The following is a 57,671-nucleotide window of genomic DNA, read 5'->3' as shown; positions in this document are numbered from 1 at the left end:
GTCTCCTCGGCGGCCGCGCTTGGCCCGTCGGCCGGCGGCACGCTTGCCGGTGTCGGCGCGCTGGCTCGAGTCGGCTCGCTTGCTCGCCTCCGCGCGCTTGCCGGTCTCGGCCCGTTTGCCGGCCTGTTTGCCGGCCTGTTTGCCGGTCTGCTTGCCGGTCTGCTTGCCGGTCTGCTTGCCTGGCTCGGCGCGCTTGCCCGTCTCGGTCCGCTTGCCGGCGCGCTTGCCGGCCGCGCGACGGCCGCGGTACCCGGGCCCGGCGGCATCGGCCGGCTCGTCGGCCGGTTGCGAGGCGCGACGGCCCTTGTAGGCGTCGGCGAGAGACGCCCGCGGCGCACCGGTGTCCGCACCCGCCCGGGCGAACGGGTCCCAGTCACCGACGTCGTGGCGCCTGCGCTCATCGTCGTCCACCGGCTCGGTCGGCGGTCGCGGCTCGGTCAGCGGCCCAGGCTCGGCCAGCGGCCCAGGCTCGGTCAGCGGCTCAGGCTCGGCCAGCGGCCCAGGCTCGGTCAGCGGCTCAGGCTCGGCCAGCCAGGACGGCCCGGCCGGCTCCCGTGGCGGGTAGGGGTCCGGCGACGGCGTCGCGGGCGGCACCGTGGCCGGTTCCGGCCGGGACGCGGCGCGCCGGCCGGCTCGGGCGCCCACCGGCTCGGCGGCCAGCAGCGGTATCGGCAGCCGAGGCGAGGAGTCGTCGGGATCGAGGTCGGCGGCGTCGTCGACCGCGCCCCGCTCACGGCGCATGCCGGGCAGCGCCAGCACGACGGCCACCAGGACCGCGCCCAGCTGGAACCACAGCCACACCGATCGGCCGTTGCCCTCGTACGTGACGGTGAGCTCGCCGGCCTCGGGGCCCAGCTCGAACGCCTGCGCCCAACCGGCGTAAATGGCCGGCTCCAGCTCCTGATCGCCCAGCATGGCCCGCCAGCCGGGGTCGGCCAGCTCGGACAGCACGACCAGGCGGCCGTCGGCGCCCTCGGGCACCGGGCCCGCGGCGTCGACCTCGCCGCTGGGGACCGTGGTGATCTCGGCGTTCTCGGCCGCCTGCGGCGCGATCTCGCCCTCGGCCGGCGGCTCGGCGATCCACACCCGCGCGACCGGCTGGTCGACCTGCCACATGGCCGCACCCTCCGGGGCACTGCTGCGGACGAGGCCGGGCACGGTGTCGAGTGTGTCGGCCAGGTCTGGGTCGAAGGGCCGCGGAAGGTAGATGTACCGGACGGCGAACTCGGCCAGCCGGGCGGCGTCCGCGCCACCGCGGCCGGACACGACGTCGGCGACCACCTCGTCGAGCGGGCCGTACTCCTCCGGCGGCGGGCTGGTCTCGGCGTCGCCGAGCCGCGGCCCGGACTCGCGCAGCAGCGCGTAGGTGACGCGGCCGTCGTCGGCACGGCTCATCACCAGGGTGCGGACGCGCTCGGGGCGGGCGGCCTCGTCGGTCACGTAGGCGGGCAGGATCTCCGGCTCTCGCCGCTCCACCGGGTCCCCGGCGCCGCGGGCGAGCCACCAGCCGGCACCGGCCAGCGGGGCCAGTGCCGCCGCACCGACGACGATGACGGCCACCGGCTGCCGCCAGCCGAAGCTGGCACGGGACAACCGCTCCTTCGCGCCCTCGCCGCCGATGGCCGCGGCGGCCAGCAGACCACCGGCCACGAGCACCGTCGGGTACCCCGGCCACCCGGAGACCGGTGTCTCCAGCGTCGGTGCGCTGACCGCCAGCCGCGACACGACGATGCCGGCCACCAGGGCGATCCCGGCGACGACCCAGGCCACACCGACGGCGGGCCGCCGGGGCGGGCGGAACAGCGCCACCCAGCCGGCCAGCAGGACACCGATGCCCAGCCAGAGCGGGCCGCTGCCCGGCCCGCCGGGATTCTGCATCAGCACCGACCACGGCGCCAGCTCCGGGTCGGACAGGTCCGGCCCGGGCACGCCCGCCTCGGTAACGAGCAGCATCGGCCGGCTCAGCACGCTGCCGGTCCAGGGGATGAGCACGATCGGCGCGACAGCCAGCATCGCGCCCATCCGCAGCAGCGACCGCCGGTCCCGGAAGAGGGTGGCGAGGCCGACGACGGCCAGCACCAGCGCGACGATCCAGGCCAGCGGCACGAACGCGGCGATGACGGCGAGCAGCAGGCCGGCGCTCCACGCGGCTCGGCCAGGACCCGGCCGGCCCGGGCTGCCGAGCGTGCGCATGACGGCCAGCACCAGCAGCGGGGTCAGCACGGTGGCGGCGGCGGTGCCCAGCCGGCCGGCCGCGATGGCGCCCGTCGTCGCCGGGAGCAGGGCGTAGGTGGCGGCCACCCACACCCGCAGCAGCTTGCCACCCACCAGCCGGCGGATCAGCAGGTACATCGTCAGCCCGGACAGCGGGACCGAGCCGATGAGCAGCAGGTCGACGGCGAGCGACGCGTTGCGCACGATCGAGCCGAACAGGGCGACGACGGCCAGGTACGGCGGGCTCGCGGCCGCGCTGCCCAGGCCGCCGCCGTGCCACGACTCGGTGTAGACCTGCCAGAGGTCTCCGGCCGCCGACGGCGCCGGCAGCAGCGCGCCGCCGAACAGCCGCCCGGTGCCGATGAGCCCGCGGGCTGTCACCAGCGTCACCACGACCAGGGCGGTGACCAGCAGCACCGCGGGGTGCAGCAGGAAACGCAGGATGAAGGTGTCGTCGCCGGCCGGCGCATCGTCGTCGTCGCCGTCGCCGGACGTGACCGCGCGGCGGCCTCCGGACACGTCGTGACCAGCGCCGGAGCCGGAGCCGGTGAGCACGCTGAGGACGTTTTCGCCGGCGTGCCGCAACTGCTGCCCGGGCGGTGGGAACAGTGAGCGCAACTGCGCCGCGGAGCGCTTCCGGGTGCGCCTGCGCCGGGATCGGGCCCGGATCAGCACGTCGGGCCGGCCGATGACCGACAGGAGAGCGAGCAGCTCTTCGCCGGCCAGCGCCGGTTGCTTGCCGACCAGGAACGTCACGGACCGGCCCAGCCCCATGACCAGCACCCGCAGCAGCACGAGGAACAGCGACCTGGCCGGGGTGTTGGCCAGCAGGACGTAGAGGGCGTTGCGGCGGTCGGCCAGGTGGGGCCGGTCGCGGGTGGCGCCGAGCCGGCGCCGTCCGTGCGCGGCCGCCTCGGCGTGGTAGACGACCGCCTCCGGGCAGACGACGACGGAGTGGCCGGCCTCGTTGGCCCGCCAGCCCAGGTCGAGGTCGTCGCGGAACATCGTCAGCTTGGGGTCGAAGCCGCCGAGCTGGTCCCAGACGTCGCGGCGGATCAGCATGCCGGCGCTGCCGACGGCCAGCACGTTGCGGGTGACGTCGTGCTGGCCCTGGTCGTACTCGCGCTTGTCCAGGCCGGTGTGGCGGCGCCCGCCTCCGGTGATGGTCAGGCCGATCTCGAGCAGCTGGCGCCCCTCGCGCCAGTCGAGCACCTTCGGCCCGATGATGCCGGCGTCGGGCCGGCGGACCGCGGCCTCCAGCAGCCGCGACAGCGCGTCCGGTGCCGGTGCGCTGTCGTCGTGAAGCAGCCAGATCCACTTCGTGGTCTCGTCGCGGCGCAGCATGCCCACGCCGTGGCTGGCCCGGGCCATCTCGTCACCGGCGGCCAGCCCGGCCGCGGCCGCGGCACCGAACCCCGTCGAGCGCGGCATGGACACCACGGACGGCGCGCCGAGCGCGGCGGTGAGGATCTGCTCGGTGTCGTCCCTGCTGCCGGTGTCGACGGCGACGATGCGCTCGGGCATCCGCCGTAGCGCGGCCAGGGACTCCAGCGTCCGGGGCAGCCAGCGGCTGCCGTCGTGTGCGACGAGCACCGCCGTGACGTCGTGGGTGAGCAGCTCCGTCGGGTCGACGGGGAGCGGCTCGGCGACGTCGCCGGCGAAGGCGTCGAGAGCGGCGTCGGCGCCGATGCCCGGGTCAGAGTAGACGCTGGGCGTCGTGCTGCCGTTGTCGATTGCGGTCAAAGGGTCCGGTGCCATGCCTCGTCGTCGTTCCAGCGGACATTCGTACGACGCACGGACTTCGCGTCAGGCCCGATGGAGGAGTACCCCCGCCGGGCGACTCGTGCGCCGATCGCCAACCTTACGCGCTGATGCCGAGAACGGCAGCGTTCACTCGCCCCGTGACCGTCGGGACAACAGTTCAGACAGCCCGCTTCTTGAGCTTGCGGCGCTCGCGTTCGGACAGCCCGCCCCAGATGCCGAAGCGCTCGTCGTGGAGCAACGCGTACTCCAAGCACTCGGCTTGAACCTCACAACCCAGGCACACCCGCTTGGCTTCCCGGGTGGACCCGCCTTTCTCAGGGAAGAACGCCTCCGGATCAGTCTGGGCGCACAGCGCCCGCTCTTGCCAACTCATCTCTTCGGCGTCGCCCCAGAGCAGGTCCAGTTCCTCCCACTCGGTCATGGCTCGCCTCCTCCGACCTCACCCGGCCTCTCGGCCGGGCCCCCGATGCGGTCCCGCGGTGGTCGATGCGCGGAACCACTGAACGACACGTACGAAATTACATGCATGCAATACGTGCTCGTCAAGCGGATCCGTGCTAAAGATCTTTGTTCGTTTGCCTTCGGACCGCTCCGGGCACCCGTGACACACACCGGAACAACGCGCCGGCGCGGACGTCCCGCACCGTTCGACGCGGGAGCATAGGCCGCGGTCCGGCCGGTACGCCAGCCGGCTTTTCGACCCATCCGCTCCTCCGCGGGACCGTCCTGTGGCGGGCTCGGTGCGTCTCGGCGCGTCTCGCAGTCCGGCCCGCGGACCGGGCCGCACGGGCTCACCGGGTACCGTCGAGCTGTGCTGAGGATCACCGCGCTCGCCGGCGGGATCGGGGGCTCGCGGTTCCTGCGCGGACTGCTGCGCGCCATCCCCGACGCCGAGGTCACGGTCGTCGGGAACACCGCCGACGACATCACGTTGCACGGCCTGCACGTGAGCCCGGACCTCGACACCGTCATGTACACGCTCGGCGACGGCGTCGAGGAGTCCCAGGGCTGGGGCCGGCGCGGCGACACCTCCGCCGTCGCCGACGAGCTGGCCGCCTACGGTGCCGAGCCGCGGTGGTTCACCCTCGGCGACCGCGACATCGCCACCCATCTCCTCCGCACCCGGATGCTCACGGCCGGCTACCCGCTGTCGGCCGTGACCGAGGCGCTGTGCGACCGCTGGCGACCCGGCGTCCGGCTGCTGCCGATGACCGACGACCGCGTGGAGACGCACGTCGTCGTGGCCGGCGACGGTGACGGCCAGGAGCGGGCGATCCACTTCCAGGAATGGTGGGTCCGGCTGCATGCGAAGGTCCCGGCCAGACGCATCGTGCTCGTCGGGATCGAGCAGGCCAAGCCAGCGCCGGGTGTGCTGGACGCCGTCGCGGCCGCCGACGTCATCGTCCTGCCGCCGTCCAACCCGGTGGTGAGCATCGGGCCGATCCTCTCCGTTCCCGGCGTCCGCGACGCGGTGACCGTCGCGGGCGCTCCTGTCGTCGGGCTGTCCCCGATCATCGGCGGCGCCCCGGTGCGCGGCATGGCCGACGCGGCGCTCACCGCAATCGGTGTGCCGACCTCCGCCGCCGGCGTCGCGGAGCTGTTCGCCGACCTCCTCGACGGCTGGCTGGTCGACTCCACCGACGCCGATGCGGTGCCCGCGGTCGAGGCGGCCGGCATCCGCTGCCGGGCCGCCCCCCTGCTCATGACCGACGTCGACGCCGCGGCCGCGATGGCCCGGGCTGCGCTCGACCTGGCCGAGGAGGTGCGCGCCCGGTGAGCGACCGGTTCGAAGTGTTCGGCCTGGCCGGCATCCCCGAGATCCGGCCCGGCGACGACCTCGTCGACGTGCTGGCGACGGCGTTAAGCGCGACATCGGGCCGTGCGCTGGCCGACGGCGACATCGTCGTCGTCACCAGCAAGATCGTCAGCAAAGCTGAGGGACGCATCCTGACCGGCGTCGACCGCGACGACGCCATCGACGCGGAGACCGTCCGCGTCATCTCCGAATGGACCACCCCGCGGGGGCGCACCCGCATCGTCGAGACCCGCCACGGGTTCGTCATGGCCGCGGCCGGTGTCGACGCGTCCAACGTCTCACCGGGCAGCGTAGTGCTGCTGCCGGTCGACCCCGACGCCTCGGCCGCCCGGCTCCGCGACGGCCTGCGCGACCGGTTCGGCGTGCGCGTCGGCGTCGTCGTCACCGACACCGCCGGCCGCGTGTGGCGCAACGGCGTGACCGACTTCGCCGTCGGCTCCGCCGGCATCCGCGCCGTCGACGACCTGCGCGGAACCGTCGACCCCTACGGCAACGACCTCGGCGTCACGGTGGTCGCGGTCGCCGACGAGCTCGCCGCGGCGTCGGAACTGGTGCGCACCAAGCTGTCCGGCATCCCGGTCGCGGTGGTGCGCGGGCTGGCGCACCTGCTGCTCGACGACACCGACGACGACCCCGGTGTCGCCGCGCTGGTCCGGCCGAGCGCCGAGGACCGGTTCCGGCTCGGCACGCCCGAGGCGATCCGCCAGGCCGTGCTGGCCAGGCGTACGGCCGCCGAGTTCGCGCCGAAATCCGTCGACCCGACCGTCCTGCGGCAGGCCGTGGCGACGGCGCTGGCGGCCCCCTGGCCGGGTGACGGGCCGCCGTGGCGGTTCGCGCTGCTGGAGTCCGCCGCGGCCCGGCGGCGGCTGGTGGAGGCCCTGGACGGGTCGCCGCTGCTGCGTTCGGCGCCGTACATCGTGGTCCCGTGCCTCGTCGACGGGTCCGACTCGCTGCTCGGCCTGGGCGCGGCCGTGCAGAACCTGCTGATCGCCCTCGGTGCGGAGGGCCTGGCGGCGGTGTGGCTGTTTCCCGACCCCGCACTGGCAGCGGCGACGGCCCAGCTGGACCTTCCGGCCGGCTGGACCCCGATCGGCGCGGTCGCCGTCGGCCACGCCGCCGAGCCCGCCGCCGCCTCACCGGCCCCCGACGTCGACACCGTCCTCGCCATCCTCTGACTGCCCACCTCGTCCCAGTCCCTCCCCCTCACGCCCTCGCCCCCTCAGGCGACGGGGCACGGACGGTGACCACGTCAGATGGCGCGGTAGTCGCGCACCGGGGCACGCGGTCCGCGGCGCGGCGGCCCCAGGCCGGCGCGCATCAGCAGGATGCAGGCGCGGTGGCGGTGACCGCGGTACGGCTCGAGGAGCTCGAGCATGAGCTCGTCGCTGCCGCGCCGCTCCCCCGTCAGGGCGTACGCGACCACGTGCGGCAGGCCGTAGTCGCCGACGGAGACGGCGTCGGGGTCGCCGAAGACGCGTTGGCGGACCTCCGCCGACGTCCAGACGCCGATGCCGGGGATGGCACGCAGCCGGCGGTCGGCGTCGGCGCTGGACATCAGCACGGTCTCCTCGAGGCGGGCGGCGTGCCGTGCGGCGGTCACGATGGTGCGCGACCGCTGCGGCCCCACACCGGCGCGGTGCCAGTCCCAGGACGGGATGCGGGCCCAGCGCTCGGGCGGCGGGACGACGCGCATCCGCGCCGGTGCCGGGCCGGGCGCGGGCTCGCCGTAGCGGCGCAGCAGCCGCATCCAGCCGCGGTAGGCCTCGGTGCCGGTGACCTTCTGCTCGAGGATGGCCGGCACCAGCGCCTCCATGAGCAGCCCGGTGCGCCCGACCAGCGTGCCGGGGTGGCGGCGGTACGCCTCGCGCAGCACCGGGTGCTCGGGCCGGAAGCCGGTGGGGTCGTCGTGCTCGCCGAGCCAGTCGGGGACGGCGTGGAGCGCGGCCTCGGCGCCGGAACCCCACGCCGTGGCCGTCACCTCGCCGGCACTGACCCGCAGGCACACCGTCGCCGCCTCGCCGGCGGGCCGGCAGGTGCGCCACACCCGGCCGTCGGTGTCGAGCTGGAAGGCCGGGTCGTACGGCCCACGCTGATGGGCGGCCAGCGTGGCGAGCACGTCGACCGGGTGCCGCGGCCGCCACGTCCTGCTCATCACTCCGCCAGTCAAGCACGCCGGCCCGACAACCTCACCGGCCACGCCCTAGGCTGCTGAGCCATGACCGACACCCCGGCAGAGCTGCTGCGCACCGAGGTCCGCCGGGACGGCTCGCGGCCACTGCTGACGTTCTATGACGACGCCACCGGCGAGCGCGTGGAGCTCTCGACCACCACCTTCGACAACTGGGTGTCCAAGACCGCCGGTCTGCTCACCGACGGGCTGGATGTGGAGCCCGGCAACCGTGTGAGCCTGCTGCTGCCGGCCCACTGGCAGGCGCTGGCCTGGGCGTGCGCATGCTGGACGGTGGGGGCGTGCGTGGTGCTCGACGACGTCGACGACGTCCGGGTGACGGTCGCGGGGCCCGACGCCCTGGGTGGGCTGGACACCGCCGGCCGCCCGGGCGAGGTGGTGGCGCTGGCGCTGCGACCGCTGGGTGGACGCTTCACTACGCCGCTGCCCGGCGGTGTGCTCGACTATGCCGTCGAGGTGCCGGGCTACCCGGACCGTTTCGTGCCGATCGTGCCGCCGGCGCCCACCGAGCTCGGCCTGGATCACCCCGGGACGACGCAGACCCTCGCCGGGCTGGTCGAGCGCGCCCGCCAGCGCGCGGAGCAGCTCGGCACCGGTGCCGGCGGCCGCCTGCTCGCGGCCACCGACAACCTGGGCGTCGCGCTGCTGGACGCCCTGCTGGTGCCGCTGGCGGTGGGCGGCTCGGCCGTCTTGGTCCGCAACGAGGACCCGAACGGCCGGACCGCCCGCGTCGCCGCCGAGCGCGTGACCGTGACCCCCGCACCGCCCGGGTCACTCGGCTGATCCGGCGCTCGGGCTGGGCACGCCACGATCACCCGCCACACCAGGCGTTCCGGGTCTACGGCGAGATCCCAACCCGCGCGTTTCGTGCTCGTACTCGAATTTCTTGCTCATGCCGCGGCGAACGGCCGAGTATCGGCAACAAATCCGGGTACGAGCAACCCACGCGAGTATCCGCCACCGAGTTGCCCGGGCGGCCGCGGCCTCGGCAGGTGGCTCACCCCCCGGGTGTGGCACCATCTGGAACCATGCCCGCACACGACGCGCGAGAGGTCGACGTCCTCGACGTCTCGGATCTGCGCTTTCCCGGCGGCACGTCGCACAGCGTCGCCGAGGAGATCACCGCGCAGGCCCGTGCCGGCTACACGACCGGGCTGATCAGCCTCAACGGGCCTCTCGTGGCGAAGGTCGCTCCGGTGAACCGGCTCATCCGGCGGGCGGTCGAGGCCGGCCGGGCCAGACTGTTCGTCGGCTCGGCGCCGGTGCGCGCCAAGGTCGTCGTCGTCCGGCACCCGGCGGTCCTGCAGCACGCCGCGGCCCAACTGCCCCCCGTCGACGCCGACCACGTCGTCATCGTCGCCAACGCCGCGCCCTATGACATCGACGGCCACGAGCACTACCGCCCCGAGGCCGTGCACGAGATCGCCCGCCACCGTTTCGGCCACGAGCCCGTCTGGGCGCCCATCGGGCCGCTGGTCCGTGACGCCATCGCCGGGCGGGTCCCCGACCACGCGGTGACCGAGACCGACTGGGTCAACATCATCGACGTCGACGTGTGGGCCACGGACCGTACCGGCCCACGAGGCCAACGCCCCGTCGTCGGCCGCCACAGCCGGTCGTCGCCGCAGAAGTGGCCGGCCGACGCCGCCACCCTGCGCGCGGTCTACCCCGTCGACGGATCGTGGACAGTGCGCGTGCTCGGCGGTGCCGGGCCGGCCGAGCACCTGCTCGGCGCGCTGCCCGACAGCTGGGACGTTCTGGAGTTCGGTGCGCTGCCGCCGCGCGAATTCCTCGCCTCGCTCGACTTCTTCGTCTACTTCCACAACCCGCGCTGGGTCGAGGCGTTCGGTCGCACCATCCTGGAGGCGCTGGCCACCGGCGTGCCGGCTGTCCTGCCGCCGCACTTCGAGCGGGTCTTCGGTGACGCCGCCATCTACGCCGAGCCGCACGAGGTGCGCGGTGTCGTCGACGCCTTGTACGCCGACCGTGCCGGCTACGACGCCCAAGTCGAGCGGGCCCGGAGCGCGGCGCGGGCGCGGTTCGGCCACGAGGCGCACGTCGAGCGGCTGCGCCGGCTCGTCGGGCCGCCGGCCGGCACTCCGGCGACGACGATGGCGCCAGCGAAGACACCGAGCTCCACGACGGCGACCCGCCGCGCCCTTTTCGTCAGCAGCAACGGCGCCGGCATGGGGCACCTGACCAGGCTGCTCGCCTACGCGCAGCGGTCGGCCCCGGCTCTGAAGGCACACTTCTTCTCGCTGTCGCAGGCCGCGCCGGTGGTCGCGAACTTCGGCCACCCCTTCGAGTACCTGCCCTCCGCCAGCGCCACCGGGCTGGAGCCGGCCCGCTGGCACAAGTACTTCGCCACCCGGTTGTCGGCCACCATCGAGCGCATCCGTCCGTCGGTCGTCGTCTTCGACGGCACCTGGCCCTACGAGGGCATCTCGCTGGTCCGCTCGGCGTACCCGGAGGTGCGGTGGGTGTGGTCGCGACGGGGCATGTGGCGGGCCGGCATGAACCGCGAGCAGCTGGCCAAGGCCTCGTGGTTCGACCTGGTCATCGAGCCGGGCGAGCTCGCCGCCCCGGCCGACCAAGGGGTCACGACGACGGCGACGGCGCACCGCGTCGGCCCGGTGACGGTCCTGGACCGCGACGACCTCGACTCGAAGGCGCAGGCCCGCACCGCCCTCGGCCTCGACCCCGCGGTGCAGCTGGCGCTGGTGTCACTCGGCGCCGGCAACATCAACGACACCAGCGGCGACCTCGGCGCCGTCGTCGCCGCCCTGCGTGACCTGGGCGTCGAGGTGTGCGTCACGAGGCCGGAGATCGCCACCCAGCATGGCCGCCTGGACGACGTGCACGTGGTGCGCGAGTTCCCGCTGTCGCGCCGGTACCACGCGTTCGACCTGGCCGTCAGCGCCACCGGCTACAACTCCTTCCACGAGCTGCTGCGCTTCGGCGTGCCGACGCTGTTCGTGCCGAACCGCTCGACCGCGCTGGACGACCAGGAGGGCCGGGCGCACTACGCGGCCCAGCAGGGCTGGTCGCACGCTCTCGACGTCGTCACCATCGACCAGGCCACGCCGCTGCTTGCCGACCTGCTCGACCGCGGCGAACAGATGGTGAAGCGGGTGGCCGACGCCGACCCGGGCAACGGCGCCGCCGAAGCGGCCCGGGCGCTCACGACCCTCGCCCAGGAGGGGTGACATGGCCGACCGACGCAAACCCCGCCGGGTGATGCGCCACGTGCGCCGGATTCCGGGCTACCGCTACGCGCGACGCACCGTGGTTCCGCGCATCCGCGACAGCGTGACCGCCCGCGCGGTCGTGCACCGGCTGTTCGCCGTGGACTCCAAGCAGCACACGCCGCTGGACGTGACGCCGGGAAGCCTGCTGGCCGGGGTCGGCGCCGAGCGGCTCCCCGTCGTCGTCGTGATGATGGTCGGGCTACCGACCGACCGGGTGCGCGAGGTGGTCGACCAGCTCGCCGAGCTGCAGGTGCTCACGGCCGGCTTCCGGCCGGTGGTGGTCATGGACACGCCCGCGCTGGCGGCCGCCCGTGGGTACGGCTACCCGGCGGAGCTGCTGATCGCCGAGGACTCGTGGACCGACCCGGCGCAGCCGTGGGACGAGTACGTGCGCGTTACCCTCGGCGCGATCTTCACGACCTACCGCAGCACGGCGTCGTTGATCGTGGGACCGGACGGGCTCGGCCGGACGGAGCGACAGCTCCTGGCCGGGCTGAGCCCGCACCGCTGAGCCGGCAGCACGCTGGAACCTCCGGCGCCGCGCAGTGCCCTGGCGCCGCGCCGGAGGACCGCTCAGCGCATCTGCAGGTCGTAGCGCATCGCCCGGGCGGTGCCCTCGGGCACCTCCGGGTCGAGCTCGCCCTTCTTCTCCTCGACGTCGCCCACCAGCTGGTTGAGGGCGGTCTTCACCGGCCCGGCGTTGGGCGAGAGGTAGTCGTCGTGGATCTGCCGAGCCTTGGAGCCGCTCCACGCCGGTCCTTCGCCGATGGACTCCGTCGGCGCGTCCATGTTCGGCGTGTCCGCCACCGCATTCTCGGTACGAGTCACAAGCCCCTCCATCGCGGAGATGTAGGGGTTGGGCACCATGTTGACGTCGTCACCCATCACTACCTGCTTTCGAGTCCAGTCACCACCACGGTGAGGCTAACATGTCGCTTCGAATGCCGGAGCGATGCCGACGGTTAGGGTGACTCAGTGCGAACCAGGAAGATAGTCATTGGAACGGTCCTCGCGCTGACGGTGGCGTCGGCCTGCTCATCCGACGACGACGGTGCCGAGGTGCGCCTCCTGGCCGGCGGCGGCGACCAGCCCGACGGGTCCGGCGCCGACGCCTCATTGCCCTTCTCGATCGTGCGGCTCACCTCCGACGGCAACGGCACGCTGTGGGGCGTCAACGGCTTCGACGTCGTCGTCGAGATCAGCTCCGACGGTGCCGTCCGGTCCACGGAGCTCCAGCTCGACGATGGCTCGGTGCAGGAGATCGCCGCCGCGCCGGACGGCCGCGTGTTCGTGCTTCCGGACGAGCAGGGGCAGGAGGCCGGCGAGGCCGTCGTCTACGAGCTGTCCGACGGCGAGCTGGTGCCGGCCGCGGGCATCCCAGCGCCCTCGATCGATACACCCGGTCCGGTCACGCCGGACGGCGAACCGGCCGCGGCGGCCGAGCTCGGCTACGTCAGCGACATCGCCGTCGACTCCGAGGGCCGGCTGCTGTTCGTCGAGCGGGTCGACCCGGTCGGCCCGGACGCCGGTTACGTCGTGCGCCGCGTCGAGGACGGCGGTGAGCTGGCCACCGTCGCCGGCCGGCCGAACCCTGACGCCGACGGTTCCGTGGCCGACGGCGAGGATGACGCGGTGTTCTTCCCCGAGGACGGCACGGCGGCGTCGGACCTCACGCTGTTCACCGAGACGGCCATCGCGGCCGGCCCCGACGACCAGGTGATCGTGCAGACCCCGCAGAGCGTGTACACCGTCCAGGACGGCACGGCGACGGTGGTGCTGGGCGGCGGGGGCGAGCTGCCCCCGGCGACGGAGGACGGGCCGTTCAGCGACGCCACCGACGCGCGGAGCGTCGACTACCGCCCCGGCGTCCCGCTCCTCACGTTGGCGGCCAACGCCGACGGCGGCATCCTGGCCAGCACCGACCCCATCACCGGCTGGGACGAAGGCGCCTATGCCTGGCAGGTCGAGGACGGCAGCGACCAGGCGCAGGCCATCGCCGACGCCGCCGCGGGCAACGAGCAGACCTCGCATCCGACGCTCTACGTCGCGCCCGACGGCCAGACCTCCGTCGCCGCGGTGTTCGGGGGGCCGGCGACGTGGCTCGACGACGACACCATCGCCGTCGGCGCCACCGGGGAGGACGACCAGATCATCGTCCTCATCGACCTGCCGGACTGAGATCGCCACCGAGGTAATGCCGGGGCCGGCGTGATCGACGCCGGCCCCGACCGGCGGGGGATCAGCGCGGTGTGGTGAAGCTCCCGTGGTTGTTCTCACCCAGGTAGACCTGCATGGCGGGGTCCTGCAACCACTGGTTGAACGCGTGCAACGCGTCGGGGTCGTCCCACGGGAAGTCCGGGTTCTCGTTGCCCAGCTCGTCGTACGGCTCGATGATGCGGTCGCCGTTGGTGAAGTCGCCGCCGTAGAGCTCCTCGTAGAAGTGCGGATCGGCCTCCCACGTGACCATGCCGTCGTCGTAGGTGGGGAACCCCTCGTCCTGGACCGCGTTGTACTCCGACACCGCCGTGTGCACCCAGGTGTGGTGCGCCCCGGCGAAGCTGTAGTCGAACTCGGGCGGGTTCTCGCCACCGCCGACGATCGCCGACGTGATCGTGTTCTTGAGCGCGTCGATGAACGGGGTCGTGGCCATGTCGATGATGGCCTGGCGGTCCGGCGGGATCAGGTTGAAACCGGCATCGACGAGGGACCCGACGAACTCCTCGCGGGCCGCCTCGTCCGCCTCGATCTCGCCCAGGACCGTCTCCCAGGAGGACGAGAACATCCCGACGAGGTTCTGCGCCATCATGTCGTCCCAGTAGTGCTCGTTGCCGTTCTCCGCGCCGGCGTTTGACTCGATGTGGTCGTGGTACCAGGTGCTCATCAGCTGATGCAGCCGCGCGGCACCGTCAGGGTCACGCATGCCCTCGGTGACGAAGTTGTGCCAGGCGTCGCGGTCGATCTCGATGCCGGCCCGGTTCGGGTTGTCGCTGACCCCGGCAGGCTGCGACATGCTGTAGACGAGGTCGTCCCAATACTCCTCGGTGATGTTCACGAACGTGGTGCGCATCTGGTCGCTGAACGGGAACGGTTCCTCGAGTGTGCCGACCTTCTCGATGATGAAGGCGGCGTTCTGCTCGGCCAGGTTGACCTGACTGTCGTCGTACAGTCCGAGTCGCGCGTAGATGCTTCGCGCATCGATGGTGGCGGACTGGACGAACGCCGCGTAGGCGGCGCGGTACTCATCCTGGCTGCTCTCCGAGCCGACGACCCGCATCTGCTCCCACACCTGGTCGCGGTGCTCGGCCATGAACTCCGCGCTGGCCCGCGGATTGCGCGCGAGGCCGGCGTAGATGTCGGCCCAGTTGTCGACGACACCGACGGTGTCGTGGTCGCCGTACAGGGCCGCCTCGGCGAAGGCCGTCAGCGAGCCGTGGTCCCAGCTGCCGTGCTGCATGAGCGCGCTCATGCGGTCGACCAGCCGGATCCCTTCATCCGTTCCGTTCTCGAGCAGCGCTTCGTTCATCTCGCTGATGAACTCCGCGTCGTAGTCGATGCGGAAGCTCGCGGTGGCGAAGACGTTCGCGACGGCAAGCTGCGGCCCGTCGTCCGCTTCGTCGCCGTACTCGTTCGCTTGGTCGTCCACCTCGATCAGGAGCATGCCGCGGGAGGCCGGCGTCAAGCCGTTGACGAACGCCTCGGCGAAGTCGGGATCGTGACCGTACTGCTCGAGCTGCTCATAGAACTCCGGCGGGATCTCGTCGTCGGCGTTGTTGAACTGCTCGGCCAGCTCGCGACCGGCCTCCTGGGCGTCGGAGATCGAGTCGAAGTCGTCGTTGAGGATGTCCGTGCCCTGGATGCTGAGCACCCCGTCGCCTGACAGCCCGTTGGTCTGGTGCTCGGCCAGCAGCTGTACGGCCAGGCTGTGCCGCCGGCGCATGTCCGGCATGATGCCCTCGAGGTCGGACTTGGCCTCCATGAGCTTGTTGAAGTTCGACTTGTCCACACCGAAATAGTCGAAATCATTCTCCAGGCCCGAGATGTGATCCTTGAGCCCCGTCAGGGTGGCGTCGAGATCATCGACCGCACTACCCAGCGCGTCCACGTCGATGGACGTGTACTCCGCCCCCGCATCCGGGTTGAGGTTGTTCATTCCACTCCTTGGTTATCAGCTATGACATATCCGATAACCAAGAACCGTAGCTCACCCCTTTTCGAGGCGTGAGCCATGGTCCCCGACATGATCGACATCGACCCCGGTGGGCCGGGATCAGCGCGGAGTGGTGAACAAGCCGGGCTTGTTCTCACCCAGGTAGACCTGCATGGCAGGGTCCTGCAGCCACTGGTTGAACGCGTGCAGGGCGTCGGGGTCGTCCCACGGGAAGTCGGGGTTCTCGTTCCCGTATTCGTCGTAGGGTTCGATGATGCGGTCGCCGTCGGTGAAGTCGCCGCCGTAGAGCTCCTCGTAGAAGTGCGGGTCGGCCTCCCACGTGACGTCGCCGTCGTTGTAGGTCGGGAACCCGTCCTCACCCTGCAGAGCGTTGAACTCCGAGACGGCCGTGTGCACCCACGTGTGGTGCGACCCGGAGAAGCTGTAGTCGAGATCGGGCGGTCCTTCACCCGCCGTCGCGCCGACGATCGCCGACGTGATCGTGTCCTTGAGCGCGCCGATGAACTCGTCCTTGGCCATGTCGATGATGGTCTGCGGGTTCGGCGGGATGAGCTGGAAGCCGGCGTCGACGAGAGACTGGACGAATGCCGCCCTGGCCGCCTCGTCTGCCTCGATCTCGGCGAGGACGGTCTCCCACGACTGAGAGAACATTCCGGCCATGTTCAGCGCCATCATGTCGTCCCAGTAGTGCTCCAAGCCGTTCTCGGAGCCGGCGGCGCCCTCGATGTGGTCGTGATACCAGCTGCTCACCATCTGGTGCAGCCGAGCGGCACCCTCGGGGTTGCGCATGCCCTCGGTGACGAACGCCTGCCAGGCATCCGCGCTGACCTCGATGCCGTCCCGGTTCGGGTTGTCGCTCACCCCAGCCGGCTGCGACATGCTGTAGACGAGGTCGTCCCAGTACTCCTCGGTGATGTTCACGAACGTGGTCCGGTAGGTGTCGTAGAACGGGAACGGCTCCTCCAGCGTGCCGAACTGCCCGATGAGGAACGCGGCGTTCTGCTCGGCCAGGTTCGGCAGATCCTCGTCGTAGAGCCCGAGCCGCGCGTAGATCGGCCCGGCGTCGACGGTGGCGGACTCGATGAACGCGGCGAACGCGGCCTGGTAGTCCTCGTCATCCGTCGTGGGGCCCCGGACCTGCAGCTGCTCCCACACCTCGTCCTCGTGCTCGGCCATGTACTCCGCGCTGGCCCGCGGATTGCGCGCCAGGCCGGCGTAGATGTCGGCCCAGTCGTGGACGGTGCCGACGCTGTCGTGGTCGCCGTGCAGCGCCGCGTCGGCGAACGCCGCCAGCGACCCGTGGTCCCAGCTGCCGTGCTGCGTCAGCGCGCTGATCCGGTCGACCAGTCGGATACTCTCCTCCGTGGCGCCCATGTCGAGCAGGGCCTGGTTCATCTCGCCGATGAACTCCGCGTCGTAGTCGATCCGGAAGCTGGCGGTCGCGAAAACGTTGGCAACCGCCAGCTGCGGCCCGTCGTCGGCCGCGTCGCCGTACTCGTTGGCCAGCTCGTCGACCTCGACCAGCATGAGTCCAGCGGCCTCCGGGTCGAGGCCGTTCACGAACGCCTCGGCGAAGTCGGGGTCGTGACCGTATTGCTCCAGTTGCTCGTAGACCTCCGGCGGGATGTCGCCCTCGGCGTTGTTGACCTGCTCTGCCAGTTCGCGCCCGGCGTCCTGGGCGTCGGAGATGGACGCGAAGTCGTCGTTGAGGATGTCCGTGCTCTGGACGCGGAGGACGCCGTCGCCGGCCCAGCCGGTGCTCTGCTGCTGGGCCAGCAGCTGTACGGCCAGACTGTGCCGGCGGCGCATGTCCGGCATGATGCTCTCGAGGTCGGACTTGGCCGCGATCAGGTTGTTGAAGTTGGCCTTGTCCACACCGAAGTAGTCGAAATCGCTCTCCAGGCCGGAGATGTGATCGGTCAGCCCGGTCAGCGTCGCGTCGAGGTCCTCGACCGCACTGCCGAGCGCGTCCACGTCGATGGACGTGTACTCACCGCCACCGCCTTGGTCGTCCGGGTACATGTCGCTCCTTCGTCATCACCTGTCCCGGACCCACTCGCTCCACCCGAGCGGGCCCGCGGTCGCCGGTGTGCCCGACACCGATCCCTACGGGCGGGATCAGCGCGGAGTGGTGAACAAGCCGGGCTTGTTCTCACCCAGGTAGACCTGCATGGCAGGGTCCTGCAGCCACTGGTTGAACGCGTGCAACGCGTCGGGGTCGTCCCACGGGAAGTTCGGGTTCTTCTCCCCCGTATCGGTGTAGGGCTCGATGATGCGGTCGCCGTCGGTGAAGTCGCCACCGTAGAGCTCCTCGTAGAAGTGCGGATCGGCCTCCCACGTGACGTCGCCGTCGTTGTAGGTCGGGAACCCGTCCTCACCCTGCAGAGCGTTGAACTCCGAGACGGCCGTGTGCACCCACGTGTGGTGCGACCCGGAGAAGCTGTAGTCGAGGTCCGGCGGGCCCTCGCCCGCCGTCGCGCCGACGATGGCCGACGTGATCGTGTCCTTCAGCGCGCCGATGAACGCTTCCTTGCCCATGTCGATGATGGTCTGCGGGTTCGGCGGGATGAGCTGGAAGCCGGCATCGACCAGCGAGGTGATGAACTCCTCGCGGGCCGCCTCGTCTGCCTCGATCTCGGCGAGGACGGTCTCCCACGACTGGGAGAACATGCCGGCCATGTTCGGCGCCATCATGTCGTCCCAGTAGTGCTCGTTGCCGTTCTCCGCACCCGCGTTGGACTCGATGTGGTCGTGGTACCAGGTGCTCATCATCTCGTGCAGCCGAGCGGCGCCCTCGGGGTTGCGCATGCCCTCGGTGACGAACGCCTGCCAGGCATCCGCGCTGACCTCGATGCCGTCGCGGTTCGGGTTGTCGCTGACGCCGGCCGGCTGGGTCAGGCTGTAGGCGAGGTCGTCCCAGTACTCCTCGGTGATGTTCACGAAGGTGGTGCGCAGGTGGTCGTTGAACGGGAACGGCTCCTCGAGCGAGCCCACCTTCTCGATGAGGAAGGCGGCGTTCTGCTCGGCCAGGTTCGGCAGGTCCTCGTCGTAGAGCCGCAGCCGCGCGTAGATCGGCCCGGCGTCGACGGTGGCGGACTCGATGAAGTTCGCGAACGCCTCCTGCGACTCGTACTGCCCGAACTGCGCGCCTTCCCAGACGGCGTCTTGGTTCTCGGCCATGAACTCCGCGCTGGCCCGCGGGTTGCGGGCCAGGCCGTTCCACAGGTCCGACCACATATTCGCGTTCACCATGCCGGTGACGTTCGTGTCGCCGGACGTGGCGGCCTCGGCCGCCGCCGCCAGCGACTCGTGGTCCCAGCTGCCGTGGTTCGTGAGCGGCAGGAACGTCTCCATGGTCCGGATGCTCGGGCCGGGAAGATCCATGTCCTGCAGGGCCTGGGTGATCTCGGTGAAGAACTCTGTGTCGTAGTCGATGCGGAAGCTGGCCGTGGCGAAGACCTCGGCGACGGCGAGCTGCGGCCCTTCGTTGGGGTCCTCACCACCGCCGCCCTCGGCCTGGATGTCCGCATCCATCATCAGCAAACCACGGGACTCCGGCGACAGCCCGTTGATGAACGCCTCGGCGAAGTCGGGGTCGTGACCGTACTGCTCGAGCTGCTCGTAGACCTCCGGAGGGATCTCGCCCTCGCCGTTGTTGACCTGCTCGGCCAGCTCGCTGCCGGCGTTCCGGGCATCCGTGATCGAGTCGAAGTCGTCGTTGAGGATGTCCGTCCCCTGGACGCTGAGAACGCCGTCGCCGGCCCAGCCGTTGCTCTGCTGCTCGGCCAGCAGCTGCACCGCGAGGCTGTGCCGGCGACGCATGTCCGGCATGATGCTCTCGAGGTCGGACTTGGCCTCCATGAGCTTGTTGAAGTTGGACTTGTCGACACCGAAGTAGTCGAAGTCGCTCTCCAGGCCGGTGATGTGGTCCTTCAGACCCGTCAGCGTGGCGTCCAGGTCCTCGACCGCGCTACCCAGCGCGTCCACGTCGATGGACGTGTACTCACCGCCACCGCCTTCGTCTGGATACATGTCGCTCCTTCGTCGTCACCTATGGCGGAGCCCGCTCCGCGGCCCCTCTCGCTCCACACGAGTGGGCCGCGGTTGTCGGTGTGCCCTAAGTGGCCGACGAGCCCCCAGCAGGGAGGACTCTAGCGGAGCATTCACATGCCGCGTCACTATGGTCGCCGTTCCGCGACCAGTGCGCAAACTCTCGGTCATGTCAGTCCATCGCCGCCGTCAGAGCGTCGTCCAAACGCGGTGTCAAGGACTCGACGTAACTCGCCGTCAGGTGCGACCCGCGCCGGTAGACAAGCGTCTCGCCGATGACCGGCGGGCATTCGTCACCAGGGCAGATGTAATCGCGCAGATCGACCGATCCGACGCCGTCGGACTCGGCGAGCGCGGCCAGCTGCGGCGGTGAGCCGCCGGCCTGGTCGCCTGTCTCCCGGGAGAAGACGCACTCGGTCAGGCTGTCCTCGTTGGCCGCGACGCACTCCATGACGTCGCCCTCCGGGTTCGGATTGTCGATCATGACGATGACGTCGCGGCCGGCGTCCTCCAGGTCCGCCCAGATGCGCTGGAGGTCGGCGGCCATCATGTCCCGCCGCTCGTCGCGCGGGGCGTCGCCGAACGCGTACCCGGACACCTGCGAGGTCAGCACGTAGTCGACGGACTCGTCGCCCATCAGCTCCGCGATCCGCGCGTCGTTGTACTCGCTGCACCACGCGTTGGGCTGGCCGTCCAACCCGATCTCGAGGGTGCTCATCGGGCATGCGCTCTTCAGGTAGGTGACGATGCGCCAGTCGCGTGCCTCGGCGATCAGCTCGATCGCGTTCAGCCACTGGTGCATCTTCGAGTCGCCCACGACGGCGATCGTGACCTCGGCGTCCTCGGGACCGTACGTGCACGTCTCCAGGTCGGTGCCCTTGACGTCGCTGATGCACGGCTGGCCGTCCAGCTGCGCGACGTCGTCGGGTGCGGCGAGCACGTCCGGCACCATGACGTCGACGGAGTCGACCGGCTCGCCGTCGGGATCGCTGGCTGGGTCATCGTCCAAGACCGCGGCGCCGCGGGCGTCGACGTCCCCGGCATATGTCGGCCGGGGCACGCAGAAGGCGACGACGAGCGCCGCGGCCACGCCGACGACGGTGCACGCCACGCCGAGCGCGGCGGCCCGCCGCGGGAACCGCGCGAACATTCCAGCGTGGTGGATAGGCGCCTCGACCATCCGGTACGTCAGCCAGGCCGGGACGGCAGCGAACCCGACCACCATGACGGAGGTGATCAGCGGCAGCGTGCCGTCGTCACCGCCCCACATCACCGCGGCGGCCACCAGCAGCGGCCAGTGCCACAGGTACAGGGAGTACGACAGCGTCCCGATGTCGCGCATCGGGGCGGTGTCGAGGACCAGCCCCGCCAGGGTGCGCCGCCGGGCCGCCCCAGCCGCGATCACGGCCGCGGCGCCGAGCGTCGGGAGCAGCGCGGCCGTCCCCGGGAACGGGGTGGACTCGTCGAAGCGGGCCGCGGCGAGGACGATCGCCGCCAGGCCCAGCGCGCCGAGCAGGTGCGCCAACGCCGCCGGCATCCGCTCCAACCGATGCACCACGATCGCCAGCGCCGCACCGACCGCCAGCTCCCACAGCCGTGTCGTCGAGACGAAGTACGCCTGGCCGGGGTTGGCGTCGGTCAGGTGCACCGACCACAGCAGCGACGGCAGGCCGATCGCCGCGATGCCGGCGAGCAGCACCACGGTCAGCCGCAACCGGTAGCGCCGGTGCAACCAGACCAGGACCAGCACCAGGACCGGCCAGAGCACGTAGAACTGCTCTTCGACCGCCAGCGACCAGAAGTGCTGGACCGGGCTCGGCGCATCGTCGGCCACCAGGTAGTTGACCGACTGGTCGGCGAAGCGCCAGTTGACCACGTAGAGCGAGCTGGCTCCGACGTCCCAGGCGACCGACTCCCAGCGCGTCACCGGCAGCACGATGATCGTCATGACCGCCACCGCGCCCAGCACCACCGCGGTGGCCGGGAGCAGCCGGCGCACCCGCCGCGCCCAGAACCGTCCCAGACTCAGCCGCCCCGTCCGCAGGACCTCGCGGTGGATCAGCCCGGTGATCAGGAACCCGGAGATCACGAAGAACACGTCCACGCCGACGAACCCGCCGGCCATGAACGGCACCCCGGCGTGGAAGCCGAGCACGCCCAGCACGGCGACGGCGCGCAGCCCTTGGATGTCGCCGCGGAACCGGCCTTCCGACGCGGTCGAACGACCGCCCCCGGACACCGAGGTCGCCGCGGGAGCGGCAGGCGATGCAAGGGCATTGGGCACGGCGGTGGCTACGGGCATGGCAAGTCTCGGGAGCTGGCGATCACTCTGCCGACGTCGTCACGGCAACAGCGACGGACCTGGTGGCGGCACCGGCTCCGGGTAGGTGGGACGACGCCGGCCGAAGGCGGGGGTGTTTCCTGGCGGCGCGATCACGAACCGGTAGAACGCCCAGGCCAGCGCGGCACCGATGATCGGACCGGCCAGCCAGGCGGCCACCGCGTCCCACTCGCCGCTGACGACCGCCGGCCCGAAGCCCTTCGCCGGGTTCAGGGCCCCGCCGGTCAGCGCGTCGGTGGCGAACGCGCCAACGGCGACCGTCATGCCGATCCCGAACGGGTACGCCGACAATGGCGCTCGCTCGTCGACCACCGAGCAGAAGACGACCAGGACGATCGCGAACGTGAAGATCGCTTCCAGGACGATGGCACCGCCGACGTCCATGGCGTCGGCGATGCGTGGCGTGCCGGCCTCGACAACCTCGCGGTCAGTGGTCAGCATCACCGTCACAGCACCGAGCGCGGCGCCGGCGAACTGCGCGATCCAGTAGGCCGCGGCACCCAGAACGTCGATCTTGCGGTCCAGGAGCATCGCGAGCGTGATGGCCGGGTTGAAGTGCCCGCCCGAAACGTGGCCGAGCCCCACGACGAGACCGACGACGACCAGGCCGTAAGTGAGCGCCCGCGGGGTCGCTCCCGCCCCGACCACCAGCAGGGTGCTGGTGACCAGTATGAACGCACCGACCGCCTCCGCCACTGCGTTGCGGATCCAAGCGTCACTCATCGACGACATCACTCCTGTCGGATGGCCAGCCACGGCCCGTGCCGCAGTCCCACCCACTTCATCTCGAGATCGCCACCCTGTCACGGAGGACTCTATCGCGCGGATTCGGCGTCCTGGGCCCGACCACGAGCCGCACCGGAGGCGCCGAGGATGTCGCCGTAGGCCTGATCGACGACGGTCGTCACGGAGGCCCAGTCCCGCTCGCGCACCACCCACTCGCGCGCGGCCCGGCCGAGCTTTCGTCGCTGCTGCGGCGCGTCCAGCAGCTGCTCCAGGACCCCGCGCAGATCGTCGGGGTCCCCCTTCCGGAACACTCTGCCCGTCACGCCGTCGTCGACGAACTCCGTCAGGGCCGCCACGTCGGAGACCACGATGGCCTTGGCCATGGCCATCGACTCGAACGGCTTGATCGGTGAGATCAGCTCGCAGACCGGAAGCGGCAGCCGCGGGAACGGCGCGATGTCCACCAGGGAGAGATAGCGCGTCACCTGATCATGTGGCACTCGCCCGGTGAACGTCACCATGTCACCGAGGCGCAACCGCGCGGCCTGCTCGTGGACCATGCGTTGCGACGGCCCGTCGCCCACGATGACGACGTGGATGTCGTCACGAGTCTCCTTGAGCCCGGCCACCGCCTCGAGCAGGATGTCCAGTCCCTCGTAGTCGACCAGACCACCGACGTATCCGATGACGGTCTTGCCCACGAGCCCCAGCTCGGCTTCCAGGGCACGGTCGCGCTCCATGGGTTGGAAGCGGTCGACGTGCACCCCGTTGGGGACCACGACGATCCTGTCGTCGGACACGCCGCGACGTGCCATCTCACGCCCCAGTGCCTCGGTGATGACGAAGACCCGGTCGGCAGCGGCGGCGACGCCCGTCTCCAGGCGGTCGAGGAACCGATGACGGTCCGATCCTTCGAACGCGGGATCGCGGGAGACCTTCATCAGCTCTTCCAGACCGCGCATCTCGTAGACGAACGGCAGCCCCAGCCGCCGTGCGGCCGTCAGCCCGGCCATCCCGGCCACGTAGAAGCTGGAGGCGTGGATCAAGCTGGCGCGGTGCTCGGTCGCCAGCCGTCGGACGCCGCGTTCGAAGCGGTCGACATAGGAGGCGAGCGGGTACTGCGGGTACTGCCGGACGCCGTCCTCGAGCAGGCGGTGATAGGGGATCGCGTCCACGTGGTCCACGTCCGGCACCGTGCTGGTGTCCGACGCCTTCCACCGGTCGTACGGGAAGCCGAGCCTGGTGACCGCCCGGAGCTGCCAGCCACGCGACGCCAGCGCCGTGATGATGCCGTGCGACCTGGTCGCGTAGCCGCCGGAACGGATGGGCAGCGACTGTGAGAGCACCGAGAGCACCGCCCTGGGCGCGGGCTCATACGGCGTTGACGCGGCACCGTCGGCGGGGAACACCCAGCCGCGCCGCGCGACAGAGAGCTGGTCACGCGCGTTGTCGAAGGTGGCGCGGAATCCAGCGTTGTCCGGCTTCGCCACCAGGGCGCGCGCGGCCAGGACGGACGCTGCGTTGGCGTTGCCGGCCGCGAGGGCGAGCGCCGCGGCCCGGCCCACCTCGGCGGCCGGGAATCCCGCGCGGGCACCTCGCGGGCCGATGAGGACGCTGTTGGGCGGCGTCGTCGCGATGAACTGGGCGGCCTCGTGCCAGGCGCGACACCGGACGAGCGCCTGGACCACGACGCGGAGCGGCCGTGTGCTGTGGGCCAGGACGCGGGCGAGCTCGGCCCGGTACTCGGCCGCTCCGTCGGCATACACCTCGGCCAGCCGGATCTCGTGGAGGAGCTCGTCCAGTCGATCTCGGTTGGCCTTACGCAGCCGCGGCTGGCCGGCGATCATGGCGTCGTAAGCGCGGATGAGCTCCGGCTCGGCACCAGCGAGGGCGTCGGCGGCCCGGCCCAGCTCCTTGCCGTTGCGCGGTGGAGCCTCCAGGAGCATGGTCAGCGCCGCGGCCGCCTCGTCGGTGCGCTGGACCCGCTGGGCCAGGCGGCGTCGCATGAGAACGGTCGTGACGGTGCGCTCGCCGGCTTCGATGGAGCGGCGCACGGCGGCCAACGCCTCGTGATTGTCTCCGCACCGCTCGTGGGCCGCCGCCACGAGGCGCCACGCCGTGCCCCGGTCGGCGGCGCGGTCGGCGATGGGTTCGATCAGCCGGAGCATGGACCGCGGGTCCGTCTTCACGAGGTCGCGCGCGGTCTCCATGCGGGCTTCGACGACGAACCGCGTCCACAGGGACGGTCCCAGAGTCGGCGGTACACGAGGCGCGAGCTTGGCGGCCACGCCGCGCGTCACCGTACTGAACTGCCAACTCACCAGCGTGTCCTCGGATCTGCCGTTGCGTCCGTGCCGATGGTATCGAACCGAGCCGACCTCACTTGACCATTCGCTTCACACATCGACATGGACACGCGGATCTCCATAGAAGGCCACCTGGCCCCCTCCGATCATCATTTCCGTGTCCGTGACCTTCCACGTGTGTGACTCACGATCGGTACCCCGGACGCTCACGAAGTTGAACCTGTCGGACGAATACGTCTTCACGCCCGCCGCCCAAGCACGGTTCAAGAAGTCGGTGTCGACCGCTCGGGGGATGTCGCTGAAGCGCAGGTCCTTGGCCACCTCGCTCTCAGCCATGATCGATCCGCCTTGGACCAGGCGATGATAGCGGTTCTGAAAGCCGGCGTACCGCAAGACGACAGCATCGACCGACCGGAGCCACACATAGTGGGCCCATTTGCCGACGATGCCCGCATCTGTGCTAGCGAAGGCATTGACGAGGTCGGTCAAATAATGACGCCCGTAATGATTGTCGTCGTCCATTTTCGCCGTGTAGCGACCGTTCGCCGCGTCCACACCGAGATTCATCAGGGTGCCGAGCGGCAGGCTCGCGTCCGCATCGATCAACTGGAGCCGATCGACGCCGGCCGCCGCCGCCCGAGCTCGCAGATCGGCGTGGTCGAGGGTCAGGCCGTGGAGGACGAGGATGAGCTCGATGTCCCGCTCGGCCTGCCGTGCGACGTTGGACAACACGTTGTCGATCTCGTGTGTGCGATTGGTCGGCACGACGATGGACACCGAACGGTCGCGGGGCGGCACTGGCCGGCCCAGTGCCTCCAGGATCGTGTCGACCCGCCGGCCGAACGTGTGGCCCGCCAGGACGGCACGCTGCAGCTTGAGGGCTTCACGGTCGCTGAACTCCGGTTGCGTGAGCCGGGCGATGATCTCCCGGCCGAACTGGACAGGAACGTCGGCGGTGGCGACATGCTCTCTCAGGTCGTCGGGCAGTGCGGCTCGGTACTCAGGCAGAGTGACGACCGCCGTCTGCGCCGCGGCGGCGTCCAGCAGGGTCCAGGTCGACTCCGGCGAGCACCGCGCGGCGTCGATCAGCACTCGATAGTGGTCGACGATCGGGACGGCGAGTTCATCGACCGTGGCGTCCACCAGGCTCGACCCCACCGCCTGCGGCAGGACCGCCTCGCTGCCGTCGAAGCCGGCGCGGCCCGTGGGCCGCCAGGCATGCACCTCCGGCATCGCCCTGGCCGTCAACGCCGGGGCGACCAGGCTCTCCACGCCGGACCTGGACACCGTGTCGAGCGCGGCTTCGTCGCAGACCACCACGGCGTCACCGAGCCGGCGAGAGCTGGTGCCGCCTCGCACCGGGGAGTGCAGCCGCGGCGCGGTGGCCGGCTCGAGAGTGTCTACGGCGACACCGGGCCATCGCTTCCGCCAGGTCTCCACCGCCGTCGCGTCGGAGAGGAAGACGACCTCGGCGGCGGCCACCAGGTCGTCGACATCGTCCTGACCGGCCGACGGCACCGTCACCCAGACGACGACGGGAATCCCCGCTGCCCTGGCCGCGGCCGCGAGCCGCGCCGGTTCGCCTCGCGCCGGCCCCCAGCCCGGAACCGTCCGGCCACGCACCTCGACGAGGACGGCGTCGAGGCCCGCCGCATCGAGGACGCCGCTCCACGCCCCGGGACGCAGGTCGACCTGCTCCCACTCCCACGCCAGTCCACGGGCAATGCGCGGCGAGGCGGCGACCGCGACCCTGAGCCCCGGACGTGCGGGCACCACCGGCGGCTGCTCCGTGGTGCGGATCCGATCGCCGATCTGCTCGATGGAGTCGCCGAGGTCGCGACCGGCGGGTTCCGCGGCCGGCACCGCTTCCTCCGGCTGCGACTGGTGCTGCCGGGGAGCCGCGGTGACAGCGTGGTTCCTCGTGAGATCACGAGCGGCCACGCGCAGGCGCCGGATGGCCGCCCGTGCGGTCATGGTCATTGGACGACGTCCTCCAATGCATCGGCCAGGCGCGGCGCGAGCGTGTTCACGTAGGTCACGGTCAGGTGCGAACCCTGCCGGTAGATCAGCACGTTGCCGATCACCGGCGAGCACGAGTCCGCGGGGCAGATGAAGTTGTTGAGGTTGACCCAGCGAGCGTTTTCCGAGTCCTCCACGGCTCGGCTCTGTGTCTGCGCGGCACTGGTGCGGATGGCTTCGCTCCGGTCGAACGCGCACTCGGTCAGCTGGTCGACGTGCTCGGCCACGCAGGCGTAGACGTCCTGACCCGGCTGCGGGGTGTCGGCGAGTGCCACCACCTCGATGCCGAGCTCGTCCAGCTGGTTCCACCGCTCGACCAGGCCCTGCACCATGGCGTCGCTTGATTCACCGGCATCGATGTCGTCCGGGTCGTCAAGGGCGCGGTTACGGCCCTGCGACGTGACGACGACGGCCGGCTCGACGTCGCGCAGCTCGTCCATCACGGCCTCGTTCCAGGCCGAGCACGACTCGAACGGCTCGCCGCGGCTGCTCAGGGTGGCCGCGGTGAAGGAGCAGGTCGACTTGGTGTAGGTGATGACACGCCAGCCGTTGTCCTGGCCGATGGTGTCGAGCGCGGTGATCCATTGCAGCGCCTTGGAGTCGCCCACCAGCGCGATGGTCACGTCGCCGTCGGGATCGCCGTAGACGCATGACGCGGGTTCGTCCGAGTCCTGCGCGACCTGGCACCCCTCGTCGTAGGCCGACGGGACGTCCTCCGGCGCCAGCAGCGGGTCAGGGGTGATCCACTCGGACACGTCCGCCGGCACGCCATCGGGGTCGGCCCGCGGATCGTCGCGGTCGAGCACGGCGGCTCCGGGCGCAGATACCGGCGGCCCCGACGGCATGGACGTCGTCGGCACCGCCAGCGCCAGAGCGAGGCCGGCCACCACACCCACCAGCGTGAGGTTGCCACCGACGCTGAGGGCGAACCGCGATGAGCGGACCATGTTCCTGGCGTGACGGACCGGGTTCTCCACGAACCGGTACGCCAGCCACGCCGGGACGAACGACAGGACGACGATCGCCAGGCCTTGCCACGTGCGCAGCTCACCCCATCTGACCTCGGCCAGGACCAGCATCGGCCAGTGCCACAGGTACAGGGAGTAGGAGAGCCCGCCGACCCAGACGAACAAGGGGATGCCCAGCAGCACGATCGGGCCGGCGCGACCGGCCGCCGGACCGCCGGCGATGACGGCTGCAGTCCCGAGGACGGGTAGCAACGCCGCCGCGCCCGGCCACGCCGTGTCCGTCGTGATCAGCACCGCCGACAGACCGACGGCGACGAGGCCGCACCACGCGAACAGGGCCGCGAGCGCCCGCGGCAGCAGGGTCAGCGTCGGCATCGCGATGGCCACCGCCGCGCCGACGGCGAGCTCCCACAGCCGCGTCGTCGTGACGAAGAACGCGCCGGACGGGTTCGTCGCGGTCATGATCACCGACCACGCGAACGACGGTAGAGCGACCACGGCGAGGCCGACACCCATCCACGGCCGCACCGGCTCTGCGTTGCGTCGCACCCAGATCGCGATGAGCAGGATGAACAACGGCCACACGAGGTAGAACTGCTCCTCGACCGCCAGCGACCAGAAGTGCTGGACGGGTGATGGGCCCACGTCCTCGGCGAGATAGTCGACCGATCGGTCGGCCATCCGCCAGTTGACGACGTAGACGGCGGCAGCGGCGATGTCACCGCCGAACGCCCGGCGGTCCACGGCGGGCACCATGATCCAGGTCAGCAGCGCCGTGACGGCGAGCACCAGCGCCGCCGCCGGCAACAGGCGCTTGACCCGGCGTGCGTAGAACTGGACGAGGGACAGGGTGCCCGTCTGCTCCACTTCTCGTACGAGCATGCCGGTGATCAGGAAACCGGAGATGACGAAGAACACGTCGACGCCGACGAAGCCTCCAGGCACGAACCGGAGGCCGGCGTGGTAGAGGAGCACCAGTCCGACCGCGACCGCGCGCATGCCCTCGACGTCGGGCCGGAACCGTGGTGGCGGCGGACGGTCGGCCCTCCTCCTCTGCCTGGCCGGCCGCCGAGCGGGAGCGACGCTAACCATGGCCCTTCCCCGGCGCCGGCCGCGCCCCTAGGAATGCCCCCACGACGTCGGCGATCCGCTCGCCTGCCTTGCCGTCCCACAGCGGCGGCACGGGCCAGTGCTCAACACGGCCGGCAGCCAGGATCTGGCCGGCGACCCAGCCGAGCTCCGCCCTCGTCACCAGCCGATTCGTGCCGTGCGTGATCGTGACCGGGCGCTCGGTGTTGGGCCGGAGGGTCAGGCACGGAACGCCCAGCATCGTCGTCTCCTCCTGGACCCCACCCGAGTCGGTCACCACCGCGGCGGCGCCCCGGACGAGCCCGAGGAACTCGACGTAGCCCAGCGGATCGATCACGGTGAGCTGGTCATGGGTGAAGAGCCCGGCCGCCTCGAGCCGGGCACGTCCGCGCGGATGCAGCGGCACCACGGTCCGCGCGAGGTCCGCGACCGCGTGCACGGCCTTGACCAGCTCGGCGGCGTCGGCGGGGTCGTCGACGTTGCTCGGCCGGTGCAGCGTCGCGACCACGTACTCACCCGTCAGCCCGTGCCGCGACCTTGCCTGCTCCGCGCTGAACCGGTCCAGGTTCGCCAACAACGTGTCGATCATCGGATTCCCGACGAAGTGCACCCGTTCGGACGGTATGCCTTCATGACCCAGATGGATCATCGCATCCGGGCTCGTGACGAACAACAAGTCGGAGAGTTGGTCTGTCACGACACGATTGACTTCTTCGGGCATCGACCGGTCGAAACTTCGCAGTCCCGCCTCGACATGGGCGATCGATATGCCCAGCTTCGCCGCGACAAGAGCCGCACCGACAGTCGAGTTGACATCGCCGTACACAATGATCAAGGAAGGCTCGCGCTGAACGAACAAGTCCTCAAGACCAGTCATGATCGAGGCGGTCTGACGAGCGTGGGTACCCGATCCGACCCCGAGATCTACATCGGGCTCGGGCAGGCCCAGCTGGCGGAAGAAGACCTTTGCCATGGCGTCGTCGTAATGCTGTCCGGTATGGACCAACTCCTGGGTGACACCCCGAGCGCCCAATGCGGCGATGACCGGAGCCGCCTTCGGGAAGTTCGGTCGAGCTCCGGTGACATGGATGACAAGATCGCTTGGCAAAGCAGCCTTCCGGGTGAGTTCACGCATAGCGCTGGGCCGTTGGGGACACGACCGCACAGGGTATCCTCCACGACCATGGCCTCGGACCGGAACATGCGCGAAGCGCCGATTCATGCGGCAGCCAAACAGCAGATCGCGGACGGTTCGTTGACGCAACTGCGGGAGCTGAGCAAGAGGAACGCCCAGCTGACCGCGGCATTGGAACGCTCGCGGCCGCTCAGTGTGCGGATCGCCCGGGGTGTCAAGAGGGCTCGTCGCAATGGCTGGCGGCTGCATCGCTATCCCAGGGACTACTGGCGTGGGCTACGCGCCACGGGCACCACCAAGGTGGCTCAGGCCGATCTGACCCGGCTGCAGGCGTTGACCGACGAGAGCCGGTACGACGAGGCCATCGCCCTCGCCGCGGCACTCCTGCCGCTCAAGTCCGCCGACATCGAGTTTCTCGACGCGGCACGGCTCGCCTTCGCCAAGGCCGGCGCGCTGAGCCTGCAGCTGCGGGCGGCCGAGGCGCTCGAGCGGGCCGAGCCCACGGCGTCTCGCCGCGCGCAGGCACGCAACGTGGCCGGGCGAATCCGCGAGACCGAGCCGGGCTGGCTGCCGAGCGTCTCCGCCGCCGGCTCCGACGCCGCGCCGGTCGGGGGCCGCGTCCTGCATGTCCTGAAAGCCGCGATGCCACACCGGCAGAGCGGCTACACCATGCGCAGCCGGTACATCATCGACAGCCAGCGCGCCGCCGGTATGGACCCGGTCGCGGTCACCGCTCTGGGATTCGCCCACCAGGCTGGCGCGGCGGAGCTGCCGGCCACCGAGGTCATCGAAGGCACCACGTACCACCACCTGCCGGCGGAGTCGGCGGCGCAGCTCAAAGGGCCCGCCGACCTCTACCTCGACGCCTTCGCCGACGCGGTCGGCACGCTCGCGGCCGGCCTGTCTCCGGAGGTCGTCCACGTGCACTCGGGACATCGCGGCTACGAGCCGGCCCTGGTCGGCCTGGCCGTGGCCCGCGCTCTCGGGGTGCCGCTCGTCTACGAGGTCCGAGGCTTCTTCGAGTCCCTGTGGAGCCGGGAAAGGGCGTGGAACGAGCAGGGCGAGCTGTACGCGCGCCGGCTGGCGACCGAAGCCCGCTGCATGCGCGAGGCCGACGCCGTCGTGACCCTGAGCGAGTCCATGCGCGAGGAGATCATCTCCCGCGGTGTGGACGCCGACACGGTGTTCGTGGCGCCCAACGGCGTGGACGTGGCCCGGTTCGAGCCGGGGCCGCGGCCAGCCGATCTCGTCCGCGAGCTCGATCTCGAGGACGCATTCGTGTTCGGCTACGTCAGCAACCTCGACCATCAGCGCGAGGGGCACGAGCACCTCATCCGAGCCGTCAGCCACCTGCGCACCAGCGGTGTGCGAGCCGTGGCGCTGATCGTCGGTGACGGCACCCGCCGCGCGGAGCTGGAAGAGCTGGCCGCCCGGGAGAAGGTCGCCGACTCCGTCCGATTCACCGGCCGGGTGCCACATGACCGCGTGCTGGACTATTACCGGCTGCTCGACGTCTTCGTGGTGCCCCGCGTCTCCGAGCGCGCCGCCAGGCTGGTCACGCCGCTGAAGCCGTACGAAGCCATGGCCGCCGGCATCCCGGTCGTGGTGTCGGAGCTGCCGCCGCTGCTGGAGATCGCCGGCGACGGCGAACGAGGCCGCTCGTTCCCGCCGGGCGACGCCCGTGCCCTGGCCGACCTGCTCCACGAGCTGCACTCGAGCCCGGACATGCGGCGCGAGCTGGCCAAGCGGGCTCGCGACTGGGTGGTCGCGGAACGCCAGTGGTCGACCAACGCCGCCAGGTACGCAGCCATCTACGACGCCGTCCGCGCCACCCCGCGGCGCTGAGAGCGGCCCCATCTCCGCATGGCCAACGACAGATCCGCCTTCGTCACCCAGTTGGGCGCCCGCCTGTGCGGCACCACGGACCCTGCGTCGCTCGCGACGACGCTGCTCCGCACCGGTAGCGGCCAGGCTCTCGACATCGTCGCGCTGACCGCGACCTCGGGCCGGTTCGGCTATGACGAGCTGCTCCCGAAGCTGGCCGGCGGCGACGACGGCTCCGTGACCGATCCGCGGTGGTTGCCGCAGCTCGCGCGCATCGCCGCGCTGCGGCGGGCGGCTCCGGACCCGACGGCAGCGCTGGCGATCCTGGAGCAGGCACGCCAGGTGCACGGCACGGAGCTGCTCGACGGCGCCGCCCGGCAGCTCTACGCTCAGCTCCTGGTAACGCTGGACCCGGACCGGCTGCCCAAGGTCCTCGACTCCCTCGACCTGCCGCCGTCGCTGATCCGTTCGATCCGAGCCGACGCGGCCAACCCGTTCGTGACCGCCGGCGCGTCGGTCAGTGAGTGGACCGCACTGCTCGCGGCGCCGTTCGTCAGCGTCGGGCTGGAGCCGGTGTCGCTGAGCGGCGATGCCGCGACACCGTTCGACCGGCTCAGCGCCGAGGCGTCCACGGCCGTCGACGACACGAGCCTGGTCAGCGTCGTGATGTCGGCGTACCGGCCCGACGCGAGCATCTTCGCCGCCGTGCGGTCGATCCTGGGGCAGAGCTGGCGCAATGTCGAGCTCCTGGTCGTCGACGACGCGTCGCCGGAGGAGTTCGATTCCGTCCTCGACGAGATCGCGGCCCTGGACGACAGGGTCCGCGTGCTGCGCTCACCGGCCAACCGCGGCACCTACATGGCGCGCAACCTGGCCCTGGAGCACGCTCGGGGCGAGTTCGTCACATTCCAGGACTCCGACGACTGGGCTCATCCGCGCCGGCTCGAGCTCCAGCTGGCACCGCTGCGCGACAACCCGGAGCTGCTGGCCACGAGGAGCCACACCCTTCGCGCGTTCCCCGATCTCACCTTCACCTACCTGGGCTATCCGCCGGACCGCATCAACGCGTCGTCGCTGCTGTTCCGCCGCCGCGAGGTGGTTGACCTCATCGGCTACTTCGACACGGTGCGAAAGTCCGCCGACGTCGAGTATCCGGAGCGGCTGCGGGCGGCCGTGCCGGGTTCCGTGCTCGACCTGGACCCGTCGCTGCCGCTGGCCATCTGCCAGCTCCGGGCGGCGTCCCTGTCTCGTTTGGACGCGATCCCCGGCTGGATGCACTGGTCCCGGACCCTGTACCGCGACGCCTACCGCGCCCGGAACGTGCGGGTACGCCGCGGCTTGGCGTCGGCCTACTACGACGGCAACCCGGACCATCGGTTGTTGCCGCTGCCAGACCCCTCCTGGTCACCGACGCGGGGAGAGGGCGGGACGGGCGGCAAAAAGGCCGCCTACGACGTCGTCGTCCTGAACGACTGGCGACGCGGCAACCGGCACCCGAGATCCGTCCTCAACGACCTGCACGCCATGCTCGACGCCGGGCTGCGCGTCGCCGTCGCCCATGCCGAGACATTCGAGCCGGCTCCGAACCTGGGCCGGCGACCGTCCCTTGCCGGCCCCATCCTGGAGCTCGTCAACGACGGCACGATCGCCATGACCCACGTGTCACAGGCGGCGAGCACCCGGCTGCTCCTGACGCATGACCCGGCGACCCTCCAGTTCGCTCCGGACGTCGACGCACGGTTGAGTGCTGACCGGGTGGCGCTGCTGGTCGATCCCGAGACCATGCGCGCGGACGGCCGGACGTTCCGGACAGCGGACGTGGTGGCGAACAGCGAACGGCTGTTCTCCCGCCGGCCGACCTGGGTGCCGCGCACGGGCAAGGCCCGCACCACGGTGGCGGCCGCGTCCGGACCCCTGGAGCTCGCGGAGCTGGACCTGGCCAAGGTCTACGATCCGGCCCGGCTCGCGGCTGCGGTCCAGCGGTTGCGCGCGCACCGGCCGGTCATCGGGCGGCACGTTCCCGACCACGCCAGCCACTGGCCGGCCACGCCCGACACCCTGCTCGCCGCGTATCCGGACGACGACGCCTTCGACGTGCGCATCATGGGCGGGGTGGGGACACCGCTGCGCGTCCTCGGTACCGGCCTGCCACCGAACTGGGTGTCGTTCCCCGACGGCGCGCTGACCGTCCGGACGTTCCTCGCGCAGCTCGACTTCTTCGTGTACTTCGACCGCGACGACGCGGCGGTGCCGGGTGACGCCGTCATCGAGGCCATGAGCAGCGGTTGTGTCGCCGTGCTCCCGCCGCATCTCCAGGAGGTCTACGGAGACGGTGCGCTGTACTGCGAGCCGGGCAGCGTCCGTGAGGTCGTCACCGAGCTCCACCGGTCGCCGTCGCGCTACACGCGGCTGCAGGAGCGGGCACGGCACGCCGTGGCCCAGCGATACGGTGCGCCCGCGTTCGTGAGAGGACTACGGCGACTGCTCGACGCCTGAGGGCCGGTCCCCCGACGGCTGCAGCGTCAGTACCTTCAGCGCGTCCCCCGGCGGCACCGCCGACACCACCAGCTCCGGTATCTCCTCGCGCCAGCGCTGCACCACCTCACGCTCGTCCGGGCGGGTGGCATCGTCGAGGGCGACGACGGCCCCGTCGCCGAGCTGGTCGCGCAACCGCACCGCCGCCGGGTACCGCGCCATCGACCCGGTGCTCCGCGGGGGACCGTCGATGACCAGCAGGTCGATGTCGGTCAGGTCCGCCATCACAGTGTGGTCGTACCAACGCGTCGCGTGCCCCGGAAGGTCCGCGTCCACCAGCGGCGCGACCCGTACCTCGACGAGCTCCTCGAGGCCGTGCGTCCGCACGTGGGTGCGGGTCTGCTCAGCGAACCGCTCGTCGTGGTCGATGGTCACCAGCCGACCGGAACCGAGCTGCTCGAGCGCGTAGCCCAGCCAGATGGTCGACGTACCGGAACCAAGCTCGACGACCAGTCCCGGCTGGCGGCGCCGGACGATCTCCAGCAGGGTGAGGACACCCGTCGGGTCCAGCGCCCAGCCACCCAGCGACGGCATGGCGCACCTGGGCCGCACCCACTCGTAGAGCTGGATCAGAGCCTCGCTCTGCCGGATGTACCGCGCCGCCGCCAGGTCCTGCCTCTTGTCCTGCTGCTCCCGATCCTTCTCGGCCTCGGTCAGCGCGACGTCGACCCGCTTGCCGAGGTCGCCGACGCCGGAGCGAACGACGTCGAGGCCGTGCCGCCACACCTCGAGCTCCGCCGCCCACGCCTCGACCTTCGCGCGGTTGTCCTCGGCCTTGGCCGCGACGTTCTCGAGGTTCGCGCGCAAAGTAGTCTCGACGACTTTGCGCTCCTCCACCGTCCGCGCGATCTCGGCCAGCTTGTCCGCGACTTCTACCCGGCTCGTCTCGGCGGCCGCGAGCATGCGCGCGCCCAGGTTGTCCAGCCGCCGCTCCACGGACTTGAACGACCCGGCGATCTTGCGCACGTCGTGCGACCTGGCCATGCGGCGGCGCACGTCCAGCAGAGCGACGATGACCGCCGCCTGAGCGAACGCCATGACCGTCAGTGCGACGTGCCACCAGCCGAGGAAGGCCGCCACTGCGACGACCACGGCGGTGACGCACGCCGCACCGGCGATCGCGCGTTCCCGGGTCAGGCCCACCATGACCTCCAGAGGATTGCTGAGCCGAGGTTCATCCGGAAACCCTAAGCCCGGGTCGCCTCGGATCGAACAATGACTCCCACGACAATCGTGGACAGACGACGACAGATGGACGACCGGATCATACGCACCGCGACCCTCCGTACGTCCGGCTCGCGCGATTCCGGTGACCGCCGGTGCCGCCGCCGGGTGTCCGGCCAGTTCATGAGCGACACCAGCACCACCCAGCCGGCACATTGTGCTGCGGTAGTATCCAGCGCTAGCGCGCCGCTGCCGGCGTGTCGTCAGTCTCAGGGGTCCGCGTCGCCGGGGTGAACACGGAAACGACATCTTTGACGTGCAACCGTGGGGGTAGGCCCGGGCGTCATCCAGGTGAAGGCTGTGCAGTCGATCAAGCGGGGTAGGCAGTGTCGGTGGTTAGCGCGGTAGCCGGGAAGCGGTATCCGCGGCGGCTGGACGGCTAGGTCCATGCGCGTTCTCGTCCTGACCGTCGTGCACGATCCCGAAGACGCCCGCATCCGGCACCGTCAGATCGTCGCCCTGCGAAAGGCGGGGCACCAGGTCACGCTGGCGGCCCCGTTCGCCGCCTACGGCCGGTCCGTCCCCGACGACCTGGAGGTCATCGACATCCCGCGCTCGTTCGGCCGGCACCGGCTGACCGCAGCGCGAGCGGCGCGGCAGCTGCTGCGGCGCCACGGCCGTGCCTTCGATGTCGTCCTCATGCACGATCCCGAGCTGGTGCTGGCCACCGTCGGCCTGAAGGTCCCCGGCCTGGTGTGGGACGTGCACGAGGACACCGCCGCCGCGCTGCGCATGAAACCGTGGCTGCCGCGGGTGGGCCGCCCGGCCGGGACGCTGCTGATCCGGGCCATCGAACGCAGCGCCGAGCGGCGGATGCCGCTGATCCTGGCCGAGGAGTCCTACGCCACCCGCTTCCGCAAGCCGCACACCGTCGTCCGCAACAGCGTGGCGGTTCCCGACGACGTCAGCGTCCCGGTCGGCGACCGCGTCATCTACCTGGGGCGCCTGACGGCGGCGCGTGGCGCGCTGGAGCTGATCGAGCTGGGCCGCCGCCTCGCGCCGAACATCGAGATGCACCTGGTCGGCACCGCCGACGCCGAGTGCCGCGCGGCGATCGAGGCAGCGCAGGCCGAGGGCGCGGTCCGCTGGCACGGATTCATCCCCAACGACCAGGCCCTCACCATGCTGCCCGGCGCCCTGGCGGGACTCAGCCTGTTGCACGAGCAGCCCAACTACGCGCACTCACGGCCCACCAAGATCGTAGAGTACATGGCACACGGGCTGCCGGTCGTCACGACGCCGAATCCGGCGTCCGCGGAGCTGGTCATGCTGCATCGCTGCGGGACGGTGGTGCCCTTCGGCGACGTCGCCGCGGCGGAGGCCGCGGTGCGGCGGCTGCGCGACGACCCCGTCGAGCGACGGCGGATGGCCGACGCCGGCCGGGCCGCCGTCGCCGCCCACTACAGCTGGGACGCCGACGCGGACTTGTTCGTTCATTCCCTGGAGCGGATGGCGCACGCGACGGCGCGCTGATTCCGGCCGGTAGAGTGCTTCATCCGATCAACGGACGACGGAGATTCGATGCTACGGGCGCTACGTTCGCTTCTCGGCTCGCGCTGGCCGATCCTGGGCATGCTCGGCGCCCTGGTGGCAGTGGCGGTCGCCGTCGGCGCGCTGATCGACGGCAGTGTCGTCGAGGCGGCGATCTCGGCCCTGCTGGGTCTCGCGCTGGTCGGCCTGGTGATCGTCGGCGCCAGCGCCCGGGAGGCCGAGCAGCGCGCTCGTAAGCTCGACGCACAGCTGAAGCACCTGGCCTCGGCGACCGACGCCATCTCGACCACGCTGAAGGCCATCGAGTCCAAGCAGGACGACCCCGGCGGCGGGGCGCTCGCGGCCGCCATCGGCGCCCAGCGCCTGGACGCCGCCGTCCGCCACGACGAGCTGCTCGCCCGCCACGACCAGCTGCGCGGTGAGGTCGTCACGGCGCTCACCGAGGACCAGCTGTCCGAGCTGTCGGCCCTGACCAACCTGTACGCGATGCTCGGCCCGGACGACGAGGTCCCGGTGTTCGGCGGCTACGCGGCCCGCCCGACCACGGTGCTCCGGCTGGCCTCACTGGTCCGGCGGCTGCCCGGCGACGCCCTCGTCGTCGAGTGCGGCAGCGGCAGCTCGACGGTGTGGCTGGCGCTGGCCTGCCGGCGAGCCGGACGGGGCCGCGTCATCGCCCTGGAGCACCACGAGCGCTACGCCGAGCTGACCCGCACCGCCCTGGCGCGGCAGGGCCTGGAGTCTGTCGCGCAGGTCCGCGTCGCGCCGCTGGAGCCGGTCACCGTCGGCGACCAGACGCAGGACTGGTACGAAGGCAAGAACTGGGCCGACCTCGGCGGCATCGACCTGCTGTTCGTCGACGGGCCACCCCGTAGCACCGGGCCGCGGTCGCGCTACCCCGCGTTCCCCCTGCTCGCCCGGGCCCTGAACGACGGCGCCGTCGTCGCGCTCGACGACGTGAACCGCGAGGACGAGGCCGACATCGCCGGCGACTGGCTGGCCGAGCCGGCCGACGGGGTCACCCTCCGCGACGCCGGGACGATCGGCCGCACGCGGTTCTTCACCGCCAGCCGTGGGCAGGACAACTAGGCGTTCTCGCGCTCCACGTGCGCGAGGGACGGAGCGGCGCGCGATGCGGGCGGCGTCGTCAGAAGGCCTGTGGGTCGACTGCCGCTGAGGCGTCGACGAGCATGCCCTGACGAGTGAGGCCGACGACGGCGCGGCGCACGCCGAGGTCCTCGCCGCTGAGCCAGTGCTCGCCGAACAGCCGGCGGGCGGTCTCGTCCAGCGACCCGCCCGACGCGACCTGCCGGCGCGACCGGTGCAGCGCCCGGGTGGCCCACAGCTCGACGGGCGGGCCCGCGGCCTCCCCCGACCCAGCCCCGGCGGCATCGACCACCGTCGACCGCACCAGCCCGGCGCCCGCATCGGCGGAGGCACGCAGCAACGCGTCGACGGCGTCCCTGCCGATCGCCACCCCTGCCGGCACGACCAGCGAGAACGGCGCCGGGAACCCCGTGCGCACCGGCTCGGCGGAGAAGCGGACCCGCGCGTCGGCGGTGAAGTAGTCCTGGACCCACCGGGGCAGTCCGGCCGACGGCGACACCGTCACGACCAGGTCGGTGAACGCGGAGGCGAGGATGCTGTCGACGGTGAGCTGCACCTGCTCCGCAGACCCACCCGTGGCGTCCACGATGGCGTGCACCCGCGGCACCGTCCACATCCGCCCCACGTCGGCCGGGCGGAACAGCGGGATCGGCAGGTGGTTGGCGGCCAGCCCGGACCGCTCGCGCTTGATCTCGTCGCCGCGGACGGCGAAGTTGCGGGCGCCCTGGTGGTAGCTGCGCGCTCGCGGCTCCGGGATGATCACCGCGCCGGCGGTGAAGATGCGGTAGCCGAACTCGGTGTCGACGATGCCGCGCAGGCCGAACGCGGAGAACCCGCCGCTCTCGGCGTACAGCGCCCGCGGCGCGGACACGCTGGCACCGACGACGGCGATGAACGTGTCCTCCGCGTACCGCGTGAGCTTGTCGGCGTCGCGGATGAAGTCCTCGAACCAGGTGTGCCGCTTCTGCTTGCGCCCTTCGAGCAGTTGGTCGAACTGGTCGTCACGCGTGGCGGCCTGGACGTCGGCCACGGTGATGTCGTCGAAGTCGACGAAGAGCTTGCTGCCCAGGACGACGGCGTCGGCGACGGCGTGGTGCCAGCGCAGGTGCGCCTCGACGTGCGTCCGGGTGGCGACGATGTCGGCGTCGAGGAACAGCACCACGTCACCGGTGGCGGCCTCGGCGCCGGCGTGCCGGGCCCGGCCGGAGCCGTGGCCCTCGCCGGGCGGCAGGCGCAGCACCCGCGACCGCTCCGGAGCCACCGCGGGCAGCCGCAGTGGTTCGGCGGACGCGTCGTCGACGACGATCACGTCCAGCAGCTCCGCCGGATAGGTCTGCTCGGCCAGCGCGGCCAGGGTGAGGTTCAGCTCGTCCTGGCAGTCCTTGGCCGGGAGCACGACGGTGACGCTCAGCTCGGGCGTCCAGGTGCCGAGCTCGGGCGGCGTGACGGTCGTCCACTCCTGCTTGGGCACTGCTGCAGGCGTTCGGACCGTGGTCGACATCGTTCCTCCGGATGGTGCCAGGTACTGTGTGGGTCGCCGTTCACTGCCGACGACGCCAAACGGAGAACCTACCGGGCCTCGTGATGCCGACCAAGACCGACCTCCCACCAGCGCGAACGCCTGGGCAGTCTGTCCCGACCTGGGACAGATTGGCCGCTTTGGACCCCGCCAGCCTGCGCGCGGCCGCCGGCACGCTCGCCGAGACGCCGCTGCCCGCGGTCAACAGCGCGCTACTCTCACCAGCGGGTTTCGACACGTTCGAGGGGGACGGCTCCCGGGTCCTCCGACCGGTCGCCGAGGTGCGCACCACGCCGCACCGCAGTTTGCGCATCGCCCATGGCCGGACCCGCGTCGGCACCTACCCGCCGAGCGGCGTGATCACCCCGGCGGAGCTTGCCGCGCTGCGCGACTACGCCGCGGTCCGGGTGCCCTTCGGTGCCGGCGCCGGGCCGGTCGAGCTGGCCGCGCTGCTGCGCCAGCTGCTCGTGGCGGGCGTCCCGGTGCTCGCCCCGGACCTTCCGCTGTCGGTGCGCCGGCTGCTCGGGCGCGACCTGGGCGACCTGGTCGCCGCGTTGACGCCGGCCGCCGTCGCCGACGTGGACCGGCGCGAGCACTGGTCGGTCGACGCCCGGCGGCTGGCGCTGCTCACCGCGACCAGCGCCGCTGGCGTGCCGTCGTCGCCGTCGGCGGTCACGGCCGTCGTCGAGGCCGGCAGCGGGCTCACCGCCGTCCTGCGTGACCTGCGCGCCCAGACCTGGCCGAACTTGGCTGTCGTGGTGGCGGCCGGCGACGACGACACCGTGCCGGCCCGGCTGCCCGCCGGGATCGAGGTGGTCCGCGCCGCGACCCGCGCCGACGCCGTGCGGGCGGCCGTTCGCGACGGTGGCGGCGAGTTGGCCACCGTCGTGACTCCGGAGCTGTCGTACGGGCCGGAGCACGTGCGCGACCTCGTGCTCGGCTACCGGTACGGCCAGCGCCCGGTTGCCGGCACGGTGGTGCGGCGGACCTACCTGGAGCCGCTGGACCTGACGGCGTGCGCGCCGGGCGAGCCGACCGAGGCGCCCACCGACCGGCTCTCCGCGAGGACGCTGCTGGCCGCTGCGTCGACGCTCCTGGAACTGCTGACGGACGGCGACGGCGACCTGGTCACCGTCGGCGACGACGGCTACGCCATCCACGACCGCAACGTGCATCGGACGGTCCGGCGAGGTCGCCCGGGCCTGGACGCGGCCCTGCACGCCGGCGGCCTGCAGGTGCCCGGCGAGACCGGCCGCATCGGCTGGCTGGCCGCCGAGTCACGCCGCGCGCCGAGCGCCACAACACGCGCGCACCATGACCGCGTCGATCCGGCCTACCTCTCCTACTTCGCCCGCATCGACGCCGCCGGTGCCGCGTCGGCGCGCTGACGCGCTGCCCTACGGGTGCACGATCTGGCGCTCGGCCTGCAGCTTGCGGACCGCCTCGACCAGCTCCTCCGCGCGGGCGTCGAACGAGTGCTCGCGCCGCACGAGCTCCGAAAGCTTCTCCCGGGCGGCGGCCCGGTCCGGAGTCTCGGCCAGGTGGGTGGCGACGGCCGCGGCCAGCTCCTCGGGCGTGCTGTAGGTCAGCACGATGTCGCCGAAGACGTCGGACATGCCGTGGACCTCGTCGCTGACCACGCGGGCACCGCAAGCGGCCAGGTCGAAGAGCCGGTTGGACATGAGACCCTCGGTCTTCATGTCGTCCCAGTGGTCGTTGAGCACCACACCGGCCCCGGCGTAGAGCGCCGGCAGCTCGTCGTTGGGGACGTACTCGCCCTGCCAGGCGCCCTGCGGGAGCAGGCCGCGCCAGCGCACGCCGTAGACCGAGGGGACGATGCCGGCCCGCAGCGCGGCACCGACCGAGGCCCGCATGCCACGGGCGTTGCCGACGAACAGAACGTCGTGGTGCCGGCGCGGGTCGCCCGGGACCGGCCGGAACCGGTGCTTGTCGGTGCACTGCAGCAACGGCTGGATCGGGGCGCCCAGGTCGGTGGACATCCGGCGGGCCAGCGGCGCGGACGCGGCGAAGACGGCGTCGTAGGCGGCCAGCTCACGGCGGGTGACCCGCTCGGGGTGGCTGATGACCCACGACAGGTTGATCTGCTGCGGGTTGACCGTGTAGACGCTGACCCCGCGCAGCACGAGCGCGACGTCGTCGAACCGGGACGTCGGCCGGTACCAGGCCCGCTTCGCGTCGATGACGGCCTCGTGGCCGAGCCGCTCCAGAGCCTGCTTGAGCCCGATCGCGAAGTGCCAGTCCCCCCAGTTGGTGCGGCGCTCGACGTTGGGTGCGCCGATCTTGATGGCCCAGCGCAGCGGCCGCTGCGGGCGGTCGTGCACGACGATGGGGTCGAAGCCCCAGTGGGTCGGCGCCTCGCCGTCGTACCCGACGATGGAGTACCCGCCGGACCGCCAGGTGGCGACGTCGTCCTGGCCGACGGTGTCTTGCCACCGCCCGGTGAACAGCTCCTGGTTGTCAGTGGCCGTCGTAGTGGCCGACGCGGTGAGGCTTCGCTCCGGGGTGGTGGAGAACGACACCAGGCTGGCCGGGACGTAGCGCAGCGGGCGCTGGGTCTCGCGCGCCAGTCGCAGGCTGAGGTCAGGGTTGTCGGTGTCGTTGACGAACAGCGGGTCGAAGCCGCGAACCGCGGCGAAGTCGGCGGCACGCACCGCCAGCACCGCCGGTGACAGTCCCGCCGGCGACGACGGCCGCACGACCTCCGGTGCGTCGCCCGGGAAGCGCCGGAACAGGTTGTGCGGGTGTGCGCCGCGCGCGAACGCCACGCCGGCGGCCCACACCGTTCCGTCGGGCAGCAGCACCAGCGGCTGGGCGGCGGCGGCACCGTCGGCCAACGCGCCGGTCAGCGGCTCCAGCCACCCCGGCTCGACCCAGGTGTCCGGGGTCATGAAGACGATGGTCTCGCCGCTGGCCTGGGCGGCGCCGATGCTCCGCGACAGCTCTGTCGACAGCCGCTGCGTCTGCCGCAGGATCCGCACGTTGGGGAACCGGACCGGCAGGAACTGCAGTCGCATCCCCTCGGCCTCGGAGGTCTTGGCGTCGACGACCACCACTTCGAGATCGTGGTCGGTGACCTCCAGCAGCCGCTCGACGGTGGCCGTGACGGTCTGTGCGTGCTCGCCGGCGTGGATGACGACGGAGACCGTGCCCGGCCCGCGCCGGGTGAGGCCGGCTTCGACGGCGTCCCAGTCGACCAGGTGCTTGGCCCGGATGACGAAGCGGTAGCCGAAGAGCTCGTTGATGGTGATGCGGTCGCTGCGCTGCTCCCAGGCGTCGTAACGGGTCGCGACGAACGGCGCCTGCTCGAAGTCGGTGACCCGGGACATCCGGATGAACAGGTCCCAGTCGACGTTGCGCCGAAGGTCCTCGTCGAACGCACCGACCTCGTCCAGCAGCGACCGCTCGTGCATGACCACGATGCAGTCGATGAAGTTGCGCTCCAGCAGCGCCTCGCGGTGGAACGGCAGCGACCGGTAGCCGCGGCGGCCGTCCTCCTTGTCCTCCCACAGCTCCGACACGGCGTAGCCGAACCGCAGCGACCGGGTACGCACGAAGGCGACCATGACCGCCAGGAACTCCGGCACCCAGGTGTTGTCGGAGTCGAGGTAGGCGACGTACTCGCCGCGGGCGTGCGCGAGCCCGGCGTTGCGCGCCACCGACACGCCGCCGGCCTGCTCGCGCCGGACCAGCTCGATGCGCGGGTCGGTGAGCAGCGGCTCGATCGCTTCGGCGGTGCCGTCGGTGCTGCCGTCGTCGACGACGATCAGCTGCCAGTTGCGGTACGACTGCCCCAGCACGGACTCGATGGCGCTCAGCACGCCCTGCCGGCGGTCCTTCGTCGGGATGACGACGCTGACCAGCGGCGGCTCCTCGGCGCGCTGAGCGTACTCGGCCAGGACCGCCTGCTTGAACGCGTCCGCGGCGTCGTGGTCGAAGCTGGGTGCGGTGCGCGGCAGGTGCTCCCAGCCGCGGGATTCGAGCATGAGCCGGCGGGTCCGGCGGGCGAAGTCGGCCAGCGGCGGGCCGTGCACGTCGCCGAAGGACTGGCGGTACCCGGCGACGTCGAACGCGGCGCTGGGCTGGACGCCGTCCTTCCAGCCGACCTCGAGGTAGTGGCCCAGCGGCCCGCCGCGGTGCTTGGCCGCCTCCGGGTGCGCCTCGGCGTAGAACGCGGGGTCGAACAGCGGGTGCGGCGAGAGCCCGCGAGCGATGCCCCTGTTCACGTAGTGGATGAACGGCGCGACGTCGAGGTTCTTCGGGCTGTCCGGGTGGTCGCGGTACCACTCGGTGACGAAGCACGGGTTGGGCGAGATGTCGGTGGCGCTGCCGACGGTGACGTAGTGGTCGACCGGGTCGACGTCGTCGCGGATGGGCTCCTCGAGCTGTTCGCGGTACCAGTCCGCGTCGAACAGGCCGCTGGACCTGATGGAGGTGGCGATGCGGCGGCGCCTGGCGACATCGTCGACGTACGCCTGTGGCAGCACCTTCTTGACAAGACGACGAACCCTGCCGACCGGCAGTCTCATGCGAAGAACTCCTCGGGAACGACCCTGACCCCCTCGTGCCCCAGGCCATCGGACCCAAGTGCATCGACCGCGTGTTGCGCGCCCTCGATATCTTAGACGCTTCCGTGGGTTGGAGGTGCCGCTGTGCGGTGGCTTGTCACCGGCGCGGCCGGGATGCTCGGGCACGATCTCGTGACGCTGCTGACCGAGCGTGACATGAAGGTCACGGCGGCACGCCGCGACCAGCTCGACGTCACCGACGCCGCGGCCGTCGACGACGCGGTGAGCGGCCACGACGTCGTCGTCAACGCCGCCGCCTGGACCGACGTCGACGCCGCCGAGTCCGACGAGACCGCCGCTTTCGCGGTCAACGGCACCGCACCCGGGCTGCTCGCCGCGGCCTGCGCCCGGCACGGCGCCCGGCTGGTCCACGTCTCCACCGACTACGTCTTCGACGGGCAGGCGTCCGAGCCGTACCCGGAGGACGCGCCGACCGCGCCCCGTTCGGCGTACGGACGCACCAAGCTCGCCGGCGAGCGGGCAGTGCTCTCCGGGCTACCGGACGCCGTCGTCGTCCGCACCGCCTGGCTCTACGGCCAGCACGGACGCAACTTCGTCGCCACCATGGCCCGGCTCGCCGCCTCGCGCGACCATGTCGACGTCGTCGACGACCAGCGCGGCCAGCCGACCTGGTCGCACGACCTGGCCCAGCGCGTCGTCGAGCTGATCGACGCCGGCGCGCCCGGCGGCGCCTACCACGCGACGAACAGCGGCTCGACGACGTGGTTCGGCCTGGCCAGGGCGGTGTTCACGCACCTCGGCCTCGATCCGTCGCGGGTGCGTCCGACGACGACGGAGGCCTTCCCGCGCCCGGCGCCCCGGCCGGCGTACTCCGTGCTCGGCCACGACGGCTGGGCCCGCGCCGGGCTGGGCCCGATGCGTCCCTGGGAGGACGCCCTTGCAGCAGCCGCCCCCGTCGTCCTCCACCAAGGCGACGCCGCCTGACCCGAGGTCGTTTCGCCGGACACTGCGATCATCGTTCCGCTAGGTGACGGGTACCGGCTCCGGCGCCCGGTGTCCTCAGCATCCGGTTGCACGCACAAGGGGCAGATCGTGCGCCGCCACGAGGCTGGCGCCGCAAGCACGGCACCAGGTCGACTCTCGCGTCAGCAGGCGAGCATTCCTGGATGGGCGTTGCCCCGACCCGACGAGGCGTGGCAGCGGGTCGCCGTCGCAGCGGGTTCGACGGCGCGTGGCGTCCCCCCGCCGCCAGGTCAGCCGCAGCAGTCGCACACCGTGACCCCGGAATGATCACGTTCAGCAGGATCCCCCGAGCCTCACCATGATTGCGAGCATGGTGCGACACGCGATCTCGTGCTGAACGTGATCATTCCGAGGACAGGGAGCGGTAGAACTCCAGGGCGGACCGGTAGTCGGGCAGCAGGCCGGAGGCGCGGGCTTCGGCGAGGGTTGGCGCGGCGCGGTCCTTGTCGGACAGGATCGGCGAGATCGGGCGTCCCGCACGATCGGCGGAGGGCCACTCGATGCCCAGCTCCGGGTCCAGCGGGTCGACGCCGTGCTCGCGACCGGGTGCGTACGGCGCCGAGCACAGGTACATGACGACCGACCCGTCGGCCAGCGACATGAACGCGTGCCCGAGGCCCTCGGCCACGTAGACGGCCCGGCGCGTGACGTCGTCCAGCAGCACCGACGCGGTCCGGCCGAACGTCGGCGACCCGACCCTGATGTCGACCACCACGTCGAGCACGGCGCCGGACACGCACGTGACGTACTTGGCCTGGCTGGGCGGGATGTCGGCGTAGTGCAGGCCGCGCAGCACCCCGGCGGCCGACACCGACAGGTTGGTCTGCACGACGTCGAGCCGATGCCCCACGTGGGCCGCGAGCAGGTCGCCGCGGAAGGACTCGAGGAACACGCCTCGGTCGTCGCCGAACTGCCGCGGCGTGACCTGCCACGCCCCCTCGATACCGCCGAGGGACTCGATGTCCGCCCCGCTCACGCGTCGTCGCCGTCGAGCAGGTCGAGCAGGTAAGCGCCGTAGCCGGACTTGGCCAGCTTCTCAGCACGGATCCGCAGGTGGTCGTCGTCGATGAAGCCCATGCGCCAGGCCACCTCCTCCGGGCAGCCGATCTTCTGGCCCTGCCGGGCCTCGATGACCCGGACGTACTCACCGGCGGCCATGAGGTTGTCGAACGTGCCGGTGTCGAGCCATGCGGTGCCGCGCGGCAGCACCTCGACGCTGAGCTTCCCCCGGTCCAGGTATGTGCGGTTGACGTCGGTGATCTCCAGCTCGCCGCGCGGTGACGGACGCAGGCCGCGGGCGATCGCGACGACGTCGCTGTCGTAGAAGTACAGGCCCGGGACGGCGTAGTTGCTCCGCGGCGTGGCCGGCTTCTCCTCCAGGCTGATGGCCCGGCCGGCGTCGTCGAACTCGACGACGCCGTACGCGGAGGGGTCCGCGACGTGGTGGGCGAAGACGAGCCCCCCGTCGATCTCGGCGTACTTGCGCAGCTGGGTCCCCAGGCCCGCGCCGTAGAAGACGTTGTCGCCCAGCACCAGGGCGACCGAGTCCGAGCCGACGAAGTCCGCGCCGATGATGAACGCCTGGGCCAGGCCGTCGGGGCTGGGCTGCTGGGCGTAGGAGATGGAGATGCCCAGGTCGGAGCCGTCGCCCAGCAGCGTGGTGAACTGCTCGGCGTCGCGCGGGGTGGTGATGACGAGGATGTCGCGGATGCCGGCCAGCATCAACGTCGTCAGCGGGTAGTAGATCATTGGCTTGTCGTAGACCGGCAACATCTGCTTGCTGACCGCGACCGTCAGCGGATGGAGCCGGGTGCCCGAGCCGCCCGCCAAGATGATTCCTCGCATGGGCGCTTACGATAGCCCGCACACGTAACAGCCTCCGGAGGGGACGAGATGCGGCTGTTGATCACTGGCGGGGCCGGCTTCATCGGCTCGAACTACGTCCGCCGGGCACTGTCCGGCGCCTACCCCGGCCTTGTCGACGCCGAGATCGTCGTCCTGGACAAGCTCACCTACGCCGGCAACCCGGCCAACCTCGACCCGGTCGCAAACCACCCGCGCTTCTCGTTCGTCAAGGGCGACATCCTCGACTCCGCCGTCGTCGACGAGCTGCTGGCCTCGTGCGATCAGGTGGTCCACTTCGCCGCCGAGAGCCACGTCGACCGGTCCATCCAGGGCGCCGCCGCGTTCGTCCAGACCAACGTCGTGGGCACGCAGACGCTGCTCGACGCGGCCCGCCGGCACGGCGTCGAGCGGTTCGTGCACGTCTCCACCGACGAGGTGTACGGCTCCATCGAGTCCGGCTCGTGGACCGAGGACCACCTGCTCGAGCCCAACTCGCCGTACAGCGCCAGCAAGGCCGGCAGCGACCTCGTCGCCCTCGCCTACCACCGAACCCACGGCGTGCCGGTGTCGGTCACCCGGTGCTCCAACAACTACGGGCCGTACCAATACCCCGAGAAAGTCATCCCGCTGTTCGTCACCAACCTGCTCGACGGGCTCAACGTCCCGCTCTACGGCGACGGGCTCAATGTGCGCGACTGGCTGCACGTCGACGACCACTGCCAGGGCATCGAGCTGGTGCGATCGGCCGGCCGGGCCGGCCAGGTCTACAACATCGGCGGCGGTCGCGAGCTGACCAACCGCGAGCTCACCGGGCTGCTGCTGGAGGCCTGCGGCGCCGGCTGGGACCGCGTCGACCACGTCGAGGACCGCCTCGCCCACGACCGGCGCTACTCTGTCGACGACACCAAGATCCGCACCGAGCTGGGGTACGTTCCCCGGCAGGCGTTCGAGGACGGCCTGGTCGCGACGGTCGCCTGGTACCGCGACGGTCGCACGTGGTGGGAGCCGCTCAAGAACCGCTGAAGATCGGCCGACACGCGGGCCACGGAGGGTTGAAAATCCGGCCGCGTGGGCATACTTTCTCCCACTTTGCACCCTGTGTGGCGGGAGGAAGTGCTGACGGTGAGACGCGCCGTGCTGATGGTCCTGGCGACGGTGTTGGCAGCGGCGTTCCTCATCGGCTGGACGAACGAGCCATCGCGCCCCGAGGCCAAGGACCAGCGCCGGCCGGAGCCCAAGGTCGTCGACGTCGGCGACCACCGCGGTGACGGCCGCTCCGACACCGACGCCATCCAGGCCGCCATCGACGCCGCCAGGCCCGGCCAGACCGTCACGTTCCCGCCGGGCATCTACGAGCTGGACCGGCCCATCCGGCTCGCGTCGCGGGTCGACTACGTCGCGACGCCGGGCGGGCCGGTCGTGCTGCGCAGCGCCGAGCCGGGCGGACTCACCATCGCGGCCGACGCCGACCGCCCGCTGCGCGACGTCACCATCGGCGGGCTGACCTTCGACAACCTCCGCATCGCGCTGGAGGGCGACGACAAGTACTCCTCGATCGTCGACGTCACGCTGCGCGACTGCGTGTTCCGCAACGGCCGGCCCTCCCGCGACTGGGGCGTCCCCTACGTCACGCTGCGCCGCACCAGCGGCGTCACCATCGACGGCTGCCAGTTCCTGCGCGGCCCGCAGAACCCGGGGCGCGGCGTCGTCGCGGACATGACCCGCCTCACCGTCGTCAAGGACTCGTTCTTCGGCACCACTCCGAACCTCGAGGCCGACGTTCCGAACGGCTACTTCCGCACCGCGGTCAACGTGTGGGGCCACGACCTGGACACCGGGATCGGCAACGACGAGGTGGTGATCGACGGCAACGTGTGGCGGCGCACGCCGGGCATCGGGGCGCCGAAGGGCTGCCTGTTCTGCCAGGACCACGGGCTGTACGCCTGGGGCAGCCGGCGGCTGGCCGTCGTGGGCAACTACGCCGACGGGTGGGACGCCACGCCACTGGGCGGCACGATGAAGCTGCGCAACCAGCACGACACCGTGGTGGCCGGCAACAACCTGCGCTCGTCGGGCATCTACGCCTACGTTTACGCCAGCGAGGTCATGCCGGAGGTGTTCCAGCGGGTCTCCATCCGCGACAACGCGATCGACATGGGCGGCTCCACCGACTGCCGGCACTACTGCGGCGTGACGTACTGGCGAGACGCCTCGATTCCCGGCGCGCAGGGCATCCCGGAGCAGGACGTGTTCATCGGCGGCAACGCGTTCGTCGACGGCGGCTCGATCAGCGTCTCGACGGCGTACGGCCCGGCGTTCTGCGTCCAGGGCAACGGCCAGGTCTCACTCACCGCACACCTGGGCCCCGTCCGTACCTCGGCCTGCGGAGCGGCGCCGGCGTGGGAGGACCCGTTCGCCGGCGTCCACCGCGGCGACTTCGACGGCGACGGCGACGAGGACTTCGCCCACCTGGTCCGCGAGGAGGGCGAAGACCCCTACTGGCGCGTCAACCTCGACACCGGCTCCGGCGTGCGCATCGAGGAGTGGCAGGCCCGCCTCGGGGGAGCCGACGACGACGCGGCGAGCCCAGTGGCCGCGCGGTTCGGCGTCCACGTCGGCGACTTTGACGGCGACGGCCGCGACGACCTCGCCTTCGTCGGCCTGCACACCGACGGCACGCCACGCTGGCTGGTCAGCCGCTCGACCGGAGACGGGCTCGCCGAGCCGCGCGACTGGGCGATCCTGGGCACGATGACGCCGGAGACGACCTCGTTCGGCTACCACGTCGGCGACTTCGACGGCGACGGCCGCGACGACCTCCTCGCCCGCGGCTCCTGCTCCAACGACAACACCTGTTGGCGGCTGCTGGCCAGCGACGGCGAGTCCTTCGAGGCCCGCTCGGCCGGTGACGACACCGCCTGGAGCGCCGACTCCGCCCGGTTCGGCCTGGCCATCGGCGACTACGACGGCGACGGCACCGACGACGTCGCCTATCGTGGCGTCTGCGGCAACGACGCGACGCCCTGCTTCCGCGTCCACCTCGGCGGCCCGAGCGGCCTCACGGTCCGCTCCTTCGGCGACGAGGCCTGGCCCGCACCCGACGGCACGACCGCCCACTTCGGCCTGCGCGTGGGCGACGTCGACGCAGACGGCAACGACGACATCAGCTACCTCGGCCGCTGCGGCAACAACAGCGACCTCATGTGGCGCCACCACCTCAGCACCGGCGACAGCTTCGCGGTGCGCTGTTCCCGCTACGCCACCTCCCTCTGAGGCCGCCGCAGAGGCGTTCGGGGGGCCGGAGTCGGGTCGCGGGCGGTTCCGCCGGTCCCCCTCGCTGCTCACTGTCCGGCCGCGGGCCCCCGTGATCATCGACGATCCGCGACATCACCAGGAGTTCTCGCGCCTCACCAGGCCTGTAAGCATGGTGGAGCACACACGATCCTCGTGCTGCTCGGGAACCCTGCGACCCATCCGCGTTGTGTCAGGGGTCGAGGAGGGTGGCGACGACGTGCAGCTGGGTCCGGAGGCGCCGGGTTCCGGCGACGATGCTCTTGCGCTTGACGGCGCGGAAGTAGCGGTTGCGCCAGCCGCTCATGAACAGCAGCAGGGCGACCGCGACCTGTGACCGCCACGGCATGGCGCCGCCCGCGACGAGCGCCGGCTCCTCGAGGGCGGCGGCCAGGGCGACGGGGTCCGGCGCGGACATCAGCGCCTTGACGACGTCGTGTGCCACGGGGCGGTGGCCGGCGTCCTCCCAGTCGACCAGGGCGAGACGGCCGTCGCGGAGGCGCAGGACGTTGCCGATGCCGGGGTCGCCGTGGCTGAGCCCGATGGTCAGCGGCCGTTCGTCGGTCAGCAGCTCGCGGACCCGCCGGGAGGTGAGCTCGCGGTCGAGATCGGCGGCCCAGACGCCGTCCGGCGGGTCGTCGGTGAGGTCGGCGAAGGCGGTGAGCGCGCGGGTGCGCTGGGCGGCACCGAGGGGTGCCTGCTCGGTGCCGAGGCTCTCCCACCACTGGGCGAGCAGCCCGATCATCGCGCCGACGGTGGCCTCGGCGTCCGCGGCCGCGACCGGGGCACCGTCGAGCGTCTCCTCCACGACCCAGTCCGCGCTCACCCGGTCGGCGTAGCCGGTCTCGAGAACGCGCGGCACCACGAACGGGGTCGTGTCGAACAGAGTCGACTGCAGCCGCGCGCCGGCCACCAGCGGGGTGGCAACAGCCGGCGCGGAGCGCTGGTGGACGACGAGCGACCGCGACCGCCCATCGGCCAGGTAGAACGACCGGAACCGCAGCTGCTCGACGGTGCGCATCGCACCGGCCACGACGACGTCGGCGGCGGCGCCCGAGCGCGCCTGAGGCCGCACACCGGCCGTCACCAGCAGGGACGCGCCGGTCACCGGATCGACGAACAGGCCGCTCCCGGGGAAGGCCGCGTTGACGTCCAGGGACGCGGCGACGGCGACGCGGTTGTCGTGCAGGAAGTCGCGACGGCGATACCGGGCCACCCCGCGGGGACGGGGCAAGGCGTCGCTGGCCCGCTCGATCAGGGTCGTCCACGCCAGCGATCGCACCGCGTCGGACATGGGCGCACCGACCCCAACGGACCGTACGGCTCCGGAGGACCCGGCGGAGGCGGCGGCGAGCGGCATTCGGCATGTTAACCAGCGTTCCCGCACCGTTCACCGGTATTGAGACCCGATCTCGATGAGAGTCTTCTCATCATCGTCGCGACGAGCCGAACCGGGGCAGGCACGCGAACGGCTGCACACCGCCCCGGCAGGGTGGCGACTCACGGCCAGGCGCCACCTGCTGTAACATCGTGCGGCCAGGTGCTGTCATCGGAGTCGTGGGCGCGGCTTCCGCACCGACGCGGCGGGTCGCGCAGAGGCGACCGCCCCAGGCGACAACATAATCAACGGGACGGGACGAAGCAGTGTCGACAGATGTCGCGGTGGTTGGGCTGGGATATGTAGGTCTGCCGCTGGCCCAGGAGGCCAGCCGGTCAGGGCTGGGGGTGCTGGGCTTCGACGTCAGCACCGCGGTGGTCGACGGCCTCAACGCCGGCCGCTCGCACGTCGACGATCTCTCCGACGCCGACATCGACACCATGCTGGGCGCCGGGTTCCGGGCCACGACCGACGAGACCGACCTCGACGGCGCGGACACCATCGTCATCTGCGTCCCGACGCCGCTGTCCGACGACGGCGGCCCCGACCTGACCGCGGTGAAGGCGGCCGTGGCGACGGTCGCGCGGCACGTGCGCGCGGGCACGCTGGTGATCCTGGAGTCCACCACCTACCCCGGCACCACCGACGAGGTGGTGCGGCCGATGCTGGAGGAGGCGTCCGGGCTCACCGCCGGGCGCGACTTCCACCTCGCCTTCTCCCCCGAGCGCATCGACCCTGGCAACCCGAAGTTCGGCATGCGCAACACCCCCAAGGTGGTCGGCGGCCAGACCCCGGCCTGCACCGAGCGGGCCGCCACGTTCTACCGCCGCTTCGTCGACATCGTCGTCGAGGCCAAGGGCACCCGCGAGGCCGAGACCGCGAAGCTGCTGGAGAACACGTACCGGCACGTCAACATCGCGCTGGTCAACGAGATGGCGCGGTTCTGCCACGAGCTCGGCATCGACCTGTGGGACGTCATCCGCCTGGCCAAGACCAAGCCGTTCGGCTTCCAGGCGTTCTACCCCGGCCCGGGTGTCGGCGGGCACTGCATCCCGATCGACCCGAACTACCTGAGCCACAACGTCCGCGTGCGGTTGGGCTACCCGTTCCGCTTCGTCGAGCTGGCGCAGGAGATCAACGCCACGATGCCGGCGTACGTGGTCCAGCGCATCCAGAACATCCTGAACACCGACGGCAAGGCCGTGAACGGCTCGACCATCCTGCTGCTCGGCGTCACCTACAAGCCCGACATCGCCGACCAGCGCGAGTCGCCAGCGGTCCCGCTGGCCAAGCGGCTGGCGTCGCTCGGCGCGAACGTCGTGTTCCACGACCCCAAGGTGCCGACGTGGAGGGTCGACGGCGCCACCCTGGAGTCCGTGCCCGACCTCGACGCCTCGCTGGCCAGCGCCGACCTCACCGTCGTCCTGCAGCCGCACAGCGAGTACGACGGCACGCTGATCGCCAAGACGGCCAAGCGCGTCTTCGACACCCGCGGCATCACGCCGGCGGGTGACACCGTCGAGCACATGTGACCTGATCGGCGGTGCCGTCGCGGCGGCTGAGCGCCCGCGTTAGGTTGTGCGGCATGACCGACGACGCCGAAGTCGTGTGGCGACCGGACCCCGGCCGGGTGGCCGCCAGCCGGGTCGCCGCGTTCCGCTCGTGGCTGCGCGAGCACGGGCTGGCCGACACCGCCGACTACGACGAGCTGTGGCGCTGGTCGGTCGAGCGGCCGGCCGCGTTCTGGGGCGCCGTTGCCGGGTTCTTCGGCGTCGCCTTCCACGACCGGCCCGCCGACACCTTGCCCGACGCTGTCATGCCCGGCGCACGCTGGTTCCCCGGCGGCACGCTCAACTACGCCGAGCACGCGCTGCGTCCCGGCGAGGGCAGGGCCGATGACGACGTCGCCGTGGTGTTCCGCCGCGAGGACGGGCTGCGCCAGGAGCTGTCCTACGGCGAGCTACGCCGCCAGGTTGCCGCGGTCCGGGCCGGGCTGGCGTCGCTGGGCGTCGGCCGCGGCGACCGGGTGGTCGCGCTGGTGCCCAACGCGCCGCAGACGCTGGTCGCCTTCCTCGCCGCGGCGAGCCTGGGCGCGGTCTGGTCGTCGTGCTCCCCCGACTTCGGCGTCCGCGCCGCCGTGGATCGCTTCGCCCAGGTGGAGCCGACCGTGCTGGTCGCCTGCGACGGGTACGTCTACAACGGCCGCACCATCGACGTGCGGCCCAACGTCGCGGCCCTGCGCGAGCAGCTGCCGACGCTGCGGGCCACCGTCGGCATTCCCTTCACCGGCGCCGGCCTTCCCGACGCCGTCGGCTTGGACACCCTGCTGGCCGAGCACGACGGCGCCCCGCTCGCGTTCGAGCCGGTGGCGTTCGACCACCCGCTGTGGGTGCTCTACTCCTCCGGCACCACCGGCCTGCCGAAGGGCATCGTGCACGGGCACGGCGGCATCGTGCTCGAGCACCTGAAGGCGCTGGCGCTGCACTTCGACGCCGGCCCCGGCGACCGGTTGTTCTGGTTCACCACGACCGGCTGGATGATGTGGAACTTCCTCGTCGGCGGGCTGCTCACCGGCTCGACGGTCGTCCTGTACGACGGCAGCCCGGCGCACCCGTCGCTGGGGTCGCTCTGGGAGCTGGCCGCGCAGGAGCGGCTGGCGGTGTTCGGCACGTCCGCGCCGTTCGTGCAGGCCTGCCTCAAGGACGGGCTGGAGCTGGACCCGTCGTCGCTGGGGTCGCTGCGCGTCGTGGGCTCCACCGGTGCGCCGCTGTCGGTCGACGGGTTCCGCTGGCTCGGCCGCAACCTCCCGCCGTCGGTGCAGGTCGCGAGCTTCTCCGGCGGCACAGACCTGTGCACCGGGTTCGTCGGGCCGGCCCCGGACGTCCCGGTCTGGTTGGGCGAGCTGTCCCGGCCGGCGCTCGGCGCGGCGGTGGCGGCCTACGACGAGTCCGGTGCGCCGGTCGTGGACCGGGTCGGCGAGCTCGTGCTGACCCGGCCGATGCCGTCGATGCCGGTCGCGTTCTGGAACGACCCCGACGGGTCCCGGCTGCGGGCGGCGTACTTCGAGGACTTCCCCGGCGTGTGGCGGCACGGCGACTGGATCACCGTCACCTCCCGCGGCTCAGCCGTCATCCACGGCCGCAGCGACTCCACCCTCAACCGCGGCGGCGTGCGCATGGGGACGGCGGAGTTCTACCGCGTCGTCGAGGCCCATTCCGCCGTCGTGGACTCGCTGGTCATCGACACCTCCGGCGGCTCGAGCCCAGGCGACGGCGGCGAGCTGCTGTGCTTCGTCGTGCTGGCCGACGGCGCCGCCCTCACCGACGTCGAGCCGGAGCTGCGCGCCGCGCTGCGCGCCGAGCTGTCGCCCCGGCACGTGCCCGACCGCTTCGTCGTCGTCGACGACGTCCCGCGCACGCTCACCGGCAAGAAGTGCGAGGTGCCGGTGAAGAAGATCCTGGCGGGAGTCGCGCCGGAGCGCGCCGTCAGCCGCGAGGCACTGCGCAACCCGGCCGCGCTCGACCCGTTCGTCGCCCTTGCGGCGCCGTCTCGGTGAGGACGCGTCACGTCCCGCTGGGCAGCGGGAGCGGGTCGATGCTCTGGTCGTCCGCGGTCAGGTCGATGCCGAGGTCGCCGGCGAACACCATGTGGGTCTCGATGTCGACGTCGCCGTCGTCCTTCTCGGTCAGGTTGAACACCCGCGCACCGCGCAGCCGGTTGCGCTCCGCGCCGCTGAGGCCGTAGGTGCCGAAGCCGGTGTTGCCCGCGTAGCCCAGCAACACGCCGTAGTAGTTGCCGACATAGGTGTTCACGTGGTCGTGACCGCAGAAGACGCCCTTGACGTCGCCGCGGTCCAGGATCGCGGAGAACATACCGCTGTTGAACGGTCCCGGGCACTCGTCCTCGTTGCGCTCCCCGACGATGCCGTGCCTGGTCACGGCGCGCTCGTGGTCCGCGTCGGTGCGGCCGTCCACGCTCGCGAACCACATGAACCGGTACTCCCAGAGCGGGATGTGGATGAACATCAGCGCCGGAACGGGCCGGCCGGCGCGCCGTTCGACGTGCTCGGAGGTCTCGGTGTACCAGTGCACCTGGTTCATGCGCAGCCAGTCCCAGGTGGGGTACCCGGCGAAGTCCTGCCCGGCGATCGTCTCCGGCGCGTAGCGGCCGCTGTCGAGCAGGAACAGGTTGAACACCGGCCGCTGGCCGCGCGAATCGCTGATCAGCAGGTTCATATTACCGCTGCCGGTGACGCCGCGCGGGCTCGGCTGGTTCAGGTTGTAGCCGTAGGACCGGTAGAAGGCGAGCATGTCCTCCTCGTCCATCCCGCTGTCCGGGGTAGAGTCCTCGTCGTGGTTGCCGTAGGTGATGGCCCACGGGATCTCGCGCTCCTCGATCGGCTGGACGATGTTGTTCATCGCCTGCTTCATCTCCTCGGCGTTCGCGCAGCCGCCGGTGATGTTGTCGCCGTTGTGGATCACCAGGTCGGGCCGCTCGGCGTCGAGGACCTTCTCCATCAGCTCGATCGTGCGCCGGTCGATGCGCTCGTCGTCCTGGGTGTCGTTGAACTGGACGATCTTGAAGCTCCCGTCGACACGGAACCGCAGCGGACGGTCGTCATCGTCGTCGGCCGCGGCGGGCGTCGCGCCGGCCACCGTCGACGACTGGTCGCAGGGCGTGCCGCTGCCCTACCTGCGCGAGCTGTGCGACTACTGGGCGACGGAGTACGACTGGCGGCCCACCGAGGCCTGGCTGAACAGCGCGCCGCAGTTCCGCACCGAGATCGACGGTCTGGGCATCCACCTGCTGCACGTGCGGTCGCGGCACGACGACGCGCTTCCGCTGGTCATGACGCACGGCTGGCCCGGCTCGGTGCTGGAGTTCCGCAAAGTCGTCGGTCCGCTCACCGACCCGACCGCACACGGCGGTGACGCCGCGGACGCCTTCCACGTCGTCGTGCCGTCGCTGCCCGGCTACGGGTTCAGCGACCGGCCGGCCCGCACCGGCTGGGGCGTCGAGCGCATCGCCGGTGCCTGGGCGGCGCTGATGGACCGGCTCGGCTATGACCGCTACGGCGCCCAGGGCAGCGACTGGGGCACCACGGTCACGACGCTGCTCGGACAGCGCGAGCCGGACCGCGTCGTCGGCATCCACCTGATGCCGCCGCTCGCCCCGCCCGACCCCGCCACGTTCGACTCCCTCACCGACGCCGAGCGGTCGGCCCTGAACAGCCTGCGCGATGCTGACGAGTGGGGCTCGGGCTACTCCGGGCAGCAGTCCACCCGCCCGCAGACCGTCGGCTACGGCCTGGTCGACTCGCCGGCGATGCTGTGCGCGTGGATCGTGGAGAAGTTCTGGTCGTGGACCGACCACGACGGCTCCCTCGACGCGGCGGTCACCCGCGACGAGCTCCTCGACAACCTCATGCTCTACTGGCTGCCCGCCACCGGTGCCTCCGCCGCCCGGCTGTACTGGGAGAGCATCCGGCAGGTCAACGAGTGGATCTCCGGCTCCGCGGGCCAGACGGTGGACGTCCCGGCCGGCTGCTCGGTGTTCCCGAAGGAGCTGCAGCGCCCGTCGCGGCGATGGGCGCAGCGCCGCTTCACCGACATCCGGTACTGGAACGAGCCGCCCCGCGGCGGCCACTTCGCCGCCCTCGAACAGCCGGACCTGTTCATCGACGAGGTCCGCGCGTTCTTCCGCCTCGTCCGCTGAGGCGACGGCGGACACCGGCGGCGACGCCCACGGCGGCGACGACGGCGAGGGAGGCGGCGCCGACGGCGAGGCCCATGCGCAGGCCACGCGGCCGGTACGAGCATGCCACGTCGGTGTCGCCGGCCTCGACGGGCACCGCGATC

37 protein-coding genes and 1 pseudogene (2 of these 38 cut by a window edge) are annotated in these 57,671 nt (G+C 71.4%); 17 read left to right on the top strand and 21 right to left on the bottom strand.

The window, feature by feature from the left end; translation table 11 throughout:
- Together E1269_RS01195 and E1269_RS01190 are read right to left on the bottom strand one after the other, a co-directional pair.
- Window positions 1–3,972 carry the 5' portion of a glycosyltransferase gene (locus E1269_RS01195; protein ID WP_131890131.1) on the bottom strand. Its footprint begins 9 nt before the window's first position, so only the first 3,972 of its 3,981 coding nucleotides appear in the window; the start codon lies at window positions 3,970–3,972; its stop codon lies beyond the left edge, outside the window.
- A gap of 163 nt (window positions 3,973–4,135) precedes the next feature.
- Window positions 4,136–4,399 carry a WhiB family transcriptional regulator gene (locus E1269_RS01190; RefSeq protein ID WP_131890129.1) on the bottom strand — a complete coding sequence of 88 codons (264 nt, stop codon included), beginning with the start codon at window positions 4,397–4,399 and terminating at the stop codon, window positions 4,136–4,138.
- Between the two features lie 393 nt (window positions 4,400–4,792).
- On the opposite strand from E1269_RS01190, the gene cofD reads away from it, so the two are divergent.
- Window positions 4,793–5,755, top strand: a complete 963-nt coding sequence (gene cofD, locus E1269_RS01185) for a 2-phospho-L-lactate transferase (RefSeq protein WP_131890449.1) — start codon at window positions 4,793–4,795, stop codon at window positions 5,753–5,755.
- Window positions 5,752–6,969, top strand: coding sequence for a coenzyme F420-0:L-glutamate ligase (locus tag E1269_RS01180; protein ID WP_131890127.1), 1,218 nt, complete (start codon window positions 5,752–5,754; stop codon window positions 6,967–6,969). Before cofD ends, E1269_RS01180 begins: the two co-directional genes overlap by 4 nt.
- Window positions 6,970–7,043: 74 nt before the next feature.
- Here the strand turns inward: E1269_RS01180 and E1269_RS01175 are convergent, their stop codons facing one another.
- A complete protein-coding gene (locus tag E1269_RS01175) occupies window positions 7,044–7,946 on the bottom strand; it encodes a DNA-3-methyladenine glycosylase family protein (RefSeq protein ID WP_131890125.1) in 903 nt (300 codons plus the stop codon).
- Window positions 7,947–8,009: 63 nt separating this feature from the next.
- On the opposite strand from E1269_RS01175, the gene E1269_RS01170 reads away from it, so the two are divergent.
- From E1269_RS01170 to E1269_RS01160, 3 genes are all read left to right on the top strand, one after another.
- On the top strand, window positions 8,010–8,765 hold the full coding sequence (locus E1269_RS01170; RefSeq protein WP_131890123.1) for a TIGR03089 family protein: 756 nt from the start codon (window positions 8,010–8,012) through the stop codon (window positions 8,763–8,765).
- A 245-nt stretch (window positions 8,766–9,010) separates the two neighbouring features.
- A complete protein-coding gene (locus E1269_RS32670) occupies window positions 9,011–11,188 on the top strand; it encodes a glycosyltransferase (RefSeq protein WP_203432680.1) in 2,178 nt (725 codons plus the stop codon).
- Window position 11,189: 1 nt separating this feature from the next.
- Window positions 11,190–11,741, top strand: a complete 552-nt coding sequence (locus tag E1269_RS01160; RefSeq protein WP_131890121.1) for a hypothetical protein — start codon at window positions 11,190–11,192, stop codon at window positions 11,739–11,741.
- Window positions 11,742–11,803: 62 nt separating this feature from the next.
- Here E1269_RS01160 and E1269_RS01155 read toward each other — a convergent pair whose 3' ends face one another.
- Window positions 11,804–12,115: a hypothetical protein gene (locus E1269_RS01155; protein ID WP_131890119.1), complete on the bottom strand. Its 312-nt coding sequence runs from the start codon at window positions 12,113–12,115 to the stop codon at window positions 11,804–11,806.
- Window positions 12,116–12,205: 90 nt separating this feature from the next.
- Here E1269_RS01155 and E1269_RS01150 point away from each other — a divergent pair, with 90 nt between their 5' ends.
- On the top strand, window positions 12,206–13,408 hold the full coding sequence (locus tag E1269_RS01150) for a hypothetical protein (RefSeq protein WP_131890117.1): 1,203 nt from the start codon (window positions 12,206–12,208) through the stop codon (window positions 13,406–13,408).
- Window positions 13,409–13,469: 61 nt separating this feature from the next.
- Here E1269_RS01150 and E1269_RS01145 read toward each other — a convergent pair whose 3' ends face one another.
- From E1269_RS01145 to wecB, 9 genes are all read right to left on the bottom strand, one after another.
- Window positions 13,470–15,380, bottom strand: a complete 1,911-nt coding sequence (locus tag E1269_RS01145; protein ID WP_131890115.1) for a hypothetical protein — start codon at window positions 15,378–15,380, stop codon at window positions 13,470–13,472.
- Window positions 15,381–15,497: 117 nt separating this feature from the next.
- Window positions 15,498–17,420, bottom strand: coding sequence for a hypothetical protein (locus E1269_RS01140; protein WP_131890113.1), 1,923 nt, complete (start codon window positions 17,418–17,420; stop codon window positions 15,498–15,500).
- Between the two features lie 96 nt (window positions 17,421–17,516).
- Complete coding sequence (locus E1269_RS01135; RefSeq protein ID WP_131890111.1) at window positions 17,517–19,430, bottom strand: hypothetical protein; 1,914 nt, start codon at window positions 19,428–19,430, stop codon at window positions 17,517–17,519.
- A gap of 190 nt (window positions 19,431–19,620) precedes the next feature.
- Entirely contained in the window at window positions 19,621–21,750 is a 2,130-nt protein-coding gene (locus tag E1269_RS01130) for an acyltransferase family protein (RefSeq protein ID WP_131890109.1), read from the bottom strand.
- Between the two features lie 39 nt (window positions 21,751–21,789).
- Window positions 21,790–22,512, bottom strand: coding sequence for an MIP/aquaporin family protein (locus tag E1269_RS01125; RefSeq protein ID WP_162606165.1), 723 nt, complete (start codon window positions 22,510–22,512; stop codon window positions 21,790–21,792).
- A gap of 92 nt (window positions 22,513–22,604) precedes the next feature.
- Window positions 22,605–24,836, bottom strand: coding sequence for a glycosyltransferase (locus E1269_RS01120; protein WP_131890105.1), 2,232 nt, complete (start codon window positions 24,834–24,836; stop codon window positions 22,605–22,607).
- Window positions 24,837–24,911: 75 nt separating this feature from the next.
- Window positions 24,912–26,303, bottom strand: coding sequence for a glycosyltransferase family 2 protein (locus E1269_RS01115; protein ID WP_131890103.1), 1,392 nt, complete (start codon window positions 26,301–26,303; stop codon window positions 24,912–24,914).
- A 494-nt stretch (window positions 26,304–26,797) separates the two neighbouring features.
- On the bottom strand, window positions 26,798–28,900 hold the full coding sequence (locus E1269_RS01110; protein WP_131890101.1) for an acyltransferase family protein: 2,103 nt from the start codon (window positions 28,898–28,900) through the stop codon (window positions 26,798–26,800).
- A complete protein-coding gene (gene wecB, locus E1269_RS01105; protein WP_131890099.1) occupies window positions 28,893–30,032 on the bottom strand; it encodes a non-hydrolyzing UDP-N-acetylglucosamine 2-epimerase in 1,140 nt (379 codons plus the stop codon). The genes E1269_RS01110 and wecB overlap by 8 nt, the downstream gene beginning before the upstream one ends.
- 48 nt (window positions 30,033–30,080) lie before the next feature.
- Here wecB and E1269_RS01100 point away from each other — a divergent pair, with 48 nt between their 5' ends.
- Complete coding sequence (locus E1269_RS01100; protein ID WP_162606164.1) at window positions 30,081–31,877, top strand: glycosyltransferase family 4 protein; 1,797 nt, start codon at window positions 30,081–30,083, stop codon at window positions 31,875–31,877.
- An 18-nt stretch (window positions 31,878–31,895) separates the two neighbouring features.
- A complete protein-coding gene (locus E1269_RS01095; protein WP_131890095.1) occupies window positions 31,896–34,352 on the top strand; it encodes a glycosyltransferase in 2,457 nt (818 codons plus the stop codon).
- Here E1269_RS01095 and E1269_RS01090 read toward each other — a convergent pair.
- Complete coding sequence (locus tag E1269_RS01090; RefSeq protein ID WP_162606163.1) at window positions 34,329–35,537, bottom strand: class I SAM-dependent methyltransferase; 1,209 nt, start codon at window positions 35,535–35,537, stop codon at window positions 34,329–34,331. The genes E1269_RS01095 and E1269_RS01090 overlap by 24 nt on opposite strands.
- 465 nt (window positions 35,538–36,002) lie before the next feature.
- On the opposite strand from E1269_RS01090, the gene E1269_RS01085 reads away from it, so the two are divergent.
- Together E1269_RS01085 and E1269_RS01080 are read left to right on the top strand one after the other, a co-directional pair.
- Window positions 36,003–37,088: a glycosyltransferase gene (locus E1269_RS01085; protein ID WP_131890091.1), complete on the top strand. Its 1,086-nt coding sequence runs from the start codon at window positions 36,003–36,005 to the stop codon at window positions 37,086–37,088.
- Window positions 37,089–37,136: 48 nt separating this feature from the next.
- Window positions 37,137–38,192, top strand: a complete 1,056-nt coding sequence (locus tag E1269_RS01080; RefSeq protein WP_131890089.1) for a class I SAM-dependent methyltransferase — start codon at window positions 37,137–37,139, stop codon at window positions 38,190–38,192.
- 58 nt (window positions 38,193–38,250) lie between these two features.
- Here the strand turns inward: E1269_RS01080 and E1269_RS01075 are convergent, their stop codons facing one another.
- Complete coding sequence (locus tag E1269_RS01075) at window positions 38,251–39,711, bottom strand: glycosyltransferase family 2 protein (protein ID WP_131890087.1); 1,461 nt, start codon at window positions 39,709–39,711, stop codon at window positions 38,251–38,253.
- Between the two features lie 158 nt (window positions 39,712–39,869).
- Here E1269_RS01075 and E1269_RS01070 point away from each other — a divergent pair, with 158 nt between their 5' ends.
- The gene (locus E1269_RS01070; RefSeq protein WP_131890085.1) at window positions 39,870–41,117 is read left to right on the top strand and encodes a hypothetical protein; all 1,248 of its coding nucleotides are present in this window, start codon (window positions 39,870–39,872) and stop codon (window positions 41,115–41,117) included.
- 9 nt (window positions 41,118–41,126) lie between these two features.
- Here E1269_RS01070 and E1269_RS01065 read toward each other — a convergent pair whose 3' ends face one another.
- The gene (locus tag E1269_RS01065; protein WP_131890083.1) at window positions 41,127–44,276 is read right to left on the bottom strand and encodes a glycosyltransferase; all 3,150 of its coding nucleotides are present in this window, start codon (window positions 44,274–44,276) and stop codon (window positions 41,127–41,129) included.
- Window positions 44,277–44,399: 123 nt separating this feature from the next.
- Between E1269_RS01065 and rfbD the strand changes: the two genes are divergently transcribed.
- Window positions 44,400–45,260, top strand: coding sequence for a dTDP-4-dehydrorhamnose reductase (gene rfbD / locus E1269_RS01060; RefSeq protein ID WP_131890081.1), 861 nt, complete (start codon window positions 44,400–44,402; stop codon window positions 45,258–45,260).
- A gap of 382 nt (window positions 45,261–45,642) precedes the next feature.
- On the opposite strand, the gene E1269_RS01055 is transcribed toward rfbD, so the two are convergent.
- The gene (locus tag E1269_RS01055) at window positions 45,643–46,275 is read right to left on the bottom strand and encodes a dTDP-4-dehydrorhamnose 3,5-epimerase family protein (RefSeq protein ID WP_239000727.1); all 633 of its coding nucleotides are present in this window, start codon (window positions 46,273–46,275) and stop codon (window positions 45,643–45,645) included.
- A complete protein-coding gene (rfbA, locus tag E1269_RS01050) occupies window positions 46,272–47,144 on the bottom strand; it encodes a glucose-1-phosphate thymidylyltransferase RfbA (RefSeq protein WP_131890079.1) in 873 nt (290 codons plus the stop codon). Before rfbA ends, E1269_RS01055 begins: the two co-directional genes overlap by 4 nt.
- Window positions 47,145–47,192: 48 nt before the next feature.
- Between rfbA and rfbB the strand changes: the two genes are divergently transcribed.
- Together rfbB and E1269_RS01040 are read left to right on the top strand one after the other, a co-directional pair.
- Window positions 47,193–48,167 carry a dTDP-glucose 4,6-dehydratase gene (gene rfbB / locus E1269_RS01045; RefSeq protein ID WP_131890077.1) on the top strand — a complete coding sequence of 325 codons (975 nt, stop codon included), beginning with the start codon at window positions 47,193–47,195 and terminating at the stop codon, window positions 48,165–48,167.
- A gap of 99 nt (window positions 48,168–48,266) precedes the next feature.
- Window positions 48,267–50,417, top strand: a complete 2,151-nt coding sequence (locus E1269_RS01040; protein ID WP_131890075.1) for an FG-GAP-like repeat-containing protein — start codon at window positions 48,267–48,269, stop codon at window positions 50,415–50,417.
- 211 nt (window positions 50,418–50,628) lie between these two features.
- On the opposite strand, the gene E1269_RS01035 is transcribed toward E1269_RS01040, so the two are convergent.
- Window positions 50,629–51,729, bottom strand: coding sequence for a phosphotransferase (locus tag E1269_RS01035; protein WP_162606162.1), 1,101 nt, complete (start codon window positions 51,727–51,729; stop codon window positions 50,629–50,631).
- Between the two features lie 350 nt (window positions 51,730–52,079).
- Between E1269_RS01035 and E1269_RS01030 the strand changes: the two genes are divergently transcribed.
- Window positions 52,080–53,345, top strand: coding sequence for a nucleotide sugar dehydrogenase (locus E1269_RS01030; RefSeq protein WP_131890071.1), 1,266 nt, complete (start codon window positions 52,080–52,082; stop codon window positions 53,343–53,345).
- A 53-nt stretch (window positions 53,346–53,398) separates the two neighbouring features.
- Window positions 53,399–55,369 (top strand): acetoacetate--CoA ligase, encoded by a 1,971-nt coding sequence (locus E1269_RS01025; RefSeq protein WP_131890070.1) that lies wholly within the window; start codon window positions 53,399–53,401, stop codon window positions 55,367–55,369.
- A gap of 7 nt (window positions 55,370–55,376) precedes the next feature.
- On the opposite strand, the gene E1269_RS01020 is transcribed toward E1269_RS01025, so the two are convergent.
- Window positions 55,377–56,468 (bottom strand): metallophosphoesterase family protein, encoded by a 1,092-nt coding sequence (locus E1269_RS01020; RefSeq protein ID WP_203432678.1) that lies wholly within the window; start codon window positions 56,466–56,468, stop codon window positions 55,377–55,379.
- Between E1269_RS01020 and E1269_RS01015 the strand changes: the two are divergent.
- A pseudogene (locus E1269_RS01015) lies at window positions 56,467–57,528 on the top strand (epoxide hydrolase family protein); the annotation flags it as partial. The gene E1269_RS01020 and the pseudogene E1269_RS01015 overlap by 2 nt on opposite strands.
- Here the strand turns inward: E1269_RS01015 and E1269_RS01010 are convergent.
- Window positions 57,488–57,671, bottom strand: partial view of a YfhO family protein gene (locus E1269_RS01010; protein ID WP_162606161.1) — the 3' end only. It continues 2,432 nt past the right edge of the window; only the last 184 of its 2,616 coding nucleotides appear in the window; the start codon falls outside the window, past its right edge — the gene reads right to left on this strand; it ends in the stop codon at window positions 57,488–57,490. The pseudogene E1269_RS01015 and the gene E1269_RS01010 sit on opposite strands and share 41 nt — an antisense overlap.

Origin of the sequence: Jiangella asiatica, assembly GCF_004349065.1 — a bacterium.
Classification (GTDB): domain Bacteria; phylum Actinomycetota; class Actinomycetes; order Jiangellales; family Jiangellaceae; genus Jiangella; species Jiangella asiatica.
This window is presented reverse-complemented; position numbering and strand designations above follow the sequence as displayed.

What these genes read in the sequence shown, in the direction of transcription:
- E1269_RS01085 (WP_131890091.1), top strand. Translation starts at nt 36,003, where the DNA reads ATGCGCGTTCTCGTCCTGACCGTCGTGCACGATCCCGAAGACGCCCGC.
- rfbA (WP_131890079.1), bottom strand. Translation starts at nt 47,144, where the DNA reads ATGCGAGGAATCATCTTGGCGGGCGGCTCGGGCACCCGGCTCCATCCG.
- E1269_RS01100 (WP_162606164.1), top strand. Translation starts at nt 30,081, where the DNA reads ATGGCCTCGGACCGGAACATGCGCGAAGCGCCGATTCATGCGGCAGCC.
- E1269_RS01075 (WP_131890087.1), bottom strand. Translation starts at nt 39,711, where the DNA reads ATGTCGACCACGGTCCGAACGCCTGCAGCAGTGCCCAAGCAGGAGTGG.
- E1269_RS01175 (WP_131890125.1), bottom strand. Translation starts at nt 7,946, where the DNA reads ATGAGCAGGACGTGGCGGCCGCGGCACCCGGTCGACGTGCTCGCCACG.
- E1269_RS01035 (WP_162606162.1), bottom strand. Translation starts at nt 51,729, where the DNA reads ATGTCCGACGCGGTGCGATCGCTGGCGTGGACGACCCTGATCGAGCGG.
- E1269_RS01145 (WP_131890115.1), bottom strand. Translation starts at nt 15,380, where the DNA reads ATGAACAACCTCAACCCGGATGCGGGGGCGGAGTACACGTCCATCGAC.
- wecB (WP_131890099.1), bottom strand. Translation starts at nt 30,032, where the DNA reads ATGCGTGAACTCACCCGGAAGGCTGCTTTGCCAAGCGATCTTGTCATC.
- E1269_RS01170 (WP_131890123.1), top strand. Translation starts at nt 8,010, where the DNA reads ATGACCGACACCCCGGCAGAGCTGCTGCGCACCGAGGTCCGCCGGGAC.
- E1269_RS01125 (WP_162606165.1), bottom strand. Translation starts at nt 22,512, where the DNA reads ATGAGTGACGCTTGGATCCGCAACGCAGTGGCGGAGGCGGTCGGTGCG.
- E1269_RS32670 (WP_203432680.1), top strand. Translation starts at nt 9,011, where the DNA reads ATGCCCGCACACGACGCGCGAGAGGTCGACGTCCTCGACGTCTCGGAT.
- E1269_RS01080 (WP_131890089.1), top strand. Translation starts at nt 37,137, where the DNA reads ATGCTACGGGCGCTACGTTCGCTTCTCGGCTCGCGCTGGCCGATCCTG.
- E1269_RS01160 (WP_131890121.1), top strand. Translation starts at nt 11,190, where the DNA reads ATGGCCGACCGACGCAAACCCCGCCGGGTGATGCGCCACGTGCGCCGG.
- E1269_RS01095 (WP_131890095.1), top strand. Translation starts at nt 31,896, where the DNA reads ATGGCCAACGACAGATCCGCCTTCGTCACCCAGTTGGGCGCCCGCCTG.
- E1269_RS01135 (WP_131890111.1), bottom strand. Translation starts at nt 19,430, where the DNA reads ATGTATCCAGACGAAGGCGGTGGCGGTGAGTACACGTCCATCGACGTG.
- E1269_RS01130 (WP_131890109.1), bottom strand. Translation starts at nt 21,750, where the DNA reads ATGCCCGTAGCCACCGCCGTGCCCAATGCCCTTGCATCGCCTGCCGCT.
- E1269_RS01140 (WP_131890113.1), bottom strand. Translation starts at nt 17,420, where the DNA reads ATGTACCCGGACGACCAAGGCGGTGGCGGTGAGTACACGTCCATCGAC.
- E1269_RS01025 (WP_131890070.1), top strand. Translation starts at nt 53,399, where the DNA reads ATGACCGACGACGCCGAAGTCGTGTGGCGACCGGACCCCGGCCGGGTG.
- rfbB (WP_131890077.1), top strand. Translation starts at nt 47,193, where the DNA reads ATGCGGCTGTTGATCACTGGCGGGGCCGGCTTCATCGGCTCGAACTAC.
- E1269_RS01090 (WP_162606163.1), bottom strand. Translation starts at nt 35,537, where the DNA reads ATGGTGGGCCTGACCCGGGAACGCGCGATCGCCGGTGCGGCGTGCGTC.
- E1269_RS01065 (WP_131890083.1), bottom strand. Translation starts at nt 44,276, where the DNA reads ATGAGACTGCCGGTCGGCAGGGTTCGTCGTCTTGTCAAGAAGGTGCTG.
- E1269_RS01190 (WP_131890129.1), bottom strand. Translation starts at nt 4,399, where the DNA reads ATGACCGAGTGGGAGGAACTGGACCTGCTCTGGGGCGACGCCGAAGAG.
- E1269_RS01155 (WP_131890119.1), bottom strand. Translation starts at nt 12,115, where the DNA reads ATGGGTGACGACGTCAACATGGTGCCCAACCCCTACATCTCCGCGATG.
- E1269_RS01110 (WP_131890101.1), bottom strand. Translation starts at nt 28,900, where the DNA reads ATGGTTAGCGTCGCTCCCGCTCGGCGGCCGGCCAGGCAGAGGAGGAGG.